The sequence below is a fragment of the Paenibacillus sp. cl6col genome, assembly GCF_900102125.1.
In the GTDB taxonomy this organism is placed as follows: domain Bacteria; phylum Bacillota; class Bacilli; order Paenibacillales; family Paenibacillaceae; genus Paenibacillus_B; species Paenibacillus_B suaedae.
This window is the reverse complement of record NZ_FNAZ01000002.1, coordinates 642,459-700,129: the sequence shown is the minus strand read 5'-3', so window position 1 is coordinate 700,129 and position 57,671 is coordinate 642,459. Positions and strand designations below refer to the sequence as shown.

At 44.4% G+C, this 57,671-nt stretch carries 41 protein-coding genes and 1 pseudogene (2 of these 42 cut by a window edge); 5 read left to right on the top strand and 37 right to left on the bottom strand.

The window, feature by feature from the left end:
• From BLS15_RS07240 to BLS15_RS07155, 18 genes are all read right to left on the bottom strand, one after another.
• Positions 1-228, bottom strand: partial view of a response regulator transcription factor gene (locus BLS15_RS07240; RefSeq protein WP_090510681.1) — the 5' end (the start) only. 528 nt of this gene lie to the left of the window's left edge; 228 of the gene's 756 nt are visible here — the first part of the coding sequence; the start codon lies at positions 226-228; the stop codon falls past the left edge of the window.
• A 4-nt stretch (positions 229-232) separates the two neighbouring features.
• Positions 233-1,411, bottom strand: coding sequence for a histidine kinase (locus BLS15_RS07235; protein ID WP_021255536.1), 1,179 nt, complete (start codon positions 1,409-1,411; stop codon positions 233-235).
• Positions 1,412-1,663: 252 nt separating this feature from the next.
• Entirely contained in the window at positions 1,664-1,948 is a 285-nt protein-coding gene (locus BLS15_RS07230) for a BMC domain-containing protein (RefSeq protein ID WP_217635861.1), read from the bottom strand.
• A 91-nt stretch (positions 1,949-2,039) separates the two neighbouring features.
• Positions 2,040-2,321, bottom strand: a complete 282-nt coding sequence (locus BLS15_RS07225) for a BMC domain-containing protein (protein ID WP_019419483.1) — start codon at positions 2,319-2,321, stop codon at positions 2,040-2,042.
• A 12-nt stretch (positions 2,322-2,333) separates the two neighbouring features.
• The gene (locus BLS15_RS07220; protein ID WP_021255534.1) at positions 2,334-2,981 is read right to left on the bottom strand and encodes a phosphate propanoyltransferase; all 648 of its coding nucleotides are present in this window, start codon (positions 2,979-2,981) and stop codon (positions 2,334-2,336) included.
• Complete coding sequence (locus BLS15_RS07215) at positions 2,981-4,462, bottom strand: acetaldehyde dehydrogenase (acetylating) (RefSeq protein ID WP_254777301.1); 1,482 nt, start codon at positions 4,460-4,462, stop codon at positions 2,981-2,983. The genes BLS15_RS07220 and BLS15_RS07215 overlap by 1 nt, the downstream gene beginning before the upstream one ends.
• Positions 4,463-4,480: 18 nt before the next feature.
• Positions 4,481-5,299: a BMC domain-containing protein gene (locus BLS15_RS29770; protein ID WP_090510667.1), complete on the bottom strand. Its 819-nt coding sequence runs from the start codon at positions 5,297-5,299 to the stop codon at positions 4,481-4,483.
• A gap of 14 nt (positions 5,300-5,313) precedes the next feature.
• On the bottom strand, positions 5,314-5,970 hold the full coding sequence (locus BLS15_RS07205) for a cupin domain-containing protein (RefSeq protein ID WP_090510665.1): 657 nt from the start codon (positions 5,968-5,970) through the stop codon (positions 5,314-5,316).
• A 337-nt stretch (positions 5,971-6,307) separates the two neighbouring features.
• Positions 6,308-6,571, bottom strand: a complete 264-nt coding sequence (locus tag BLS15_RS07200) for a EutN/CcmL family microcompartment protein (protein ID WP_090510662.1) — start codon at positions 6,569-6,571, stop codon at positions 6,308-6,310.
• Positions 6,558-6,878, bottom strand: coding sequence for a bacterial microcompartment protein (locus BLS15_RS07195; RefSeq protein WP_028532968.1), 321 nt, complete (start codon positions 6,876-6,878; stop codon positions 6,558-6,560). Before BLS15_RS07195 ends, BLS15_RS07200 begins: the two co-directional genes overlap by 14 nt.
• The gene (eutJ, locus tag BLS15_RS07190) at positions 6,879-7,718 is read right to left on the bottom strand and encodes an ethanolamine utilization protein EutJ (protein ID WP_021255528.1); all 840 of its coding nucleotides are present in this window, start codon (positions 7,716-7,718) and stop codon (positions 6,879-6,881) included.
• Positions 7,676-8,380 (bottom strand): ethanolamine utilization cobalamin adenosyltransferase, encoded by a 705-nt coding sequence (locus BLS15_RS07185; RefSeq protein WP_028532969.1) that lies wholly within the window; start codon positions 8,378-8,380, stop codon positions 7,676-7,678. Before BLS15_RS07185 ends, eutJ begins: the two co-directional genes overlap by 43 nt.
• A 72-nt stretch (positions 8,381-8,452) precedes the next feature.
• Positions 8,453-8,806 carry an ethanolamine utilization microcompartment protein EutS gene (eutS, locus tag BLS15_RS07180; RefSeq protein ID WP_028532970.1) on the bottom strand — a complete coding sequence of 118 codons (354 nt, stop codon included), beginning with the start codon at positions 8,804-8,806 and terminating at the stop codon, positions 8,453-8,455.
• Positions 8,807-8,890: 84 nt separating this feature from the next.
• Complete coding sequence (cutD, locus tag BLS15_RS07175) at positions 8,891-9,853, bottom strand: choline TMA-lyase-activating enzyme (protein ID WP_090510659.1); 963 nt, start codon at positions 9,851-9,853, stop codon at positions 8,891-8,893.
• An 87-nt stretch (positions 9,854-9,940) separates the two neighbouring features.
• Positions 9,941-12,499, bottom strand: a complete 2,559-nt coding sequence (cutC, locus tag BLS15_RS07170; protein ID WP_254777300.1) for a choline trimethylamine-lyase — start codon at positions 12,497-12,499, stop codon at positions 9,941-9,943.
• 33 nt (positions 12,500-12,532) lie between these two features.
• Positions 12,533-13,675: a 1-propanol dehydrogenase PduQ gene (locus BLS15_RS07165; RefSeq protein ID WP_090510656.1), complete on the bottom strand. Its 1,143-nt coding sequence runs from the start codon at positions 13,673-13,675 to the stop codon at positions 12,533-12,535.
• A gap of 36 nt (positions 13,676-13,711) precedes the next feature.
• Entirely contained in the window at positions 13,712-14,005 is a 294-nt protein-coding gene (locus tag BLS15_RS07160) for a BMC domain-containing protein (protein ID WP_028532974.1), read from the bottom strand.
• 23 nt (positions 14,006-14,028) lie between these two features.
• Positions 14,029-14,325, bottom strand: a complete 297-nt coding sequence (locus tag BLS15_RS07155) for a BMC domain-containing protein (RefSeq protein ID WP_028532975.1) — start codon at positions 14,323-14,325, stop codon at positions 14,029-14,031.
• Between the two features lie 315 nt (positions 14,326-14,640).
• Here BLS15_RS07155 and BLS15_RS07150 point away from each other — a divergent pair, with 315 nt between their 5' ends.
• Together BLS15_RS07150 and BLS15_RS29765 are read left to right on the top strand one after the other, a co-directional pair.
• The gene (locus BLS15_RS07150; RefSeq protein ID WP_036667395.1) at positions 14,641-15,588 is read left to right on the top strand and encodes a choline kinase family protein; all 948 of its coding nucleotides are present in this window, start codon (positions 14,641-14,643) and stop codon (positions 15,586-15,588) included.
• A 218-nt stretch (positions 15,589-15,806) separates the two neighbouring features.
• Positions 15,807-15,929: a hypothetical protein gene (locus BLS15_RS29765; RefSeq protein WP_260612126.1), complete on the top strand. Its 123-nt coding sequence runs from the start codon at positions 15,807-15,809 to the stop codon at positions 15,927-15,929.
• 54 nt (positions 15,930-15,983) lie between these two features.
• On the opposite strand, the gene BLS15_RS07145 is transcribed toward BLS15_RS29765, so the two are convergent.
• The 16 genes from BLS15_RS07145 to loaP all read right to left on the bottom strand — a co-directional run bounded on the left by BLS15_RS07145 (position 15,984) and on the right by loaP (position 52,937).
• Positions 15,984-25,685: a non-ribosomal peptide synthetase gene (locus BLS15_RS07145; protein ID WP_090510652.1), complete on the bottom strand. Its 9,702-nt coding sequence runs from the start codon at positions 25,683-25,685 to the stop codon at positions 15,984-15,986.
• Positions 25,676-32,857 carry a type I polyketide synthase gene (locus BLS15_RS07140; RefSeq protein WP_028532978.1) on the bottom strand — a complete coding sequence of 2,394 codons (7,182 nt, stop codon included), beginning with the start codon at positions 32,855-32,857 and terminating at the stop codon, positions 25,676-25,678. Before BLS15_RS07140 ends, BLS15_RS07145 begins: the two co-directional genes overlap by 10 nt.
• 26 nt (positions 32,858-32,883) lie before the next feature.
• Complete coding sequence (locus BLS15_RS07135) at positions 32,884-34,134, bottom strand: MFS transporter (protein WP_021255516.1); 1,251 nt, start codon at positions 34,132-34,134, stop codon at positions 32,884-32,886.
• A 107-nt stretch (positions 34,135-34,241) separates the two neighbouring features.
• Positions 34,242-35,111 (bottom strand): 3-hydroxyacyl-CoA dehydrogenase family protein, encoded by an 870-nt coding sequence (locus tag BLS15_RS07130; RefSeq protein WP_090510649.1) that lies wholly within the window; start codon positions 35,109-35,111, stop codon positions 34,242-34,244.
• Positions 35,112-35,377: 266 nt separating this feature from the next.
• Positions 35,378-35,626, bottom strand: a complete 249-nt coding sequence (locus BLS15_RS07125) for an acyl carrier protein (RefSeq protein WP_028532981.1) — start codon at positions 35,624-35,626, stop codon at positions 35,378-35,380.
• A 27-nt stretch (positions 35,627-35,653) separates the two neighbouring features.
• Positions 35,654-36,589 (bottom strand): ACP S-malonyltransferase, encoded by a 936-nt coding sequence (locus BLS15_RS07120; RefSeq protein ID WP_051614135.1) that lies wholly within the window; start codon positions 36,587-36,589, stop codon positions 35,654-35,656.
• 8 nt (positions 36,590-36,597) lie between these two features.
• Positions 36,598-37,296, bottom strand: a complete 699-nt coding sequence (locus BLS15_RS07115; protein ID WP_028532983.1) for a thioesterase II family protein — start codon at positions 37,294-37,296, stop codon at positions 36,598-36,600.
• Between the two features lie 47 nt (positions 37,297-37,343).
• Positions 37,344-43,190, bottom strand: a complete 5,847-nt coding sequence (locus BLS15_RS07110) for a type I polyketide synthase (RefSeq protein WP_090510646.1) — start codon at positions 43,188-43,190, stop codon at positions 37,344-37,346.
• A gap of 128 nt (positions 43,191-43,318) precedes the next feature.
• Positions 43,319-45,643 carry an ABC transporter permease gene (locus tag BLS15_RS07105; protein ID WP_028532985.1) on the bottom strand — a complete coding sequence of 775 codons (2,325 nt, stop codon included), beginning with the start codon at positions 45,641-45,643 and terminating at the stop codon, positions 43,319-43,321.
• 2 nt (positions 45,644-45,645) lie between these two features.
• Entirely contained in the window at positions 45,646-46,350 is a 705-nt protein-coding gene (locus BLS15_RS07100; protein WP_021253744.1) for an ABC transporter ATP-binding protein, read from the bottom strand.
• A 240-nt stretch (positions 46,351-46,590) separates the two neighbouring features.
• Positions 46,591-47,691 (bottom strand): dihydrolipoamide acetyltransferase family protein, encoded by a 1,101-nt coding sequence (locus BLS15_RS07095; protein WP_028532986.1) that lies wholly within the window; start codon positions 47,689-47,691, stop codon positions 46,591-46,593.
• 6 nt (positions 47,692-47,697) lie between these two features.
• A complete protein-coding gene (locus BLS15_RS07090) occupies positions 47,698-48,690 on the bottom strand; it encodes an alpha-ketoacid dehydrogenase subunit beta (protein ID WP_028532987.1) in 993 nt (330 codons plus the stop codon).
• A gap of 20 nt (positions 48,691-48,710) precedes the next feature.
• Entirely contained in the window at positions 48,711-49,769 is a 1,059-nt protein-coding gene (gene pdhA, locus BLS15_RS07085) for a pyruvate dehydrogenase (acetyl-transferring) E1 component subunit alpha (protein WP_028532988.1), read from the bottom strand.
• 89 nt (positions 49,770-49,858) lie between these two features.
• Entirely contained in the window at positions 49,859-51,082 is a 1,224-nt protein-coding gene (locus BLS15_RS07080) for a class-II aminoacyl-tRNA synthetase family protein (protein ID WP_139170646.1), read from the bottom strand.
• 31 nt (positions 51,083-51,113) lie between these two features.
• A complete protein-coding gene (locus BLS15_RS07075; RefSeq protein ID WP_231515144.1) occupies positions 51,114-52,262 on the bottom strand; it encodes an acyl-CoA dehydrogenase family protein in 1,149 nt (382 codons plus the stop codon).
• 45 nt (positions 52,263-52,307) lie between these two features.
• On the bottom strand, positions 52,308-52,937 hold the full coding sequence (gene loaP, locus BLS15_RS07070) for an antiterminator LoaP (RefSeq protein WP_051614137.1): 630 nt from the start codon (positions 52,935-52,937) through the stop codon (positions 52,308-52,310).
• A 937-nt stretch (positions 52,938-53,874) separates the two neighbouring features.
• Between loaP and BLS15_RS07065 the strand changes: the two genes are divergently transcribed.
• Positions 53,875-54,309: a hypothetical protein gene (locus tag BLS15_RS07065; protein ID WP_028532990.1), complete on the top strand. Its 435-nt coding sequence runs from the start codon at positions 53,875-53,877 to the stop codon at positions 54,307-54,309.
• Between the two features lie 66 nt (positions 54,310-54,375).
• Here BLS15_RS07065 and BLS15_RS07060 read toward each other — a convergent pair whose 3' ends face one another.
• Positions 54,376-54,918 (bottom strand): NADPH-dependent FMN reductase, encoded by a 543-nt coding sequence (locus tag BLS15_RS07060; RefSeq protein ID WP_036667277.1) that lies wholly within the window; start codon positions 54,916-54,918, stop codon positions 54,376-54,378.
• Between the two features lie 257 nt (positions 54,919-55,175).
• On the opposite strand from BLS15_RS07060, the gene BLS15_RS07055 reads away from it, so the two are divergent.
• Both BLS15_RS07055 and BLS15_RS07050 read left to right on the top strand, forming a co-directional pair.
• A complete protein-coding gene (locus BLS15_RS07055) occupies positions 55,176-55,790 on the top strand; it encodes a diadenylate cyclase (RefSeq protein ID WP_021260955.1) in 615 nt (204 codons plus the stop codon).
• A gap of 32 nt (positions 55,791-55,822) precedes the next feature.
• Positions 55,823-56,437 carry a diadenylate cyclase gene (locus BLS15_RS07050; RefSeq protein WP_036667278.1) on the top strand — a complete coding sequence of 205 codons (615 nt, stop codon included), beginning with the start codon at positions 55,823-55,825 and terminating at the stop codon, positions 56,435-56,437.
• A 21-nt stretch (positions 56,438-56,458) separates the two neighbouring features.
• Here BLS15_RS07050 and BLS15_RS07045 read toward each other — a convergent pair.
• Both BLS15_RS07045 and BLS15_RS07040 read right to left on the bottom strand, forming a co-directional pair.
• Positions 56,459-56,906: pseudogene (locus BLS15_RS07045) on the bottom strand (NAD(P)H:quinone oxidoreductase, type IV).
• Between the two features lie 216 nt (positions 56,907-57,122).
• Positions 57,123-57,671, bottom strand: partial view of a GMC oxidoreductase gene (locus BLS15_RS07040; RefSeq protein WP_254777299.1) — the 3' portion only. 954 nt of this gene lie beyond the right edge of the window; 549 of the gene's 1,503 nt are visible here — the last part of the coding sequence; its start codon lies beyond the right edge, outside the window; it ends in the stop codon at positions 57,123-57,125.

Below are 57,671 nucleotides of genomic sequence, written 5' to 3'. Positions count from 1 at the left end.
ATTGGGGAGAAAGCGGCGAATTTCCTGCAATGAGGATATTCCGTCCATTTCAGGCAGCATGATATCCATAAAAATAATATCCGGCCGATATTGTTTGGCGAGCTTAATCGCTTGCATACCCGTATCGCAAATAAGCAGCTTATCTTCAGCACCCAGAATTTCCTGCGCGATGGATTGAAGAAACTCCAGTTCTATCGGTTCATCTTCAACAAACATAACTACGCTCATTGCATCACCTCGCAATTGGTTGGGTGGGGATGCGGATGTTAACCGTGCTCCCGCTATAATCCGATTTCACAATCGATAACCCATACTCTTCTCCGAAATAACGCTTCAAACGGCTGTCGGTACTCCGGAAGCCAACACCGATTTTGCTGTCCGGCTGATGAATGAGCTTGAGTACCTCCGGTGAGAACCCGTTACCGTTGTCTATTACAGAAATGGTGATATCATTTCTGTACTTTTCGGCAATCAGACGAATGGTTCCCCCGTCACGCTTAGGGGTAATCCCATGTATGACTGCGTTTTCCACAATAGGCTGAATCACCAAATTCGGAATACGATAAGCCTTTAATTCATTCGGAACAATGATTTCATACTGCAGGCGATTTTTGAAGCGCGCCTTTTGTATATACAAATACTTCTCAATATTATCCAATTCGGATGCGATGGTATGAAGCTGATCATCCTGCTTCACATTGTATCGCAGCAAGTCGGACAGGCAATAGATCAATTCCTCCGTCGTATGGGAGTGTTCGAAATAGGCGATGCGGGCAATGGAATTTAAAGTATTGAACAGAAAATGTGGATTGATGACAAGAGACATGTTTTTTGCTTCTAAGTCAATCACTTTCTTCTCCAGTATTTCCTTTTCCGCAGACAGTCGATTGATAATCCCTGTGTTGTCCTGCGCGCTTTCGGCGATGTCGAGCGCAATATTCCTTGCAATATGATGGCACAGCTGCTCGTGAATATCTGCTTTATCCTTGTCAATGGTTGGAAAAGCTGATATCGCCTTCGCGACAACTTCCAAATCCAGCCCCTTCATTTCAGCCAATTCCGCCGTGTTAATCAGATACTTCTGATATTCCCTCTCCTGGGAATACGCTTGCATCCCCGATATGAAGCCAACAACTTCATCTTTGACCATAATAGGCAGCAAAATGTTCTCCAGGCCGTAACAGCAAACAAATCGCCCCTGCTCGCCGGTATTAAAGCGCTTCAAATAATCTGCACAAGGTCGCGTAGGATTCTCCCAACAAAAATGCCTGCAGAAATCAGGTGACGGATTGAACTCTAGCAAAACGTCTCCATTGTGATCGTGCAGCAGCAGCGAGAACTTGGAAAGAGACAGGATGCCGCTGTATCGTGCGTATACTTTGGTTGCGATCGGACTATCGGTTTTCAGCATAATCTCGTTGCACCCTTTCACCGATAATGAACGGGAAAATAGACGTTACATGCTAAATTTTTCACAATATAATATCTCTATTATAACAATTTACAAACTGTTTGGAAATAGTACATCCCCCTTCCACAAAGCTCTATTTATAGAAATACACCACTTCGACAAGCTTTCGACAAGCGGATTGTTACAGACAAATATAAAAAGACCAAAACCCGTTTTACCGAGTTTTGGCCCTTTGCAGAACATCGATATAAATTATTGCTTAGCAGCGGGAAGAATAATTTCCACTTCACTGTGAGGACGAGGAATCACATGTACGGATATCAGTTCCCCTACACGCTGTGCGGCTGCGGCACCAGCGTCCGTTGCCGCTTTTACTGCTCCTACATCGCCTCGTACCATTACGGTGACAAGCCCGCCGCCTACCATCTCTTTGCCAATCAGGGTGACGTTGGCTGCTTTGACCATAGCGTCCGCTGCTTCGATAGAACCTACCAAACCTTTTGTTTCAATTAACCCCAATGCTTCCGATTTCATGATACATTCCTCCTACGAGTTTTGTGAGAATAAAGCGCTAGCTCACCGAACAAAACTTACTTCGGAAGCATAGGCTTATATATGATTTATTGAATTATGCCTTAGTAGACGGAAGGATGTTCTCCACTTCACTGTGGGGACGAGGAATTACATGCACTGACACGAGTTCCCCTACATTCTTCGCAGCGGCGGCTCCAGCATCCGTTGCTGCCTTCACAGCGCCTACATCGCCCCGGACCATTACGGTAACAAGACCTCCACCTGCCATTTCTTTGCCAATCAAGGTGACATTGGCCGCTTTGACCATAGCGTCCGCTGCTTCGATAGAACCTACCAAACCTTTTGTTTCAACCAAACCAAGAGCTTCCGATCTCATGTTCATTTCCTCCTAGCGATTTTTTATGATTTTAACCACAGACGCCGATGTCAGATCCATCGCGTTGGCCTCTTCAACGTCAATATGACAGTCGAGAGCAGCGTCACTGCTAACTCGGATTGCGACCTGATTGTATTCTCCGCCCCGGAGACCATCAAATTGAATGCTGACCATTTCTCCGTCGGTTACGCCGAAGAAAAGAGCATCATTAGGCGTCATATGAATGTGGCGCTGTGCAACCATCAAGCCGCAAGTAATATATACGCTTCCCTTGGAACCGACCAATGTGACGCCAGGTGTGCCTTCAAGCTCCCCGGATAAGTGCACTGGAGCTTTCACGCCCAGCTTAAAGCAGTCTCCCCGCATAATTTCTACCTGAGTCTGTTTCCGCACTGGACCGAGAACCCGCACTTTTTCAATCGCTCCCTTGGGACCGCAGACCGTAACAGTCTCATTACATGCATACTGTCCAGGTTGGGACAAATCACGCATTTTGGATAGCGTATATCCGGATCCGAAGAGCGTCTCCACATCAGCTTGAGAAAGATGCACATGGCGATTCGAAATCCCTAAAGGGATGGAGCGCGGCTCCTCCCCAGCCTTGCCAGCACCGGATACCACCTCCATTAATAATGAAAGTACTTGATCATAGCTCCCCACTAGCAGTCACCGCTTTTCTGCAAAATAGACATCAGCTCATCGACCAGATTCAACAGCATTGCATCCTCCTGTTGCTTCGGCTGTTGCGGAGAGGGAGCAGAATAAGGGCTTTGTGCTGTGCAGTCCTTAATGCCATAAGCTACACGCTTGATATTAATCAAGTGCTGTGGTCCCACATTATCTGAAGTGGCGCTGCCCCCCCAGGTTCCACATCCCAAAGTGAAGGCCGGGGCAAGCCCGGTGCTTGCGCCCACGCCGCCCTGAGTGGAGCCCGTATTCACCAAAATGCGGAATACAGGTTTTTGTGCAAATTCCATGACCATATCGTGATTCTGAGTATGGATGGAGAAGCTATGTCCAATTCCTCCATTACGCAGCAGCCCAACACTTAGATCGCAAGCCTCATGCCAGTCCTGTACGGTGTAAAACGCCAATACGGTAGTAAGCTTTTCATAGGACAGCGGGAATTTCTCTCCCACGCCCTGCTGTTCACCTAACAGCACCTTGACCCCTGCAGGAATTTGAATGCCGGCCGCTTCTGCAATCACTTGAGGTGAACGTCCTACCAGTCTTGAATTCATGGCATGTCCTTTTACAAACAGCTTGGACGCGACCTTGGCAGTTTCCTCCTGATTCATAAAGTAACCGCCCTGACGCTCAAACTCTGCAATCACCTGAGGACGGATACATTCCTCCACGATAACAGCCTGTTCAGATGCGCAGATTGTACCGTAATCGAAGGTTTTGCTAGCAATGATATTAGCTACTGCCTTTGGAATATCAGCAGTTCGTTCAATATAGGCCGGTACATTACCCGGTCCCACCCCCAGTGCCGGCTTACCTGCACTGTAGGCGGATTTCACCATCGCTGAGCCGCCTGTAGCGATAATCATGGCGATTTCATCGCACTTCATCAGTTCCTGCGTCGCCGGCATAGAAGGCTTGGTAACGCAGCCAATGATTCCTGCAGGAGCCCCTGCCTCGACAGCGGCTGCGTGCATGAGTTCTGCAGCCCGCATAATGGATTTCTTTGCCGATGGATGCGGCGAAAAGATGATTCCATTACGAGCCTTTATTGCAATAATCGATTTGAAAATCGTAGTGGATGTCGGATTTGTTGATGGAATAATACCCATGAGCAGTCCGACAGGCTCGGCAATCTCTATTAATTGATTGGTCTTGTCCTCGCGGATAACTCCAATCGTTTTCGTATCCCGAATGGATTCATACAGCTCTGTGGAAGCTAGGCGGTTTTTGAAGATTTTATCCTCAACCTTGCCAAATCCGGTTTCTTCCACTGCCAGCGCAGCCAGTTCGGCGGCGTTAACCTCCGCTGTTCGCACCATGTTTTGTACAATTCTGTCAATCTGTTCAGCATTATACCCCGCTAGGATATCGGTGGCGGCTTTTCCTGCACGGGCCAATTCCCGGGTTTCCTGAATCGATTGCAAATCATAATCAAAGTTTTCCAAGTGAAACATCCCCCTCTCGCTTACTGTTTACTGTTGATAATAATGGCGGAACCGCTTGAGCAGTTTCACCTTGTTTGCCTTGGAAATCGTCGTCATGCTCATCCCATACGCAGGGCCGTACTCTCTGGCCAGTCCGCGCAGCTTCACGGCTGTCATCGTTTCCAGCAGCTCCATTGCTTTGTCAAGCCCTGCTTCCTTTACCTGCACGTCAATCTGGTGTTTGAATGGATTGTCCAGCACTGCCTGCTCTCCATCTACCGGATCTTGATTGTCTGTTTCTGGACTGACGTCTTCAGACGCACGAGCCTGAGCGGGATCGGCTGTTAGTACAGGGAAGTCTTCATCACCACCGGTATTGAATGAGACTTCGGGCGCTGCTTCCAGTGGAACTTTAGGAGCCGTGTCTAGTGGAATATTGGGCGCATCGCCCAGTTGAACATCAGACGCTGTGTAACGTTTCGAGGTCTGCTCTGGCGTTTGCTCAGGCAGCTGCTTTGGAAACTGTTCCGCCGCCTGAGTATGCTGTACTGGCAGCGCCAGCTCGTCCTTCTCCTTGGTGAAATTCGAAACGCTGCGCCGGCCGATAATGCTCGCTATGTCGTTGTGGGGTCTTGGAATAACATGTCGGCTGATAAGCACATCACTGCCCAATTGTTGCGCCGCGGAGGCACCTGCTTCCACGGATGCTTGAACAGCGCCGACATCACCGGTTACCGCGATGGTCACTAGCCCGCCACCCACATTGCACTTTTCTATCAGTTCTACCTGAGCTGATTTGAGCATGATATCCAGACATTCAATCGCCGGAAGAAGTCCCCGCGTTTCAATTAATCCAAGCGCCTGCATGCTATCACCTCCAGTTACTGTAGCTTCCGATCAGGACAGCCCGCCGGATAAATCATATAAAACATCCTCGCGCAGTTCGACGATCCCTTGGTCGCCTTCACCCCTTTGGGGATGAAGAGTACATCCCCTTCATGAGCGGTGAAGGTTCTCTCGTTCAAAGTGACATCGAGCGTGCCTTCCATCACGATATAAGTTTCTTCGTGCGCCGTCTCCTGCGCGAAGCTATCGTGATCAACAGTCATAAACCCTGCGCTCATGGAACAATCCGGCTTCCCGATTACCTCTTGACGGTATACCTTGGCACCAGATGTTCCCGTATCGTAAGCTTCCATTTTTACCGTTCGGCCCCGTACAAGTTTTAAACCCGTCGGATCAGTCTCTGCCTGATAAGGTGGATCAAGAGTCATCCCCAACAGCTTTTCAACCATTCCTTTTTCCGATAACATCTTGAAAAATTTGAAAATGGCATTCATGTCGAGATCATCCTGAGTTTCGCTGCCTGCGGCCTCGGAACTCAAAGTGCCACATGGCTCATCGGTAAACTCCAGCCCCAGCTCCCTTGCCTTATCATGGGCTGCCGGTGTCACAATCGTGTTTCGGTCAATGCAGCACCGCTTCTGTCCGGAAGCCACCCATTCTTCCACATCCGCAACGCAAATCAGTTTTTTCACAGTTCTCGCCCCCTTTCGAATTATAAGTAAGTGTTCAATAAGTCAAACTTTCAGCACCGAAGCTTATGCTTCCGATGTGCGTTTTTTCAAAACGCTTCAGTTGGATGAAGCTAGGGCCTGAGGAGCGGAGCTACACGTTTTCGTAGAAAACGCCTTCGAAAGCATCTGCTGTTTTGGGTACGTGAGCACCTGAAATGTTTCCGCAGGAAACATGCTTCGGAAGCTTCTACCTAGGCCCGGCTGAATTCAAGATTCGATGTCGAATATGCATTCAGTGTTTCTTCGTGATCAAAGGGGGACTTTTTGAACAACCTCTATAAGATTTCTGTTCGATTATTTATTCGAACATGCAGTCCGCGTCGATGATGCCTACGACGACGGAATCTACAGGAACATCGTCTGTATGCAGCATTTTGCGGGCCGAAGAGCCGGTGCAGACAATCACTCGATCGCCTATGCCAGCGCCGATCGTATCGACTACGATCAAGCGGCGCCCGTCGTCGCTTCCTCCTATCACCTCGGCCAGCATCAGTTTCATTCCCACAAGGGAATCTGCTTTACGGGTAGACCAGATATTGTGAATCAATTCAGCGGCAATCATAGCAGTCCGTCCTCTCCGCTTTTCCGCTTCTCTGCTTAATCTCGGCGATGGCGTCCTCCACAGAAACCGTGTCACCAAAAATAGCGAGAAGAATCATGTTCTGCGGGCAGCTGCCGCGAATATCCTCCACTGTCACGCCCACCACTTTTTCAGCTACATCAGCGGCCCATACCATGTCAATCAGCCTTCCCTGCACCAGACCGACCGCGTCGCATTGGGGAACTTCCCGGCTACTGGGCGCTCCTCTGCGACGAAGCAAAATGTCCAGCGTCCCCTTGGATGGAGATTTGATAATCCGAAATTCCACTTACATCGCCTCCCGCGTGCAATTCAGAGCAATGCCCAGTGGCGTGACAAACAGTGGGTTGCTAGGCTTATAGGTAGCAATGCCAGTCCTCTGCTCAATGATCGTCTCCATACCGGTCAAGCAGCAAGTTCCGCCTACCAAGTACAATTCCTTGACTTCATGGCCCACCACATGGCGGTTGATGATAGAGGAAACCTTATCAATAACCGGCCGAAGCAGCGGCAGCAATTCTTGGTGATGGGCAGGGTCGCGCTTAAAGCAGTCCGCTTCAGAAAAACTCATCTGGTATGCCCCGGCAACCACCAAAGAAAAATGGGTGCCTCCCGTTGCTTCGTCTGCGACATAGACAACCTTGCCATCCTTCAGAATCGAAATGCCAGTCGTTCCGCCGCCAATGTCTACAATGGCTCCGTTGGATATTTGCAGCACGGCATTAGCCGCCGTAGGTTCATCCAGCAAAGCCGTAACTTCAAAACCCGCACCTTGGATCACATGCTTGATGGCGCCAGCATCCAGTAAATCGGTACCCGGTGGAATCGCCGAAGCTGCATATTCAAGTTCTGTACCCAATTGCTGCTCCAACTGTGTTTTAAGCTCCCTCACGATCTGAATCGCTCCAAGGTAGTCCACGACCATTCCGTCGCGGACGACATCGGCGTAACGGTAAGCTCCCGCCACCGGCTTCCGAGAGTCATCCAACACCGTAAGCACCACACAGGCCGTTCCCAGATCCACACCGGTATAGTAGAACGAAGACCGTCCTGGAATCGGCTTCTGGATGACCGTTTCAAATTGCTTTACGAGTTGATCGCAGTATGCAAAGGGTTTTGTCTCTGGCATGTTCCACCTCCTGTAGTTCTGCAAATAAGCGAGCTCAATTCATTAATCATAAAGTTGATTCCAGCAACAATAGGTTCCTCCGGCTTTTCTTGAGGACTGCCTGCTGCGGCTTCCAACATCCCAAACCCAAGCTCCCGCAAAGCGCATCGCAGACGGTGGAGCAACGCAATTTCTCTGCCTTTCTCCAATTGAATGTGAAACTCGGTTACCTCAAAGCAATCTCCTGCATCATCAAAAAGACCATCGGCTGTAATACCGGTACAACCCTGGAAAGATAAGTCGGCAGTGGATGTGCCGCCTCCTTCCCTTTTATGAAGGGCCGAAAACTGCCTTGACAGCTCTAGCACCTTCTGGGCCAGAAGCACATCCCGCTCCAGCAGCTCCTGCCCGGTTAACAAGAACAGGGCTGAGACGGATTGCATCTGACAGCGCAGCTTTCCACGCCGCCAATCCGGCTTTTTCGCCTGTCGCTCTGGATTCGGTAGTGGCTCTTGCTTTTGTTCTTGATTTTGCTCTTGCGTACCATAGGAAAGTGTGATCTGGCGATCCGTCAAAAACTGGCGCGCTTCCGGCGTCAATCGGCTTCCATGCTCCACCATATATGAAGTAAAAGGCTCTAACCTGTACATATTGCGCAATTCCATTTCGGTAATAAATTTCATGGTATCAACTCCACTCTTATTACCCGAACAAATAACGTTTCAATTCCCCGATAACCAGCAATATACGTTTTTTCATGTCCGTGTAACTTCCGCCGTCGTAAAACCAAGACAATCGCCCAACGTCTCAATGATGGCCCGCAGCGCCGTTTCCACACTGGCTATATCTCCGGTGAGAAGCACCGAACCAGCAAAGCGATCCAGAAAGCCGATTTTCACATCTGCCACCTTGGTCGCGATATCGGCGGCTATAATGGAGGTTTCGCTGGGCGACAGTGTTAATATGCCAATAGCCCCCGCTTCATCGATGCCCAGTCTTTCATACATGTCAGGCACAGGTGAAGCAATCATATGGGCCAGCGTCACTTGTTTGCCCGGCACCGACTCCTGAATGATCCGCCCGAGATCCGGCCCAGCAGGCTGCTGCATCAAAGACCTCGCCTCCTCCTAAAAGTATTGCGAGCTTGTAAAACGGTAGCTTTATCGAATAAAACTGGGTTTGAAAGCATGCACTTAATGTTTGATAACCCGTACCGGGAAATCGTATTGGCTGATTTGTCGCTCAATACGCTCCAGATCGGCTTCATTAAGGCTTAAATCACGTTCAACGGCGTAAACCATATCCAATTGCCTGTATTTGTTAATGCCCAGCTTGTGATAAGGGAGCAAATCGATGCCTTTAAAATTCCGGCATTCCTTATAGGGAAGCAGAAACTCTACCGTTTTGCGGATGGTCTCCTCATCATCATTGAGCCCCTTCATTAGCGGCATCCGCACCTCCACGTTATGTTTGCGGGTGATCAGTTCCCGCAAATTTTCGAGAATGCGCTCGTTGCGTACACCCGTCAGTTGATAATGGCGATCCGAATCCATATGTTTCAGATCGTATAAGATCAGATCGGTAAATTCGGCCGTGGCCAAAATCGCTTCCGGTTTGGTATGCCCAGAGGTTTCAATGGCCGTATGGATTCCGGAGCGCTTGCATTCTTTGAGCAAATTGACCGCAAACTCGGACTGCGCACATACTTCGCCGCCGCCCAACGTGACACCGCCGCCGGACGTCGTGTAGAACAGCATATCCTGCTCTACAATTTCCACAATTTCCGATACCGTCATATTCATCCCGACGATTGAGAGCGCCCGTGCGGGACAAACCTTCTCACATTCCCGGCAGCCCATGCACTCGATCTTCCGGTCCACCACATGCTGCGGCTTGGACGGCTCCTGTGAGCCGGAAGTGTCCACACGGTGGATTCCCCGGGGACACGCCGCAACACATGCGCCGCAATCGTTGCACAAATCCCGCTGGTACATCACCTGATATTTCTTTTCCAAACCCTCCGGGTTCGCACACCACTGACAGCGCAGGGGACATCCCTTGAAGAAAACAAGCGTCCGGATACCGGGGCCGTCGTATATGGAATATTTTTGAATATTGAAAATACGTGCCTGCCTTTCCGGCATACCTGAATCCATAGCTGTGGCTCCTTCCTTTCCGCATATCTAAATGCCAGAATGTCCCTTCCCTGACGTACAGCGCCAGAGAAGAGGCACGGGGCTATTTTAGAAATGCTCAATCATCGTTCTGCTGATGATCTCATCCTGCACTTCTTTACACAATTCCACAAAGTACGCGCTATAGCCAGCGACCCGAATAATCAAATCACGGTATTGATCAGGATTTTGCTGCGCTTTAATCAGCGTTTCATTATCCACATAACTGAACTGCATTTGACCGTTTCCGAGAATGGAGGCCGTCCGCAACAGATTAATCAGTCCGTTCTCTCCTTCAGGTGTTTCCAGCAAACCGCGCAATAGCTTGAAGTTATGCACCATACCAATATTCATGGCCTCAACATCTATTTTGCTAATTGATTTGATAATAGCCGTCGGACCCTTCTTGTCATGCCCCTGAGTCGGGCTGATACCGTCGGACAGCGGCAGCCAAGCCTTGCGCCCATTGGCGGTAGCACCTGTCATCTCGCCGAACGGCGTATTGTTCGAAATCGAAAGCGTACCATGGCTGAAGGTAGAGTACAGCGTTTTAAAGTTGCGGTGATAGTTCTCCGTCCACCCCGTGATATCGGCGGCAATGCGATCGGCATAATCGTCGTCGTTGCCGAATTTTGGCGCATCCAGACAATACCTGTGGATCTGCTCATAACCTTCGAAATCGGCCAGCAACGCATCACGGATTTGCTCGAGCGAATATTTTTTGTCATCGTAAACCAGCTTCTTGATAGCAGCCATCGAATCGGCGTAAGTTGCCAGACCGGACCAGATCAAGCCAGGTCCCCAGTTATACATGGCGCCGCCAGCGGAAACGTCTCGGCCGCTCTCCATTGTGCCTTCATACATGATCGACATAAGCGGCTTCGGCGCATAATCGCGGTGTACGCGCTGGCTGATTACGGTACCGACTGCGGAAAGCTCGGTGATGTATTCTACCTGCTTCTTCACCGCTGCTTCAAATGCTTCATAGGTCTTGAAGTTGCTCAAATCGCCCATGTCCAATCCCGGATTGCTTCCGTGCCAGAGCATTTTGCCACGATTAAGGACGAACTCAATGGCAATCGGCCACTGGGTGTATCCAGTGGAGGTCCACTGATACAAGCGTCCGGATTTTTGCGGCTCCACACAGCCCATCAGACAGTAATCGCGGGCATCTTCGATACTGCAGCCCTTCATCAGCATCATCTTGATGTGGGAATCATCGAAATGGCAGGCCGGGAAGCCCAATCCCGCACGGACGACATCCACAATCTTCTTCAAATATTTCTGAGGAGAACTATTGTGGATACGGCAAGCGAGCGAAGGCTGATAAACGCCGACATGACGTACTGCATCCATGAGCAGATAAGTCAAGTCGTTGGTGGCGTCGCCGCCCTCTCGTTTTTGCCCGCCGACACACATATTGACGAACGGCTGGTAGCCGGCAAAAAACTTGGAGCCACCCGCGCTGGAAACCCACATCATTTCCGAGCATTTGATTAAGAAACAGCCTGCAATCTCGAAAGCTTCAAACTCTGTCAGACGGCCAGCTTTTCTGTCCGCCTCATAGAAAGGATACATATATTGATCCACACGACCGACAGACATGCCTGTCTGATTTTCTTCCACCACAAGCAGAGATTCTACGGTCCAGACCGATTGCACTGCCTCATGGAATGTAGTCGGCGCATGAGCCGGCACGCGAGCGTTGATCTCGCCGATTTTTTGCAGCTCAGCCTTGCGCTTCGGATCTGTTTCTTTAGCAGCCAACTGGTATGCGTAGTCAGACATCCGTTTGGCATACGCCATTACGCCTTCGGTCGTATCTAACACGGATTTATAGTAATAGATTTTGTCGATGTCTTCCGGGTTTTGCATGGACAGCTTCGCAAGATGCTCCTTGGCTTCCCGCTGGATATCCAGCATCCCTTTCTTCATTAGAATGACATCGTAGCCGGGGTTGGAGTCTCCGCCGCCGTTAATCTGATGATAGGAAAGATCGCTGACGAATGCTTCGCCGGAAAACTCCCAAAGACCAGCATCGCGGTATTGCTGCTCACATATTTCATCCACCGATTTGCCTTCCCAGAACGGGAAGAGCTCCTCGCGCATGATTCGCTTGTCTTCCTCAGAGATATAGAATGGATCCTGAGGACGGTTGTGAATGGTGTCGAGCTCATCCCGGGTCCAGCGCCAAGCAATGTCAGGCGAGAAGGCGCCCGCGCGCGGCGCGCCGCAAGGATGACCAACGATCAACTCGTTGTCCTGGATGAGCAGCGGAGCCTCTTCACATGCTTTGCGGAAAGCCTTGGCACGCAGCATGATCGATGGCAGACCTGGATTTTCCTTGTATACCTGAGTAAAGGCTCTGGCACGGAAGGTTGTAATGCTTGGCGTAGCGGTCAAATAATGTTCTTTCAAAGCCCGCAAACGCTCGGTCATTCCTTCCGGGTATGCGCATTCTTCCTTATGAAGCTTACCGAGGCTGTTTTCGACCTGCGACTGAGCTCCCTTATCTGATAGCCCCTTAGAAATTCCTTGGAACAGCTTCATGATCGCTGCTCGTTCTTGAGGAGCCATGGCTTTCGTAGCTTCGGCGAATTTGCTTGAAAACTCATGAATATCCAACATATTTCCCTCGCAATCTTGTAAGTTTTATATTATTTAAAAGCTTTTACGGAAAATGTACTCCAACTCTTCCTCCGTTGGCTGACGAGGATTGGTTGGCGTACAGCGGTCAGCCATTGCGGTCCGCGCCATGCGGGACAGCGCCTCATCAAAAGCATCCTGGTCAACGCCAAGCTCACGAATTCCGTTTTCGATACCGATAGATCGTTTCAGCTTTCCAATCGCCTGGATCAGACTTACGGTTCCTTCACGGGCGGTTCGGGCCGGCAAGTGCAGCAGTGAAGCAAGCCTAGCATAGCGTTCACAAACCCTATCTATCGTTTTTCCGCCCAAGTTGGCGTTATACTCCATTACCGCCTCTAATAGCAGGGAGTTCACCCGCCCGTGAGCAATGTGAAACGTTCCGCCAAAGGCGTGGGACATACTGTGAATGATACCTAGACCAGCGTTAGTAAACGCCATTCCCACCATACAGGACGCATTCTGCACCCGATCCCGCGCCTCTGCATCTGCCGGATCATGGTAAAGCGTTTCCAGATGAGCAAATACCAATTGGACGGCTTTTTCAGCTAAGGCATCGGTAAAGTCGGTCGCTTTGGTGGAGACATAAGCCTCCAGCGCATGGGTAAGAACGTCCATTCCGGTGTCCACCACGATTTTGTTTGGCAATTGCTTGGTAAGGGTGGAATCGAGAATCGCGATGTCCGGTGCGATAAAATTGTCCACGATAACCATTTTGTCTCCGCCCGCCGTAATCACCGAAAAGTCTGTCACTTCTGATCCGGTGCCGCTGGTGGAAGGAATGGCGACAAACGATGGTTTGACAAAAGGCTCGTCTTTCTCTAACGCATATTGCCGGGCGAAGTACAGAACACCCTTCGCTGTATCAATGACAGAGCCGCCGCCCAGCGCCAGCAACACATTAGCGCCACTTTCCCAATACACTTGAAGCGCTTCGGCTACAATACTCACACTTGGATCGGGCTTCACACCGGTATACACTGCCGAGGAAATTCCACCGCTTTGCAGCAGTTCAACCACCTGACCGAGATATCCCAGCTTCTCCATCATCTGATCGGATACGATGAAGGCTTTCTTGCCTTGAATTTCCGCCAGATTCTGCAGTGACTGTTCGCCTGAATATACCTTCGATTTCATAACAAAGATTTCGTTTATCACGGCCACCTCCCTTGAATTTCTGTCGATAATCTGTCCCTAAGCAGGAAGGGCATAGCGGACAATGATCTTTTCAATGTCTGGGTGTGGATTAGGAATAACGTTTGAGCTGTACACCTCAGTCCCCATCGCCTGTACTGCGGCGACGCCAGCATCTACTGCAGCCCTTACAGCCCCTACATCTCCGCGAACAAGGACAGATATGTAACCGGACGCCACGTTTTCATAACCGATCAAATCTACATTGGCCGCTTTACACATAGCATCCGCCGCTTCCATGACGAATACAATTCCAAAGGTTTCAATGAAACCCAGTGCATCATGCTTGCTCATGAACCTCTCTCCCTCCCCGGCAATTATGCGTTTATAGAATGCGCTTTCACAATTCCTGCAATAGAACTGAGCGGACGCGGCATCACATTATGGGCAGTGACTTTGCCAATCTTTCCTGCCGCTTCAGCGCCTGCCTCTACTGCCGAACGAACCGCTGCAACATCACCTTTTACCATTATCGTTACGAGTGTGGAACCAACATTCTCATAGGATACTAGAACAACATCTGCTGCTTTAAGCATAGCGTCCGCTGCTTGGATGGCAGGAACCATGCCCAATGTTTCCACAAGCCCGAGAGCTTCTTCTCCCCGGTACTCCATTCGAATCTCACCTCACATGGGTCATTTTTATTTGTGAAATCGCTGTAATCGTAGATATTTAACTCTTACTAGCAGGTTAACATGGTTCTCCCCGTGATTATGGAGGATTCGGTAGCTGATTTTAGGATTCTAATGCCCCCTTTACCGACAATCTGGTACAAAAACGTCTTTCTTGCACGACAAGTACCAGAACGTCCTCAAGCGTGTCTATCTCATTGAATTACTTCTCCTATCTTGCTATAATTGTGGAAAAATCTGTGCGGCGAATGTATACATTGTTAAAGCATGTATATGGAATGCCGAGAAAAGGCCATCATGAAACCTCTAAACGACTTTTTATCCAAACAAATGAATATGGAAGACCTAGTGCAGCAAAAACTCCGTCTTTTTTTTGAAGATGAGCGTATTGTTTTTGACAAATCTCGTTTTGCGGGCGGGTTGACCAATTATAACTACATTATGAATATCCACGGAACGGAGTATGTGATTCGCAAGCCCGGTAACCTGACTGATCAAATGATCGATCGCAGGATAGAGCGTGTGAACAACGGCATCGCTTCGGAATTTGGCGTAAATTCAGAATGTATATATTTTGATGAGGAAAGCGGTATTAAGATCAGCAAATATATTCCCAATAGCAAAACGCTTGCCGCGGCAGGACCCTTGGCTTCGCCAAGCTTGCAGGCCGTTCCCTCTTTACTGAAGAAAATTCACGGTAGTCCCAAGCACTTCCCGAACAAGTTTGATTGGCTCAGTGAACTTGCCAAATATGAAACCATTGTCACGCAGATCAACGGTGAATTGTTTTTTGATTACGCAACCTTAAAAGAGCAATTGCTTCGTTTCATGCAGAACCATCTCAAAAATGTCCTTTCCGTCCCTTGCCATAATGATACGGTTCCGGAGAATTTTCTCGTAGATGGGGACGGCAGTGTCTATTTGATAGATTGGGAATATTCCGGAATGAATGATCCAGCCTTTGATATTGCTGCATATATCATCGAATCGCGTTTGACAGAAGAGGCGATTGAGCAACTGTTTGAAGCCTATTACGGCAATACGTTTACAGAGGATGATCTGATGAAGGTCAAATGCTATATGATGGCCCAAGATTTGTTATGGACGGTATGGGCCCTGCTGCGCCATTATACAGGGGATGATTACCTGGATTACTGCTCACTGCGCTATAACCGCCTGCGTCGGAATATTCAAATATTAAGCACACAACCGGATTATCCTATTGCCGACATGGTGATGCGCTAGCACTAACGGTCGCTTGCGCTGTAATGAAAAACCTTTGGAGATTAATCCAGTCTCTTTAAAAACGTTTGACTGGTCAGATACTATAAAAAAAACCTGTACTTTCTTATCTAAAAAGATAAAAAAGTACAGGTTTTTGTAATTTAGTAGGATGGAATGGAGACCATCTGAAGGGTTTGGTCTGAGCGCAGCCTACATAGATTCTGAAGGAACATAAGGATATGCAAGCCATTGGTTTGGCTGAGGACGGTCAGAAGGACATTACATTGTGTAAGAAACTTAGCCTGCAAGTCGTGCTGTTGGAGCCGGATATGCGCGACAAAAAAGAAAAGCCCGATGAATGAACCATTCATCGGGCTACATCGTGTAAAACGAATTGCAAATACCTTATAGACATATCACCGCGATGCTAGCGGCAAATATTCCTTTACATTATTCATATAGGTTTGAAGCTCTTTTGTAATCCTTGGTATTTTGTGCTCCTCACAAAATAGCTTAATCATGAGCTGATCCTCTACTACCGCGATTGTGATCTCCGTAGATAATTTCCTTGTCCTGCTGCTGAACATCTCCTTGATTGCAGTAAGCTCATTCTTCATTTCCGCATGTGAATCGAACAATCCAAGGTAGTTAAAAATCGGGAGCGTAATCGTTTCAGAGCTGTAGATCTCTTTTAATGCACGTCGTACCTTCTTATACTTGTTCTTCGGCTCTTCTTGAGACAGTAACGCTGCAAAATGAATGTTTTTCTCATAGGCAAAGCGAATGAGTTCATTTATGTCTTCCATAGCCAGGTGCTGATCTCGCGGCAGACTCAGAGGCAGAATATCAATAAATGCCCCCATAGTATGATAATAGTTATGGGATGTATATTTTCTTCCTGTATGCATAAGTGCAAACGGTACCGAATCAAGCTCGAAAGCGAGCTCAACAATTTTTAAAAAGATGTTCATGGATATATCCCAGGACATCTCTTGTACAGACTCGCGTATTTCTTCAGTCAACGGAATCGAAATGGTTGTATGAATCAATGATGCTTCCTTGTACTTTTTGAAATACTGGCTAAAGCTATCCTGAAAATCAGTCAGCTTGAACCTCTCGATCAGATCCTTTTCCGTTATCCCTTGAGGCCCTCTCGACTGTTCTTGAACATAATGTTCATATTGCAATATGCTTTGTCCTCTTGATTCCCCATTGTTTGCATAGGCTTGTTGGATACTTGATTGTATGATATCGAAGCTCATTGCATCAAAGATGAGATGACTGCAAGGCATATACACCTTATAATGACTGTCTGAGATTTTAATGATGATCATGTTGTACAGCAGATTATTCAATACATTTGTACGATCCGCATGATCTCCAAACCGCTCATGGATATAGGACTGTATACGTTCTTTCTGTTCTTCGCTCACATGTTCCAAGTCTACATAAGGGATATCAATGCCTTGAACCACCCCGTACTCTTGGATCATGATTCGATGATCAGTTTGGATTAATGTACTTCGTAACAGCCCCTGTTCGTTAATGACAGACGCAATACTCTTCTTCAGCAGCTGCACATTAACTTGGTGATTAAAATCGATGATCGCCCCACTATACGTTTGGTTGGTATCAAGAAGGATTTTCTGCATCGCGGATAGTGGGTACACGCTCGTTATCTTGTTGTTGGTTACAATCGCATTGCTAAAGTCATTGAGTTGGTCGGCTAAAGCTTGCTCCCAATTTGATTCGTTTAGTGAAATCCGCTCTAAGATCTTAGATCCTTCTTCTTCTTGGCTATCCATTCTTTTGTTCGCCCAGTTATTATAGAGGTCACGGATATTTTCATAATAGAATATATCTTTAATAGAGATGTGAATATTCACCTTTTTTAGTTCTTTGTATATTTTTGCAATTCGTATCGAGTCTCCGCCAACTTCAAATAAATTGTCCCTAACACTCAACTGCTGCAATCCCAGTACATCCTTGCAAATGTCGATCATTCGTTTTTCGATTTCATTTTCGGCTTCCTCGTAATGAGCGCCCGTCTTGATATCGCCTTCCATTTCAGGCAATCGCTTGCGATCCACTTTTCCATTTAGATTAAATGGCAGCAACTCCATTCTCAGGAAATATGCGGGTATCATATAGGCCGGCAATTTCTTGCTTAACGATTCCCGTAAAGAATGGATGGCGATTTCCTTCTCTGCTACATAATAGGCACAGAGAACTTTCGATCCATCGATTTCCTTATCGATAATTGCAACCTGGGACACTTCTGGCAGCTGTAACAGGGTCTGTTCAATCTCGCCGATTTCGATTCGATATCCTCTGATTTTAACCTGATGGTCGATCCTTCCTACATATTCGATATTTCCATCAGGCAGCCATCTTGCCACATCACCCGTTTTGTATAGAATCTCTTCTGGCCGATATGGATTATGAATAAATCTCTCTTTCGTTAATTGCTCGTTATTCAAGTAGCCCCTTGCTAGCCCCACACCTGCGATGCACAGTTCACCATTTACACCTACCGGAACCAGTTTATGATTGGCATCCAGTATCAATACGCGATGATTTGCGATCGGAGCTCCAATAGAGATTTTCGTTTGCTGAACCTCGGACAGCTTGCATGCTGTTGTACATACAGTATCCTCCGTCGGGCCATAGGCGTTAATGACCTCTACTTGTCCGAGCAAATGCGAGATCTGTTCGTACTTCAGTTCACTTCCTGCCGTAATGACCCGCTTCAATCCGTTCCCTGCCTCCAAATTACCCGCGACAAATGGAGGTAAAGTAATGGTGGTGATGCCGTGAGTTCTCACAAATTCGTTCAATAAATCCGTGTTGAGTAGCACCTCTTGATCCGGAATATAAAGGGTATTGCCAAGCAATAATGCCATGTACAGCTCCCATGAGAACGCATCAAACGCTATACTTGCAAATTGCAGTATATTCTCATCGTTACCGATTCCAAGCTCGCGCTCAAACCAGTGCTTCAAGTTAATGACGCCCTTATGCTCGACCATTACTCCTTTAGGCTTGCCGGTCGTTCCTGAGGTATAGATCACATAGGCCAAATCGTGAGGATGGTTGATATTATCGATTTGTTCAATCGAGCGTGCGTATAACGCCTTATCTTCCAAATCAATCATTTCATTAACTTCTAGAGGTCTCTTCTGCGCAAGTGTATGGGTAGATAGCATAAGCTCTGCTTTACTGTCCTGCAACATATAATTGATTCGTTCTTCCGGATAATTTATATCAATAGGCAGATAGGCAGCGCCCGCCTGCAAGATAGCTAGTACGCCGACAACCATGTCGATGGAGCGATCGATCATGATCGGCACGATCGACTCCGCACCTATGCCCTTCTCTCTGAGTTGAATAGCTAACGCATTCGCTCTCTGATGTAACTCATTATAGCTAATGGAATCTTCACCGCACCGTACTGCCGTTTTCTCTGGATTCCTCATCACTTGATATGCAAAGAGACTTTGAATTGTTTCCTCTGATTGAATCTCCATATCCGTGTTGTTGAAATCAACTAAAATTTCGTCTCTTTCATCCTCTCCCACAGTCTCAAGTTCATCAATGCGGATATGCGGATTGGACATGATTTGGTTCAAAATGTGAAGGAAATGGCCTTTGATCGTATGGACGCTCTCTTCATCGTAGATCCCGTCATTATAGTTGAATTTGACAAGCAGCTCTTCCCCTGGAATGACCTTGATATTGAAGCTATAGTTCGTTTCCTCAAATATCCGGGCTGAATGAATACGAAGATTGACCTGATCTTGAATATCTTTATGAATCATATCTTGATCCATCGGATAATTTTCATAGACCATCAGCCCATTGATGAGGCTATTGCCAACCTCAGTCAGCTTTTGGATTTCCGCTATTGAGCAATAATGATAGGGCTCACTCTCATGGAAATCCGATTTTATTTGCCGCAGCACTTCCGTATATCGTTTCTCCTGCGTCGCATTTACTCGTAATGGAATGGTATTGATGAATAACCCTACCATTTCATCAATTCCATGTATTTGAGTTGTCCTGCCCGATACAATAAATCCGAACACAACATCATCCACATGATTATATCGTTGCAGCAGGATCGCCCATATACTCTGGAAAATTGTATTTACTGTAACGGTATGCTGCTGCGCTAGCAGCTCAATTTGTTTTGTAACGCTTTTATCTAGACGTAGAATAACCTCTTGCGGTTTCCCTTGGACGGTTGAAACTTTCTTGAATGGAATATCGATTGTCGTGTCGTATCCCTTCAAATACGTTGACCAATAGTTCAGAGCTGCCGTCTTATCCTGCGAACCAATCCACTTGATATACGCTTCATAAGGTTGTATTTTCTTCGCTTCTAAAGGCGTATTACGCAACAGTAGATTATAGATGTCGAACAGTTCACTGCTAATGATCCCAAATGACCATCCGTCCAAAATAATATGGTGATTGCTTAACAGTAAACTGTATTCCCGCTCGCTCATCCTTACTATAAATAATCGAATAAGGATATCGTTGCTTAAATCAAAGCCTCTTCGTCTATCCTCTATGACCAGCTGTTCGATATACGCTTCCTTATCGGTCAGTAAGTCTCTTATATCGAGATACGTGAACTCGGGTTCTCGGGATTTGTACACGATCTGCATATTTTCTTTGAAATGATTGCTGTCAACATTCGTTCGCAAGATGTCATGACGAGCAACAAGCTCTACAAAGCTCTTCTTGAATAACTCCGCATTAAGTTCTCCGACTACCCTAAGCTCCATATTGACATGGTAGTACTCGCCCTTATCCGCCATCGAATGGAACAGAAGACCTTCCTGCATTGGAGTGAGCGGGTACATGCGTTTCACGTTGTTGATTTGCTCATGGTACGGAGCTAATTCTGCCCAGGATATGTTCTCATCAGTAACATCCGAAGCGGTAACTTCTACATGCTCCTGGGAGATGCAATGATCGATAATCTCTTTAAGATTGTCCATATAACACTGTAGCATATTGTCAATCGTTGCATCGTTAAATTCTTCCCTGACGTAGCTCAAGGTCAGACGGAATTGCTTGTGCAGCACCATTGCTGAGATAGTAAGAGGATACAATCTGCCGCTTTCTTGGCTCACCGAATCCCCCGGTAATATATCGGATAACGTAAAGTTGTCGCCAGAAATATTCTCATCGAACTGTCCCAAATAGTTAAAGCTGATATCTGGGTTGCGTATCACCTTCAAATCAAAAGGCGATAAATATCTAAGCATTCCATAGCCTATCCCTTTGCGAGGGATCCGTCTGAGTGTATCCTTCGTAAATTTGATTACATCCGAAATATGATCTTGGGCGTGCAGAATCACCGGGTATTGACTGGTGAACCACCCGACTGTCCTTGTTATGTCCACATCATCTACGATTTGTTCTCTTCCGTGCGATTCCAAATTAATGAGTATGCGCTCCGTTTGATTGCAATTAGCAATCGATACGGTTAAGGCTGAGAGAAGGATATCATTGATTTCCGTTGTATACGCCTTATTGACTTTGGTTAATAACTTCTCGGTATAGGCCTGATCCAGCATAATCGTCTTTTTTATGATCTTAGCGCCTTGTATACTTGAAGGCTCATGATCCTTGTTAATCTCTTTCACGTCCCATTGGCTAAGACGATTCCAATATTCCAGCTCATTTTGCAATGTAAATCCGCCAGCATACTGCTTCTGCTTGGAAGCCCATTCTTGGAAGGAGCTAGTCTTCAACGGCAAACTCTTTTCTGGATCCTGATAGAGCGAATCAAAGTCCTCTATAATAATTCTCCATGACACGGCATCTACAACCATATGATGAATGGATATAAGCAAATGGTCGCCCTTGTCTGTTTGGAACAGCCCTATTTTGACAAGCGGGCCCTTCGCTAATTTCATACTGGCCTGGAGTTCAGTACATAAGCCAGTTATATAATTATCCGTAATCGGTTTTCCTCTAAGGTCATAAATATGAAAATCATATAATCTATTCGTTACTTCTCGATTGATTAACACCTGGTCAACATATATGGCTCGCAATAGATCATGATGCTGCACAATACGATCGAAAGCACGTTCGATTCTATCCACGCTGAAGCCATCTTCACGGAAAAGCATCAGATCCTGATTGAAATGATCTTTGTCAAGATGTTCTTGCGCTAAGAACCATTGCTGAATTGGTGTCAGCTCGATCTCGCCGGATACTTCGCCCTGATCTATGGTTTTTGTTGTCGATTTGATATGCGGGATCAAGTCTTTAATTCTAGGATTGCCCATCAAATCTTTAATCTCAAATGAATACCCTCTATTGCTCATTTGGGCAATTGCTTGGATCGCTTTAATGGAATCTCCGCCTAAGGCGAAAAAATCGTCATTGAGTCCAACATTCCTCACGCCTAATATCTTTTCCCATACCTGGGCGATTGCTCTCTCCATGTCATTTCGAGGCGCTGCGTATTCGGCTCCAGTAACCACTTTGCCATCTGGTTCCGGCAATGCCTTACGGTCTACTTTTCCATTCGGGGTTAACGGCAGCCGATCCATCTGTACGAAATACGATGGAATCATGTAGCTCGGCAGCGATGCAGACACATGATTCCGCAGTTCTGATGCAGACAGTTCCATCTCGCTCACAATATACGCGCATAGGTACGCTTGTCCGTCCTCTCCTATTTGGGCCACTACGATTGCATCTTGGATCACCTCATGCAGCAGCAATTGCTGGGCGATTTCGCTTGGTTCGATGCGGAAGCCTCGAATTTTGACCTGTTCATCAATCCGGCCCAAATATTCGATATTCCCATCAGGCAGCCAGCGAGCCAAGTCTCCGGTCTTATACATTCGTGCCCCCGCTTCGAACGGGTTCGGAACGAACTTCGCCGCCGTCAATTCTGGATTGTTGACGTAACCGCGAGCAAGACCGTCTCCGGCAACGCATAGTTCACCCGCCACACCAATAGGCTGTAAATGGTGATGACGATCTACGATATAGGCTTTCGAATTGCTAATTGCTTTTCCAATTGGGATAGAGCTGCCGAACTCTTCCTCAATAGCATAGGAGGTTGAGAAGGTTGTATTTTCGGTTGGACCATACCCATTTATCAGCTTCAGGCCCTGATAAGCCTGTCTGACTTGATTGATGTGCTCCCAAGACAGCGCATCTCCACCCACGATTAAATGCTTCAGTCCCTTAAATATCGTCACGTCCTGTTGAACGAGCTGATTAAATAACGGAGAGGTCAACCACATCGTTGTAATTTGATTTCTACTAATTTCCTCCCCTAACCGTTCCGCATGTAAGAGGATATGTTCCTCAACCAACACCAATTCGATTCCATTCAGCAAGGCTCCCCAGATCTCGAATGTGGAGGCATCAAAGACCATCGCCCCAGTTTGTAAGATCCGGTCTCCTTCCGCAAACTCTATGTAGTTCGTGTTTTGGACAAGCCGCACAACACTTTGATGCTCTACCATAACCCCTTTTGGTCTTCCCGTGGAGCCGGATGTATACATGACATAAGCCAAATCTGAAGGGCTGTTAATCAGCAACGGATTATCTGAGCTCTCTGATGACAATTCCACTGCGATTCGATCCGTAAGCACGATGTCGATCTGGCTATCGATATGAAGTAATGCTTCCATATGAGAGGATTGGGCAAGGAGCATTCCAGTGTTGGAGTCTGCAAGCAGAGTCCTCATTCGGTCTACCGGGTATTTCGGATCAATTGGCAAATAAGCTCCGCCAGCCTTTAGAACTGCTACAATGCCGATCACCGTTTCAACGGAACGTTCACCCATAATACCAACGATGACATTGTTCCCTACGCCCATTTGTCTTACATAATGAGCCAGACGATTGGCTCTCTCATTAAGCTCTTGATAGGTTATCTGTTCGTCTTGGAAGCGTAATGCGATATGCTGCGGTACTCTCTCTACTTGCTCTTCAAGCAGTTGGATAATGGTTTTATCCTTCGGATAGTTGCTGAGCGTATCATTAAACACATGAAGAATGTGATGCTTCTCGCGCTCGTCAATGATGTCAACATCATCAACGCATACATTTGTGTTGTCAATAATCTGATTCACAATCGCATCAAACGCTCGGATGATCTTTGACATATCCGCTTCAGCCAATGCGTTCTCATTATAGATGAAATTGATCATCATCTTGTCATCTTGGTTGACAACTAGCGTTACGTTATAGTTTGATCCTTCAATGAGCTGATGCGGCAGTACAAACACGGAATTGAGTATTTTCAAATCATTGTTTTTCAATATTTCTTCGTTCAGTTGCTTCTCATCAATCGGATAATTCTCAAATACAAGGAGGCTGCGAATCAAATCGCTTTTCGCCTCACTCAGATTTTGAATTTCCGCAAGACTTACAAAATCATGTTTGTTGTTCTGCAGTGTAGTGTTGGTGATCTGCTTCACGAGTTCAGGATATTGCAAATTGTCTGTAAATTTCACACGAAGCGGGACTGTATTGATAAACAGTCCAGGAATCACTTCTACGCCTTCGATCTCCGCATTTCTCCCTGAGACAACATACCCATAAACAATATCATCGGTATTATTGTATTTACTAAGAAGAATCGCCCAAATGCTCTGGATCACGGTATTTACCGTAACTCTACTTTCCTGAGCAATGCGAATGATGGATAACAATCTTTCCTCGTCCAACTCCAATGCCATCTCTTTATTGATGACTTCATTCATTTTATGTTCTCTTTCAAAAGGGATCCTCGTGACTTCTTTGCAATCATGCAAGTAATCTTTCCAGTACGCTTTAGCTTCATTGATATCTTTGTTTTTGAGCCAATCGATATAAGTAGAATAAGGTACGACATCGTTCAGACTCGCTGGAATCCCATGCTTGATTTCATTATAAATTTTAAACAATTCTATAAGAATTAAGCTGTTGCACCATCCATCCATAAGAATATGATGCAGATGAAAAATCATACTGTATCTGTTCTCTTGCATTCGAACAAGTACAATGCGAAGCAGTACATCCTTGCTTAAATCAAATCGTCTTGCCCGATATTGCCTGATTAAATCCTCCAGATATGCTTCATTATCTTCGCCCTGCTCGGTGATGTCGATGTACTCAACTGCTCCTCTTCGCTTTCTATAAACGACCTGCATATTTTGTTGAAACGATGAATAATCAAATACTGTCCGTAAAATATCATGTCGATCGATAACCATGTTAAAAGCTCGATCCAGCATATCCAGATCAATATGCCCTTCCACCTGGAAACAGGACAACTTGATGTACGTATCCTGCTCATCTGTCAAAGCATGATAAAGCATACCCTCTTGCATAGGCGCAAGAGGGTAGATGTTCTTAACATTGTGAAGCTCATTCTTGTATGCGGACAATTGTTCCATCGTTATATCTTCTAGCGTAATATCGGTAACGGTAATTTCCGCTTCCTTCTTGGTTGTACAATGTTGAATAAGGCGATCCAATTGATTTTGATATACGCTTAGCAGCTTCTCAATCGTTCCTGGAATAAAATCATCTTGCTCGTATATGAAAGTGAGCTTCAAATTGTCTGCGATGAGGATAGCTTCGATATCTAGAGCATGTGAGCTTGTTAGGTACTTGGATGAGTATTCACTGGAACCCAGATTCGTAATTTCAAATCCATCTCCGCTAGCACCTGGATCGATTCTGCCTACATAATGAAAGCCAATTTCGGGCTCTGCAAGGTTCAAGTCTTCAGTGGATAAGTACTTGAGGATACCATAGAAGCGTCCCTGATTCGGAATTCGCCGCAGCATGTCTTTCGTATGTTTGATTGTGTCGCCGAGATCATCGTAAGCTCTGAGGACAACTGGAAATTGTGAACGGAAACACCCAACAGTTCTGCTCAAATCCATAGGCTGTGCCCATTCTTCCCTGCCGTGGCCAATCAAGCTGATCAATGTGTTCTCTTCTCTTGTCCAGTCTCGAATCGTCAGGGCCAAGGCAGCTAATAAAATATCAAGAAGATTCGTATGATATGCATTGTTGATATTATTCAGCAACTCTCCGGTAACTTGTACACCAAGCTCTTGAACTTGTTTGTTCAACTCCATGCAAGTTTACCTCTCTCCCTTGGCAATTTTTTGGTGGCCGTCGTGTCATGTAACCTTTTCCAATAGTCAGCCTGCCTTTTCACACGATAAGAGTCTGCATATTCGTTCAGTTTGTCTGACCATTCCTTGAAGGAAGTCGTGTTCTCCGCCAACACGATGCCCAATCCCTGCTCTGCCTGCGTATACCCATTCATGAAGTCTTCTAGCAGAATGCTCCAAGATATCTCATCGATAAGAAGACCATGGATAGCGATGAATAATTTGTCCCCCGAGCTCATTTGGAACAAGCCCAGTCTTACGAGCGGCCCTTTCTCAAGATCCATACTGTTCTGGATCTCATTGCATGTTTCGATAACTTCTTGATCCGTTGCATTCTCATATACCTGAAGGTCATACTGTGCTTCGCCGGCTCCTCGATTGATTTGAACGACATTGCCGTTATCCTGCTGATACACCATTCGCAATGCGTCATGCCGAATGATCAATTGATCAAACACTTCCTTTACCGTGTTAGCCTGAAAGCCCGCTGCCCTGTGCAGCATTCTACTCTCGCAGCAATGATGTTGATCAACAGATAATTGTTCAAAAAATTGCTTTTGCATCGGAGCTAACTTTACTTCCCCAGCTAAGGAATTCTGCATCTGCTTGTGATGCTTCGACTCTATTACTTTCACTAGCTGCTTGATCGTGGGGTTTTTGTATAAGTGATCAACCTCGAAGATGTAGCCCTTAGCTCTGGCTCGTGAGATGAGCTGAATGGCTTTAATCGAATCCCCGCCCATTTGGAAGAAATCATCGTTGATACCGATCGGACTAGAGCTTAATGTTTTTTCCCATATGTGAGCGAATTCCTCTTCGATTTCAGTACGCGGAGCCTCAAAACCCGCACCTGCTACGGTACGTCCGCTAGGCACTGGCAGCGCATCACGAGCGGGTATTCCATTCTGCGTATGCTTGTTCGTGTTATCTTGTCCGATATTGCCAAAATCCTTGAGTGTAAGTCTAGAGTTTTCGTTAGGATCGTTATGAGTAATAATAAACTCTAAGATTCTTTGATAGTCTTGTCCCCATTTCCCGATCGTCTCTTCTTTGAACAGGCTTGTTTTATAAGTCATCCCGATATGGAATGTGCCATTTTCCTCAAGAATTTCAATGACAAAATCAAAATCGGATAATGCACTCTTATATTCATAGGTATTAATTTCTAAATTATCGATCGTGAGTACTCTTTCATCCGTTTTTTCATAGACAAACCGTACATTAAGGAAGCCTTCCCTGCTGTTTTTCGCTTTCTTCATGAGGCTTGCCAGGTAATTGAACGGGTAATACATATGGGAGTACGCTTCAATACAATTTTGTTTGACTTCCTTGACAAACGCTGCAAACGTCTTATCATCTGAAAGATTGTTCTTCAGCACGATGGTGTTGGTAAACATACCAATACTCTCATCAAAAGAACCATCTGCCCGGTTTGTCACTGGAGTTCCTATGCAAATGTCTTCATTTCCAGTTAATTTTTTAAGTAGAAGATTAAACCCTGCAGCCAACAACATAAATAAAGAGCATTGATGACGCGAAGCAACTGTTTTCAAATCACGAACCAACTCGGATCCGATCTGCATATGAACCGTATTGGCCGTGAAATCAGACTCTGGAGGTGTTGGATAGTCGGCAGGGAGCTTCAGAACATTCAGTTCACCGAATAATTTGCTCAGCCAATACTGTTCGCTCTGCTTCTTTTCGTCCGATGCCAAGTAGCGGGTTTCCCATTCAACAAAATCTCGATACTGCTTATTCACAGGCATAAGTCGTTCATTCGCATACAAGCGCATGAACTCTTGCACGAAGATACTCATTGAAATGCCGTCTGCTATCGTATGATGGAAGTTGAAAATCATCGTACCTTCTTGGCTGCCCTCTTCGATTAGGATGACCTTCAACAAAGGAGCTTCCGCTAGATCAAAAGGGGTAACTAATGATTGAATGAGCTCATCCAAATCCTCATGCAAGCCCTTTTTGACGATATCGATTGTAAACTCCACCTGTTCAAGAATTTCTTGCTTAAACTCCCCATCTTCAACAAACAGGCGTGTGCGCAGGCTCTCGTGACGCATCACGATTTCATTGAGTACGGCTTCAAATTTATGACGATCCAGCGCTCCCCTAACTTTTAGTACGGTCACCATATTATAGGGATCATCTTTGCCAATGGAGCTTAGAGTGTATAATCGTTGCTGAATGATAGACATCGGAATTACAGGTTGCTGCTCTTCCAACCGGGTGGATTGAGGCAACTGAATAGCATGCTGGTTCAATGAGGAGTCGCCAAAATATCCGGCTTGACGCATCTCTTCAATCGTCATTTTGATGGCAGTAAATATATTTTCGATATCCGCATCCGTGTGTTCGGTGGAGAAGAAGCAATTCCGTCCTTCCCATACATACACACCCTTCTCCAGCAAGCCGAAGAAGAAGATTTCGAAATCCCCTCGAAACACAAATCTGAATAAGGAACCGAAATTCACGACTTTGATTGGAACATGCTGCTCTTCGAAATACGCGTTTACTCGTTGTACAAAGTCATTGGTTTTTTGATTCAGTCTGTCATAAAGCGTATCCTTGTTCTCCGTTATATAGGTTAATGAAGCGTGAGCTGCAGCCATGGCGAGCGGGTGATGTGAGAAGGTTCCGGCCACAAACGTTCTCTTCTGCTCACATGGCGGAACCGACGTATCGCCAAAGCTCCACATGCCCCCATCAATACAGTCCATAAACTCGGATTTTCCAGATACAACTCCGATCGGCATCCCGCCGCCAAGAACCTTACCATAGGTCACGATATCTGCTTTGATACCGAAATACGCTTGGGCTCCGCCTGGGTCAATTCTAAAGCCTGTAATGATCTCGTCAAATATGAGTGCAACTCCGTTTTCTTCCGTGATTTGCCTAAGTTTCTTCAGGAACTCCTTAGGCTGAACATCCGGTCTTCGGCTTTGAACGGTCTCAACTAGGACACCGGCGATTTCATTCGCGTGATTTCTGATATAATCCAGCGAAGCCTCTTGATTGTAATTCAACATAACTAAATCACTGACAACGCTCTCCATAATACCTGGAGCCAACGGGATCGTCGTTAGGCTTCCGTCATCACCAATGGAGGACAATCCAAGCAAGCCGTCATAGGTGCCGTGATAGGATCCCGCAAAAGTAACGATCTTCTTCTTGCCTGTGCTTGCCCTGGCGATTCGTACAGCCACCATATTGGCTTCCGTTCCTGAATTATAGAAAGCTACCCGCTCGACGCCTGTTAATTGGCTGATCTGTTCGGCAACGGTTCCAGCCAGTCTGCCCATTGGGCCTAGAGGCATTCCTCTGCGGAGCTCCTCCGTTAATGCTTCATTGATAAAGCTCGGGTTATGTCCAAGCAAGTTAACGCCAAAGCCCATCGTCAAATCGATAATGCTATTCCCGTCGATATCGCGAAGCTTCGATCCTTGTCCAGTGTCCGCCACGATCTGATAGATCATTTCCTTCATGACCGGTCTGAATCCCGCTACATTTCGATTATTCGCATATACTTTTCTGTATCTTTGAATATTCTCTTTTGATTTTTGGGTGAATCTTGTATATTTCTTCTCAATGTTTCGAATATAGGTAAGCTGCAATTCATTGAAATTTTCATTATCGATCAATTCCAGCTTTTTGTAGGGTACATAATGGCTTTTGGTGTCCACAGCCAAGGGTGAAGCCTTTGGGCTGCTCACAATGACCTCGCTCTGCTTCAAGTTTGGCGTATTCTTGCTAACTGCCAATGGCTTCTGACTGGGATTCGTAAAACCCTTCAGAATATCCAGCTGTTCGGACATGATTTTCATCTGCGTATTGAAAATATTCTGCAAAGCATCCATGCCATCGAGTGCACCTAACGAATGGTTCTGTGCCTGACCAGCTGCCGCCAAGCTGTTCATTGGCTCTGCATCCGGGATCGTATTTATGGTCTCTGAGATCGGTTTCACCGGTTCATCATACTCAGTCTCATAACCAATTTCGTTGATCTCCTCTTCATCCACCCAATCCGTATGTTTGTTAATATGCTCGGTGATCTTCTCAACGGTATCCAAGTTAATAAAGAACTCATTTAATGTAATCGAGATGTTGAACTTATTCGTAATTTGTTTATTGAGTTGGATAAGTACTAAAGAATCAAATCCGAGCGTCAGCAGATTGAGGTCATCCTCGATCTCTTCGATCTTGAGCCCCGTTAAAATCTGTATCATTTCTTTTAATTCGGATTTGATCTTCTCTTTCGGGTTAGATCGCAAGCGATTCCCGCGAGCTTGCGGCTGTTGTGGATGCTGTGAGTGTTGTGAAATAGGCGGCAGTTCTTTTATTTCCTTGGAGGAGCTTGCTTCTTGAATTGGATACGCGGCTGCACGGTCTATTCTTCGTACCTCTCTCCACAGTTCCTTCTTTTGGAATGGATAGTTTGGAAGCTTTACTCTACACGTAGCATAGGATTGATAGAATGTGTTCCAATCCAGATCCATTCCCTTCATAAATAAAGCAGAGACGGAATTAAAAAATTGCGTGTAGTTCTCCGATTCTCGTCTCATAGAAGGTACAAACATGATCTCATCATCTTGTAGACACTGGTTAGCTAACCCGCTTAGGGTTGCATCGCCTCCGATTTCAATAAAAATATTGACGCCAAGTCGTTTGGCTTCTTGCATGGCACCTTGGAAGTTAACCGGCTTGGATAGATGCTCGACCCAATACTTGCTTCTACCCAACACTTCTTCTTGTTCCACTTGTCCCGTAATGCTGGATATCATTGCTGTCTGCAGGTTTGAGAATGTGATGTCTCCGATGCCTTGCTCATACATGCCTTCATACTCCTTCATTAACATGGAGTGATAAGGATGAGGAATATTGAGCTTATTAAAAAAGACTCTGTGTTTGGTTTGCAAGGTTTCGATTACGATATCGACCTCATCGCTTCGGCCCGAAATCGTAACATTGTCAGGAGCGTTAATGGCAGCAATGGTAACATGTTTGCATCCGCTTTCTTCCAATGCAGCTTTCACATATTCCACATTCGTCAGAATGACGACCATCTTGCCTTCGACATCAATGGATTCCATCATTCTGCCACGCTGTGCAATCATCAGGATCACATCGTCCAAGCTGATAAGCCCTGCATAGCAGGCTGCCGTATACTCGCCTATGCTGTGACCGATAATAACGTCAGGTTTTATCCCTAACGCACCCCACAGCTTGGTTAAGGCATACTCAATGGAGAATATGGCTGCCTGTGAATAGATCGGTCTAGTGAGCAGCGTAGTGTCTTCCCCGTAGATCCCGTCTAGTATCGACAGGCCGAGTATCGCTTTAAACTTCTCATTACACAGATCCATCGTTTCTCTAAATATTCTTGATGTGGTGTAAAATTCTCTAGCAATTCCGTCATAGATGGAGCCTTGGCCCGTAAATAAAAAGGCGATTTTGTTGTCTTTGGCCGTACTCTTCTGGATGAGGAGCTCATGGTGGCTAGAGTTGTTCAGAACCAAATCCATTTTATCCAGTAAATCTTCTTTGTTCTTCCCCACTGCTGCAAATCTGTAGTTCAAAAATGAGCGGCTAATATTGGACGTATAAGCAATATCCTTGATGGAGCCAGTTTCCTTCACCAATTGCTCCTTCATTGCGCTTATATATCCTTTTAAAGCTTTTTCATTCTTGGCTGACAAGGTCAATAGATGAGCTGGCAGTTCATCCAATTGCTCATCCTTGTCATGAGGCTGAGGGGGCTCCTCAAGGATGACATGCGCCAGCGTTCCGCTGAAACCAAAAGAACTAATCCCTGCTCTTCTGACTCCTTCAGTCTTCTGCCAGTCCATGAACTCGTCCGCGATCTTAACCTTCCCCCACGAAATGTTCTTATTTGGGTTTTGAGTATAAATGTTAGGCAAGATCTTCTTATTCTCAAGAGACATAATGACTTTAATCAATGCGGCCATGCCTGAAGCTGCTTCTAAATGCCCAATATTCGGTTTGGCGGATCCGATAAAGAGAGGCTCCTTTTTATGCTTAAAGACCTCTGATAACGATTGGATTTCGATGAGGTCGCCTAATGGTGTGCCAGCACCATGTGTTTCGATATAATCGATATCGTCAACAGTCAAATTTGCATGTTGTAGTGCCTGTCTGATTACGCCTTGTTGTGACAATCCGTTTGGAGCAGTAAATCCGTTTGACTTGCCATCCTGTCCGATCACTACATGCTTGATAAGGGCCGCAACTGCATTTCCAGCTTGCTTGGCATCTTTTAATCTTTTGAGAACGATGACACCGCAGCCCTCGCCTCTTCCAAAACCGTCTGCATCATTATCAAACGCCTTGCATTTTCCGTCCTTAGACAAACCGCTGAATTTGGAAAGCCCTATAAATGGCTCTGGTGTAAGCAATAGATTCGAGCCCCCGACAATGGCCATGTCGCACTGGTTATTCCGCAAGCTGTCGACGGCAATATTCAAGGCTGAAATAGATGACGAACAGGCCGTATCGCAGATGATCGCAGGCCCTTTGAAATCATAGAAATAGGATAATCTACCCGCTGCCGAGCTAAGTGAGACACCTGCAGTTGAATAAGCCGTTATATCGGAAGCTTGACCCGAATACAATTCGGCATTGGCATATTCATAAGCGCTGATTCCAATAAATACACCTGTTCTGCTCCCCTTCAGCTCCTCTATATTCAAGGCTGAATTCTCCATAGCCTCCCAGCTTACCTCCAACAAGAGTCTGTGCTGAGGGTCTATTGATGCAGCTTCAATGGCTGATAGACCGAAATGAATATTATCAAAATCTCTGATATTATCACGCAAAAAGGATGCGCTCTTCGTAACCATCTTGCCTTCTTCTTCAGGATCATCACTGTAATAGTTGCGATAATCAAATCGATCCGATTTAATCTCGGTCACAGAATCCATTCGGTTGGCCATTACTTGCCAGAATCCTTCAGCGTTCCATGCTTCTCCTGGGAAGCGACATGAATAGCCAATTACCGCAATTTCTTCATTGCTCTTCTGATCTTGAATGATCGTGGACAGCTCTTCTATTTTGGCGGCCGCTTTTTTGAGAGCCGATTTATACTTATCAATTTCCTGCTCCACACACTCACTCCCTTTTCCTCTCGAAATTACGCTCCAATTTTTTGCTGTTCCGGATTGTATTGAATAAAAGCCTTAAAGGATTTTAAGAAAAATAAAGGGATAAACAATACGGTCATTGCCATGAAGCCTGTAAATACAATGTATCTTATTGGGAAAAATTCGCCTAATATACCTCCAATAAACATCGCCAGCGGTGCAAGTCCCATCGTAAGAGTTCCCTTAAGCGAGGATACCTTGCCTCTCATTTCCTGAGAAACAGTTAATTGCACCGTTGATTCGATCAGTACATTTACAATTGCGTTGAAAATGCCGCCGATAAATAACAAAATAGCCATGATAATAAAGTTATTCATCATGACTGCGATGGAGAAAACAATCCCTGCCAGTAATCCTGATACGGTTAGTACCATACTTTTGTGGTCAGGCTTGATCCGAAATACGGAAGTAAATATCATTCCCGCAAGCATACCTAATGTAAAGATGGCCATGGCGAGCCCGTATTTAACTTCACCTAGGTTCTCTGCATTTTTAAACATCGGTGCAAGCAACACAATGCTTATCGTTGCAAAAAAATTCAAAAAACCAGCTAAAACAATTAAGTCTCTTAGCCCTTTCATTTTCCAGATATACTTAAATCCATCTTTCATATCCTGCCAGAAGTTGAATTGTTGATCCTGACTCGTTGACTTCGGTACCTTCATGAAAAATGCGAGAATAAATGAAATGATATAAGAAATACCATTACATAAAAATAAAATGGGTGCGCCTATGAGAGAATACAGCAGACCGCCAGATGAAGGCCCTATGATTTGAGAAATGGCACGCAACATACTTAAATTGGCGCTAGCTTGTACAATCTGAGAAGAGGGAACAATGTCAGGGATCGTTGAGGTTACTGCGGGATTAAAAAATGCAGCGCATGTGCCGAGAATAATCCCCGCAACAAAAGCCATCCAAATTTCGAGATATCCCAATATGGCTGCAATGCCGACGAACAGAATGCATACCCCTCGTATGAAGTCCATTAAAAGGATCATTTTTCTTCTGTCTGTTCGATCTACAATGACACCTGCAAAGGGTGATATGAGAACTTTGGGCAGCAACGATGTCGCCAGTAATGCCCCCATCAAACCTGGTGAACCGGTTTCGTACAGTACCCAGAAGGTTAAGGCAATTTCATAGATGGAATCGCCTAGCGCAGAAACCAGCTGTCCTTGCCAGAGTAGAAAGAAATTCATCGACCACAACCGCTTTTTAGGTTCGCTTGTATTCTCCATGTTTCCTCCTGTCGAGAGCTAAAACAAAAGAATCGCGTTCAGTTTGGGGTGATAATCCACTCGCCCTCCGAACACGATTCCCTTGTTCAACACTTGTTTGATTATGCTTATACGAAACTGCCTTCGTACACCGGGTAAGAGTAGAATCCTTGTCCACTCTTCCTTCCATGTGTTCCGGCTTCAACCATTTTACGAAGAAGCGGACAGCAACGGAATTTTGAATCCTGGTAGCTCTCGTATAAAATGTCCAGTGATTGCACAACGGTATCCAGACCGATTAAATCAGCGGTTTCAAGCGGGCCCATTTTGTGTCCAAAGCATTTTTTGAATACGTCGTCTACATCTTTCGGATTTGCAACCTGATCCTGAACCACGAATGCAGCCTCATTCATAAACAAATGGGAAATACGGTTAGACACAAAGCCTGGTAAGTCGTTAACGATGATCGCTTCTTTATTCAAGGTCGAGAGAAGATGAACAGTAGCTTCAATGGTCTCCTCCGAAGTATGGTATCCTTTGATCAGTTCAACCACTGGTTTCATGATGACTGGATTCATATAATGAGAGCCAATGACCTTTGACGGCCTATTTGTAAGGGCAGCAACCTTGGTAATCGAAATACAGGAAGTATTAACAGAAAAAATACAATGATCGGGGCAGATTCGATCAAGCTTTAGATATACGTCTCTCTTGATCTCCCACTTCTCCGGCACGTTCTCAATGATATAGTCTGCATCTTGTAATAGGTCATAATCCATAGTAAAGGAGATTCGATTCAGAATGGTTTCCGGCTTCTCCGCCGCGAAATCTTTGTTGTATAAGCCTTGAAAACGAATGTTGTTGGCAATTTTCTCTTTAGCTCTCGTAAGAATGTCTTCGGAAATATCAACAAGTACTACGTCATACCCGGCTAATGCAAAATTATGCGCAACGCCAGTTCCCATAACGCCTGCACCAATGACTCCAATCACCTTCATGTTTACACCCATCCCCTTCGCATCGTTTAAGGCATAGAACGAGCTGGAATCGTTATACCTTAACGCGAATTATTAAATTCAAGCTCACAAACATACATAGTTTCGAGTCCTGCATAGAAGCTATTAATACTATCCCGACTCGACAGCCAAGAAGTGCTCTTGAGCAGGACTCAATCCATCCAATAAACCAAGTGCCGTAGAGAAAAGTCAGAAAAGAGAGCGAGAACGGTTAACTGCTTCAAGCCTCATTTCCTATGTTCTTATAATCATTGACTTACTGCAGCACTTTTGCTTGCGACGAACGTAGAAATGGCTTCAATAGACCGGAAGTTGTTCAAATTCAAATCTGTGTTATCAATGCCGATGCCGAACTCCTTCTCAATAAACATCACCAGCTGCATAGCAAAGAGAGAGTTGACATCTCCAGTCGCGAAAATATCATCTTGATCCTGCAGTTCTTTCTTCTTAATAAACTGGCTCAAAAATGCTCTTGTTCTGTTTTTGATTTCTTCCATCGTGATACACCTCATTGAATAGTATTTTTACTTGCTTGGCATTTTCAATCGCATGAACTTTTTATACGTTAAAAATTCAGCATCCAGATTGATGAGTCTTGATATTTTCGTAAGGGAATCCTCCAAGCTAACTTCAACAAAACTTTCAATCCCCCACTGACCTAACGTGAGGATGGAGGCATTCCAATTCATTGGGCTTGTCATATTTTTGATGAGCTCATTCTTTAAATCAGAAGCGCTTTGGATGGCAGTCTGCGAAAATACGGATAATATCGGGATATCGCCATCACAAATCGAAATCTCCTCGACAAGATGCACGAACCTGTCAATGCCTTCTGCTGCATATGGTGAATGAAACGCATAGGGAGCATTGATGGTTGAAGCCTTGATTGCTCCCTCTTGCTCAGCGAGTCTCAGAACCTGATCAACGCTGTCCTTAATTCCTGAGACAACAAGACACGTATCGTTGTTCTCGCTAGCCATATATACGTCATGTTCCGATGTTCCTCGGGCGATGAGATCGTGAACCTCATTGTACGTCTTCCCAACGATGACCCCCATACTGCATGGAATAGCAAAGCCTTTGGGGTATTCATAAATCGTTTGAAGCATTCGCAGTCCCTCGGCAAAAGAAATGGACTTGCCACAAGCCATAGCCGTAATTAAGCCCATACTGTAACCAGCCATTATGGCAGGTTTAATGCCTGAATTCACATATTGCTGATACACAAGATAATCACATGTATAAATCGTAATCCAATCGTAGAACATCCTGTCGCATTCGATATGCTGAGAGTGGAACAGATAGCCGAGCAAATCAATTCCAATCTCCTTATTTACCGTGTAGCAGTAATCCTTCAAGGCATGAAGCTGGCCTTCTTCCAACAGGCCCAAGAGCTCCCGATAGTCCGCTCCAACACCCTGAAAAAGAAATGCCCGCTTGTTATCCGTTAACTTGTTCATGACCACCCTCATTTTTCAGGCAATAATTCGCCCTCCATAATATTCACGATTGTACGGGTATGATCGTTAATAAAAAAATGATCCCCCATAAAATGATAGAACTTGATCCTTTGTTCGCATAAGTCATCCCATGCAATCTCTTGCTTTCCATCAATCCTATCTTCAAGCCCAATAAATACGGAGATGTCACATTTAATTTTCTCTGCTCTTTGCTGAAACTCGTAGTTTTCCATGATTCTGATGTCATTTTTTAATACAGGAAGATAAAACCTCATTAATTCTTTGCTCTGCGAGAGCTCTTCATGGGTGCCTCCCAAGGCAATGATTTTTGCAATAAACTCATCGTCAGGCATCGTGGAACTGACATACATGTTATTTTTCACAATGGGTGATTGCCTGCCTGAGAAAAAAATATGCGCTGGCTTCCGTTGTCCTTCTGCAGTAACTTTATAGTACAGTTCGTAGGCCAGAAGCGTTCCCATGCTATGTCCATATAGCGCATAGTCGTCTTTCTGAATTTGATCTTTTATTAAAGAATAGATATCGTCGACTGCTTCCGTCATATCCTCATAGAAGTCCTGACCGAATCTCTCACCCCTTCCCTTTATTTCGATGGCTTCAATTTCCATAGCGCGATTTGCGAGTTTACTCCAGTTCGAGTACGCACGCTTGGAGCCGCCTGCGAACGGTAAACAGAACAATTTCATGGGTACGTTCTCCTCCGAAGTACGAAGTAACAGGTAAATCATCGTCGTTAATTAAGCAGGGAGTTGATCTCGGACAAAATATCCTCGACGGATTCTTCATTATTGGCTGCGTTGCTGCCATTCTGTTCTGTCCCTTCAAAGCTCATAGCTTCGGTTACTAAATAGCCATTCAATTTCCGTAAGGATGGATAATTGAAGAAGACAGAGATGTCGACTTGCAGATCCAACAGTGCCTTTATTTCATTTCTTAAGGAGAAGATCATTAAGGAATCTACTCCTTGTTCGGTAAAGGAACTATCAACTGATAACTGATTGATATCCTGAAATCCGATAATGTCAGCTGCAGCTTTATGCAGCAAGGATAATAGATATTCGGATCTCTCCGTTTCACTTAATTCATGCAGCTTGGCGATAACATCTTCTTTTGCCGCCGATTGTTCACCTTGTGTTCCTCGCGAATGATTGTTCGTGATGAAGTTGCTTAAAAACGCTGTCACTTCATCCACGCCAGTCCGCTGACTAAATAGCTCCCAATTTGCATCGACAACGACAATGGAAGCAAGATCCTTATGAAATACCTTGTCAATCATTTTCTTGCCTAGCTCTTTGGACATTCCATGTAGCCCTTTATTCTCAATGTTCTTTAATATATTGCTGTTGCTTGTCGCCATCCCAGCTTCTTCCCAAGGTCCCCAGCAAATCGACATCGCCGGCATTCCCAGGCTTCTTCTGTATGCTGCAAATCTATTCATAAAGTAATTGGCCGCCGCATAATTGGCCTGCCCCATATTCCCTACTACCGATGAAATAGATGACATCATCACAAAGAAATCCAAGCTCTCATCCTGCAATGCATGATGCAGGTGGAAGGATCCCCATACCTTTGTCTTGAATGCGTTTTCGAAGCTGTTCCAGGTTTGATCTTTGATCATCTTATCATCAATGATACCGGCCGCATGAACGACGCCTTTAATCGTCAGGTTGTTCTGTTTCAACTTCTGTACCATTGCGATTACGTCAGCCTCGTCACTCACATCAGCCTGTTCAAGGGTGATGTGCACTCCCTTTTCCTTCCACGAGTTCATCGTTTCAAGCAATTTGCCAGAGGCTTGGCTTCTGCTTACTAATATGATGTTCTTGGCGCCTCTGTTGATCAGATACTCTGTGTAAACTTGACCAATGGAACCAGTGCCGCCTGTGATCAAATATGCGGCGCCATCATCAATTCGAATCGCAAGCTCCTCTTTATTCGCACGGCTCTTGGAGTTTCTAATCAGCCGAGGAATATACCTCTTATGCTGTTCTCCGAGCACGACCTGCTTCTCTTCTCCATGTAGGATCTCGTTGATAATGTCGTCTATTTCGTTTTTTAGCATATGGGTATCTGTATCAATAATGCCATCCCATAACAGCGTATGCTCAAGACGAATAACTTCGGTAAATCCCCATAACGGAGCTTGATAGAGTGATGTAGCTGCACCTTTCACTGCGTCATCTATCTGATGCACATTATTCGTTATTACCTTGATTTTCATTTTGTTGGAGTAATTTAATTCAGTTATCGATTGAACGAGATGCAATAACCCGCTGCATTCCTTTTCAACGGTATCTTTCAATTGGTCAGCAGTCAGATTATTTAGCTTAGCCTCATCTGCTGTACTTATATAAATAAGCTTGCACGTATCCTTTCCATATCGACTCGCGATATTTTCCAGCAGCCTCTTTACGTCGTGCTTATTGGTGTACGCAACAAAGAAGATATCATCATCATGCTCTACATATTTATCACTTTGTATGACTCGAATCGAAGGTATTCCATAACCATTTAACCTTTCATGGAATCGATCGATGATATCCGGGTCATTACCGATGAGTACCATTTTTTCGTTACCGCCAGCTTTTGTATTCTTGCTGGCTCTAGCTTGTTCCATCCATTCCACTTGATAGAGCAGACGCTCGCCGTTATTATTTATTTCTTTGAGTAAGGTATCCCGCTCCGTTACCTTCGCCATTAACCTCTCAATTTCAAAGACGATTTCTCCCTTTTCATTGTAGACATCGATATCGCCCACTACGCCGGATTGTTGAGAATCATCCACCTTAATATGGCACCAATAGCTTTCGGCATCTCTATAGTGATATTTCAATTTGCCTAACGAGATGGGAATAGCGGTCTTTAATGCATACGCCTCACTTTGCGAGTCCATTCTCATGCTCAATTCGGATACAAAGAATATAGATTGGAAGATAGAGTCTATCGTACCTGCATACACGATGTAGTCTTTGCCATTTGGAATGTCCTTTTTGGGATCGATATAGCAGAGTCCTTCAGCTTCACCCTTCCATACTTTCGAGATTCGGGTAAAGCCATCCCCTAATTGAAAACCAAACTTTTTCATTACATCATAGGCATTGTATCCGGATGTTACTTCAGGGTACTTGTTTGTGAGCTCATCAATCGACACACGCTTCTCTGATTCACGCTCTTGTTCTTGGGACATGAGAATATTTCCCTTGCAATGTGTCATCCAATTCTCATGCTGTGATTGCTTATCTGCACTTACAAGTTCAAATTTCATTTGCTCAAGATTAGTATCCTCGATAACGAATTGCACAACCCGCTTCTCGTCTTGTATTGCTGTTAATGGGGCATGAAATTCCACATTGGATATCGTACTGCTTACAGGATTACGGAAATCCTTAGCAATCGAGATGAGCATAGACATATGAGCAGCAGCAGGAGCTATCGCGGTATCGAAGATAATATGTTCCTGCATGAAATACGGATTCTCTACTGTATACGTAGATTGGTACAAGGCACTATTCTTTAGATATGGAGTGCTGATTCTCTGTCCAATAAGCGGATGGTAGTCAGTACCTGCAAGCGCAGGCTTGCTGTCCTCATGAGAGCACACTGGCTGCATCCAGTAAGAAGCTTCCCGATCAAACACATACGCAGGCAATGCTACTCGATTGTATGAACGATTGAAGCTTGTCTCAAGCCCTTCCCACAGGATCGATACGCCATGGCAATACAGTTCTCCTAAGCAATGCATGATTTGCTCCCATGCATTTTTCTTCATATCAAGAGAGTTCAACAACAGATGCTCTTTATTCAGGATGAGCTTGCCAAGCGAGCATAATGTGTTGTTTGCTCCAATTTCGAGGAATATGGTGTTTTGCGCTTCCTGTAATTGGGATAATGCATGGTAGAAATCGACTTTATCCTTGATGTGATTCGTCCAGTAGTCGGCGTCTAATACTTCATCTTGTTCCACGGCTCTCCCGAGGGTGGCCGATATATAGGTCAGCCTACTGCTTCTAAATTCCACCTCATTCTGCGCAACATCTCGAAATTGCTCCAATATCGGAATCATTAAGTGAGAATGGAATGCATGGGATACATGCAGTCGATTCACTTTCACTTTTCTGTTCTCTGCTTCCGTCGAGATTGCCTCAACAGCATCCCGCTCTCCGGATATTACGATACTCTCTTCTGCATTATGCAGGGCAATAGACACCTTACCCTCATAGCCTCTCAACAGATCTTCGATCACAGTCTTACTCGTGTAAATAGCCGACATTGCTCCCTCTCCCGGAGCTGAATCCATCAGTTGACCGCGAAGTGCAACCAGCTTCACTGCGTCCTCAACTGTCAGAATTCCAGCCACAACTGCTGCAGTATATTCCCCTATGCTGTGGCCCAGCACGATTTCAGGAGTAACCCCTACACTCTCCCAGAACTTGAGTAATGCATATTCGATTGAAAAGATTAAAGGCTGTGCATAGAGGGTTCTCGCAATATCTTTCCCGGTATATTTATCGCTATAGATCATTTCTACTAACGACTTATTGATAAACGGCTCAAACAATCGATCACATTGGTCAAAAGCTAATTGGAACGAAGGGTTATGTTCGTACAACTCCTTCCCCATGCCGACGTACTGCGATCCTTGTCCCGTAAACAAGAACACCAGCTTGGTGTCCTGAAGCATATCGATGTGTTCACGATGTCTCGTGGAGATCCCCGCTTTGTTGTTCGTATCTATGTAGGCTTGCAGCCTGTTCACTAACTCTTCTCGGTTCTGCCCCGTAACCGTAAGCCTGTAAGCAAAATCAGCCTTGGCCTTATTATTGGTATACGCAAAATCGTTGAGCGCAATCTGAGGGTTTCTCTTCAAATATGCAAGATTGCTTTTCACATTTTCGACTAATGCCTTTTCACTTTTGGCAGCTATTTTTACGATAGTGATAGGATCAGTATCTTTTGACTGTGGCGCTCCACTCTTAGGCGGCTCTTCCAAGATGATGTGGGCATTGGAGCCTCCGAAGCCAAAACCGTTAACGCCCACCCTTCTTACTCGACCTTCGCTTTTCCAAGCTGTATTTTCAGCAATAACGGAAACCGGTGATTTCTCCCAAGGAATAAAAGGGTTAGGCTCATTAAAGTTCAAATTTGCAGGAATAACCTCATTTTTGAACGCTAATAGCACCTTGATAATACTAGCCACTCCTGCTGCCGCTTCCAAATGCCCAATATTCGATTTCACCGAACCAATCTGAAGCGGATTGTCCATAGCTCTATCTTTGCCATAGGTATTGACAACGGCCTTCACCTCAATCGGATCACCAAGCTTAGTACCGGTTCCGTGCATTTCCATATAATCAACATCGGAATAATTCAATCTTGCTTCTTTTAATGCTTTCGTGATTACTTTCTCTTGAGCTAACCCATTCGGTGCCGTTAATCCATTGCTCTTGCCATCTTGATTGATCGCGGTGCCTCTTACGATACCAAGAATATTATCGTTATCTTTTTTGGCATCACGCAGGCGTTTTAAGAGCAACACCCCGCCGCCTTCACCTCGACCATATCCATTTGCTGCAGCATCGAAACTTTTACTTTGTCCGTCGGTAGATATGGCTTCCAGTTTGGAGAAGCACACATGAACGGCTGGTGAAATCATCAAATTCACCGCACCCACGACTGCGGTTTCTACCTCACCAGATTTAATCGCTTTGCTAGCTAAATGAAGTGCAGTCAGGGAGGAAGAACATGCGGTGTCCACACAGAAGGAAGGCCCTTCAAACCCAAACGTGTAGGAGATTCTGCCGCAAGCGGTACTGAACGTTGTTCCAGTAAGCGAGTAGGCATCTATTTTAGTTAAATCTCCCGATTTATAGTGGCCGAACGAATACTCTTCTCCGGCGATTCCGATATATACCCCCGTGTTGCTTCCATAATGCTGAGCAATATTGATGCCCCCATTTTCAAATGCCTCCCATGTCAGTTCCAGCAGCAGTCGCTGCTGCGGATCGAGAGACTTGGCTTCTTTGGGTGACATATTAAAAAATTTCGGGTCAAATCGATCAATGGGTATGTTTAGAAATCCACCCTTCCTGGAATACATCTTTCCAGGCTCTTCTTTGTTATCGCTAAAATAGTGATCAACATCCCATCGATCCGCAGGCATATCACAAATGCCATTAATTCCGTTCATTAACACGTCCCAATATTCCTCAGGACTATTGGCTCCCCCTGGGAAGCGGCAGCTGATTCCGACAATTGCAACATCATCATCGGAATTAGGCCCATCCGAGGCACCGTCCAGATCCTCATTACTCACTGCAAAAGCATCTGATTGGTTTAATGCGTTGTATAAGAAGTCTGCATACAGATTGATGTTCGAGTTCTCAAAAATCGATGTCACTTCGATTTCCATTCCAAATTGCATGGACACTTTTTTCGTAAATAGTGGAATGTCAACCGAGACTAATCCCAAGTTGATAAAGGGTTCGTTGTAATCCTCCACTTTTTCATCCAAAATGTCTTCCACTAATTCTGCCAAATACGCCGTAATCTCAGCTTTGGTAAAGGATTTTTCTGCACTCATCTTGTCTCATCTCCTCCTTAAAGGATTCCTTTCTTGGCTTCTTGGTTGGTTTCTTAACGATTGAGAATCTCTTGCTGCATATAAAAAAACAGCCTACAGTTCTCAAAGAACGTAAGGCTGTTTTTTCACTACTCCACACTCTTCAACGATTCAATCATATTGATTCGTGATACTTTTCTCCGTAGCAGTAAGCTTGAAAGAATAGTAAGCACGAATGCAAGAATAACCGCTATCAGCATGACGAATAGGTTTAATTGATTCGGAATTTGCTGATGGGCACTGGACAACGCCTTCACGACAAGGGTATACATGTAGCCACTAATCGGTAACGCGATAATAACCGCAAAGGTGGTAAGGATAATATTCTCGAAGAAGATAAGCCGGTTTATTTTGGGCTTCGGATAGCCTAATACCTTTAATGTGGCCAGCTCACGATTTCGCTCATAAATGTTAATGGAGGATATCGTATAGATTGCGCCAAAAGAAAGTATGATGGCACTGATAATAAACATAATGAAAATAAAGCTATTTTGCTTCAAAATATATTGCGCGGATTTCTTCAAGTCTGCCTTATCCGCAATCGTATCTACCTGTTTATCTTGTTCGAAGAAATGACGAACGCTAGGAAGGTCTGAAGCGCTGCTTGATTCTACTACTAGCGACGTTGGTTTGTATTCGATGCCAAAGCTTTGCAAATACGATGGCGTAATATAGAACGAAGGGTTCGAAAACTGGGTGGATATTTGTACTACCTTCATTTCAACTGTTTTATTGGCAAACTCTGGCGAAGTGAACTTGATTTGAATGTTATCCCCTTCTGCAATCTGATAGTTGTTGGCATACGATTGGGGTACCAGCACACCATTATCGTTCAAAGCGATCGAATTGCCTTTTTCGTCGAAGAAGTGGATAAGACTGTTTTCTTTCTCTGTAACAATTAACGTAGCATTTTGTTTAGTGTCTCCTTTTATGAATTCCACGGAAAAGTTGGATAAATCATAACTGCTCTTAATGCCCGCGGGGAGTTGTATCGTCTTCGGGGCACTTTCTTTCGTGTAATCGACTCTTAAATCATAGGTGTTCACCTTTTCAATTTGATCGGCAACCTTTTGCAAGGATGTCATCGTACCAAAAGCTGTAATCAACAATACCGTGCTCACCACAACGCCAACTGAGCTCGCGATTGCTTTTGGTTTATTTAAAAATATATTTCTCAAGATGAGCTTGTAGTTATAAGAAATATTACTCCAGATACCTGGAATTCTTTCGACGAGCAGCTTCTTCATCTTCTTAGGTGGTTTGGGGCGCATTGCCTGAGCTGCACATTCTCGAAGGATGGCTCTGCCGCTTAAGTAACAGGACAGGATTCCGAACGCGCTAGAGACAAGAATGGGAGGAATCACGGAAGTTAAGGACATAGAGAAGGCAATGTCAGGCAGCGAGTAGGCCTTAGCATTGGATACCTTAACTAATGGAATAAATATACTTGAAGCAGCTATGCAGCCTAGTATGGAGCCTATAATCCCTACAAGTAACGGGTAGCCCATGTAATGAAGCATGATGTTTCGGTTTTTTATACCCAGCGCCTTCATGATACCTACTTGATTTCGCTGCGAATCAATAATTCGCGTCATGGTGAGGAATAGAATAATCGCTTCGATAATAAAGAGAACGAGCGGGATGACCTTGCTCATTAAGTTATTGTTATGAATGGTTTGCTTCAGTTGGGAATAGCCGAATGTGCGCTCTTTACTGACTTGGTTCACATAGGTGAGTTCTGTGGATTGCGCTTTAATGGTTTGGCCCAATTGGTCAATATCGTAACCTTCCTTCGCATCAACCAAGATTTCATTATAGGTTAAGCTGCCAGCAATTCGTGGAATAGCAGCTTCTGCTATATAGGCCACTCCAGAGGATTTATGATCTTGAATTTCGTTCTTTTTCACATACTCCACGTTTTCGCCCAAGCCGCTTATGGTGAATGTCATCGGATTGTCATTCACGCTGAGATGAATTTGAGAACCGACTTGGTACTTATGCTCTTTAGCATAATGGGAATCGAGCAAGACCTCATCCGCTCCTGACGGAATTCGGCCCTCAATGACTGTAGGTGTGTTAATTTCATTATTTGCGGGAATCGAGTGAATTTTGATTGCAGCCTTCAAATTTTCAAAAACTTGTGTCGCATCCAAGGTATACCGTGCTTCGATTTTGTTAATCCCCTGGTTTTCGCTTAAATTAGTGACGTCCTGCTTGGATATGTGATCGTAGTAAACATTCAAATCGCTTAAATTATGTGCCGTATAGTAAGCCTTTGTATAATCGCTAAGATTGCCGCTTAACGTGAACAAGCCTGCATAGAAAAAAGCGCCCACTGCGATAACCAACACAAACGCGAGAAATTGTCCGATCGATTGTTTGATATCTCTGAGTAATTTTAGAAATAACTTCATCATTACCACTCGATCCCTTCAACATTCTGTTTGTCTTGATTGATCGTCACGCTCTCGATCATCCCGCTCTTTACCTTTATTATTTTGTCCGCCATAGGAGCAATTGCAGAGTTATGTGTGACCAAGACCACGCACTTCTTCGTTTCCTTGTTCAAATCTTGAAGAAGCTTTAACACGGCTTTGCCTGTCACATAATCTAATGCCCCTGTCGGCTCATCACACAGTAAGAGCAACGGATTCTTCGCAACGGCTCGCGCGATCGCTACGCGTTGTTGTTCTCCTCCAGATAGTTGGGAAGGAAAGTTTTTGATGCGGTCTTTTAATCCAACCTTGGATAACACATCTTTTGCATCCAGATGGTTTTTACATACTTCCGTGGCAAATTCAACATTTTCTAGCGCATTCAAATTCGGAATTAAGTTATAAAATTGAAATACAAAGCCAATCTTCTCAGCACGGTAATCAGTTAATTTTTTCTCGCTCAACTTCGTGATTTCTTGATTGCCAACAAGCACTTGTCCAGTAGAAGCCGTATCCATGCCGCCAAGGATATTCAGAATCGTACTTTTTCCGGCGCCGCTGGCACCTAGAACAACAACGAACTCCCCTTCTGCTATGGAAAAATCAACACCAGCCAAAGCCTTGATCGGTACTTCCCCTACTTTATATTCTTTTGTTACGTTTCTGAATTCGATCAGATTTTTCACTCTTCTTACATCTCCTCATAGCATATTTTTGAATTTGGGTTTGACTCGCTTCCCAATTTCCTAGGGAGATGGAAAAAGTCAAACTACATTTCGTTCCTATTCCAGATGTCAGCGATATTCGATAAGTTAATCAAGTGAGGTACACCCTTAGGTCTCTTTTGCAAATGTATGTAAATGAATGTCTTGGATGTTGGATTGGATGGGAAAGTATTCTAATTCAAGGGTGTCATTCCATAAATATTATTCGTTTAATGAGGAATTAGACGTTACGCTGTGAAAATGGAGTTCATCTAAATATGTTTCATATTGACTCTCTAGATTAGCCTTAAAGGTATTGATGAATCGGAGTCCGTCTGCACCATCAAAGAAACGATGATCGAACGTTAACGTAATCGGAAGCATTTTTCTAACCACAATCTCGTCATTCTCGGTGACAACTGCTTTTTTATCCGCACGATATAAGGCAACAATAGCAACTTGGGGATAAAAAATAATTGGCGTTGCGAAGCCTCCCCCTATTGCTCCCACATTACTAATTGTAATTGTTCCCTCTCGTGAATCTGTAAATAACAATTTTCTTGACCTTGCTCTCTCGATGAGATCATTAATCTCGTCAGCCAATGCATCAACTGGTTTTTCATTCACCTGTTTAATATTAGGAATAACGACTCCGTCGTTCGTGTCTACCGCAATCCCAATGTTATGAGCTGGAAAGAGCTTCAATGAACCGTTATGCTCATGAGCGTTAAACAACGGATATTGGCCTAGCGTTAGAGATAATGCTTTCAAAAAGATTGGTGTCAATGTGAAGCGTACGCCATGATTCATCTGTAATCTTTGCTTATGCATGAGCAGATTTGTAATATCCGCCTCTGCATAAACCGTTACATGAGGAATGGTTTGCACTGATTTGGTAACAATATTCGCTATTTCCTTGCGCATGGAGGTCATTGTTACAATCGAATCATCGTGCGAATTGTCCACGACTACGTTCGGATAGGCACCTAGGTTGATGCCAAAATCATTCCATGCAGCCTTCTTTCCCTTCGTCGCGTCCATTGTTAACCACTCGAAATTTACTGCGTCTGACGCTGCTGCCCCCTTCCCGTGATCAATGACAATGATTACATCGTTAACTGTGACGACATCTCCAGGATGATAAGGCAGTTTGTCAATTACCCCTGCAACCGGTGAAGGAAGCACAGTTGTCACCTTATCCGTCTGGACTTCTACAAGCGGCTGATCCTCAACGACGTGTTCTCCTTCTTTGACGAGATAGGCTACAATATATCCTTCAAAAAGTCCTTCACCAAGTTCCGGAAAATAAAATTCATACTTCATAACGGCTCACCTCTCCAGTGAAACTAGCATTTGTTCGATTTCATGAACAATTCTGTCGGTAGACGGCAGATAATAATCTTCGGTTGAAAATTGAGGGATGGGAACGTCGAATCCCGTGATTCGCTTTACTGGAGATTTCAAATTACTGAACATTCGCTCCTGGATCACAGCGACAAGTTCTGCTCCTACACCACCTGTCAATGGAGCCTCGTGTACGATCACGGCCCGCTGCGTTTTCCTTACGGATTCCTGAATCGTCTCGATATCAAACGGATACAAGGTACGAAGATCCACAATTTCCAGACGAATGCCGTGGGACTTCTCAAGCAGCTCCGCCGCTTGAACCACATTCCAAACCATGGAGCCCCAAGAGATAACTGTGATATCTGTTCCTTCTTTCATAACGTTCGCCTTACCAAGTGGAACCGAATATCGATGCTGTGGTACAGGATGACGCACGCTGCGATAAATTTTCATAGGCTCTAGAAATATGACGGGATCATTGCCTTCTGCCGCAGCAATAAGAAGACCTTTGGCATCATAGGGGTTGCTAGGTATGACGACTTTTAACCCTGGTGATTGGAAAAAAAGAGACTCAATGCTCTCCGAATGCAGCTCAGGAGCACGTACCCCAGCCCCAAAGGGAGCTCTTATGATTAACGGAACTTCATATTTGCCTTGTGTCCGCATGCGCAGTCTTGAGAGATGTGACAAGATTTGTTCTAAGGCAGGATAGATAAATCCCAAAAATTCGATTTCGACAATGGGTTTAAGACCATTCAACGCCAAACCAATTCCACAACCTACTATACCGGCTTCAGATAAAGGAGTGTCTACTACGCGCTGATCACCATACTTATGAAACAAGTTTTCGGTCACACGGAAGACACCGCCATTTTTACCGATATCTTGTCCTAGGAGAAGTACCTTGTCATCTTCGGCCAATAACAAATCCAAGGTCTCATTTATTGCCTGAACGAGATTCAAGTCCCTCTGCATATCCAGTCCCTCCGTGAAATCTATTGATGATGCTCTTGCATAAAGCGATTGAAGCTGCTCTCCTGCTCTTGAATATTCCACGGTTTATTGGAAAGCACGTGATTAAACATGATCGCTGGATCCGATTTTGGAATTGTGAGTGCATATTGAATGCCATCATTCACTAATCGTTCCGCTTCTGTAGCAACTTTTTCTTGTACATCTTGATCCAGTACACCCTGTCTGCGCAAATATACTTCTAAACGCAGTATTGGATCTCGTGATTTCCATGACTCACTTTCCTCAGTGCTTCGATAGCGGCTTGGGTCATCAGCAGTCGTGTGAGGACCATATCGATACGTTACCGCTTCTATTAGAGTTGGCCCCTTACCGCTTCTTGCAGCTTCCAAGGCGTTTTTGGTCGCAACATACACAGCAAATACATCATTACCGTCAACCCGAACATTCTCCATTTGATAAGCGATTGCTTTTTGCGCTATGGTTTCACTGGCAGTTTGACGGGAGAACGGAACACTAATTGCATAGCCATTGTTTTGGCAGAAAAACACTACTGGCGCTTTGAAGACAGAGGCCATATTCAATCCTTCATGAAAATCCCCTTCTGAGGTGGCTCCATCGCCAAAGTAAACAAGAGAGCAAGCACGTTCATTCTTATATTTACTAGCCCAGGCAGCCCCTGCTGCCTGGGGAATCTGTGTCGCAATTGGGACATAAGGAGGAAGGATATTTCGGTTATCGGGTGGGACACACCCCTCAATCCTACCCATCCAATACCAAATGATTTTTACCATCTCATATCCGAAGGTCAGCATCGCTGCATGATCTCGATAGGTAGGAAACATCCAATCCTGCTCCATCAGAGCCATAGCGCTTCCGACTTGACTTGCCTCCTGCCCTTCGAACGCAGCATAAGTACCGATTTGGCCCTTTCGCTGCATGTTCACCAGCTTCCGATCAAATACCCGATTTAATACAAGAAGCTTGTACATCTCCATGGCCAATTTCTCGTTGATTACCATATTGTCAATTCGCAATGTGCCATCGAGTTCTAAGATTTGAAATAGACGCTGTTGCTCCATCCAGTCCCCCATAATTATAAAATTTTAAAAACAGCTTTGATAGGTTGCTTCATCACAGGCAAGCAGTCGAAGGTTCATCGTAGCGCGATTTAATCAGCGAGAAGAGCTTCTGGACATGCATTCGATAGAATCTTTGCCCAATGTTTCTCATCCAAACCGTGTTGGCAAATAAACGCATATGCTAATCTTTCTATACCGAAACCAACACATCCAGTTGAAACCCAATCTTCTTCACCACGTTTAATGTTAAATTGCTCACCAAAGAAGTGATCGTGAAAATTAAAAGAGGCTGCTGCAATGGTTCGATCGCTTGCAACTTTTAATCGGAGCTCGTATTTGAGTTCTTGCATTCTTTGATTAAATATTTTCGCCGCCGTATCATGGCTGCAGAAGAATGGATCACTAGCAATCTCGCAGTGTCCTTCCAATCCTAATCTTTGAAACAGAGAAAACGATGATTCCATAAATTTTTGGCGGCTATCCAACACGAAATCTCTGGATCCCATAAACACAATTTCACGTATCGAAAAGTCCCATAGTCTTTCTAAGGTGCGATGATACTTGGATTCATAACGGAACGATTTTCCGATAGCTGTAACGACACGATTTTGGGTTTCAGCATGCTGCGTATTTTGAAATTGATGAAAGGTGTGGTAACACATGGTTGGAGGCAAGCAGTAGTCGACATTTTGACAGTAGGGAAGTAAATAGGAATCGAGTTTGTCGTGAGATTTGTACTCATCAAGGAAATCTTGATAGTTATCAATATCATTATGAAGCCTCGTAACAAACATTAAGAAATGTGGGAACGAATTGAAATATCCGCATTTCTCTAAGGCTTTTGCCGAAATTAATGTTGGATAGCGGTATTCGGTTGCTCCAAATTGAGATATCGTCATCTCTTTAATCAATCGATCTAAGGAATCCATTAAGAGGATCAGCTTATCTCCGAAGCATACCTGGCCTTCCCCCATCTCATAAACCATTTGGTTTTCAAGCAGTTTATCAAATACATCATCCTGAAAGTTCGTCCCGCTTTTATTGGATTCCCAAACAACTCGTGGTGGTATTACCATTTGAAGCAAAATTTCGTTTTCGATCACAGAGATGAGTTTATTTTTAATTTCAACTGGGTCGGTTTCTGGCAAGAGGCTGACCTCAATGCCATCAATCGTACTCTCACCTTTAATCAGTTGAAATTGCTGGATGTTGGCAGAGACGAAAAATATCCGTCTTTCTAACTCCTCGGCGTGGTTAATGGAGATTGGTTTATCAAGTAGAATGCAATGACTATTATTCATCGTAATACTCATTCCTTTCTTCTATTCTGATTGATTTTTCAAATCAGTTTTTTAATAGATGAAATGCATCCTGTGCAATTAAGACCTGCTGAATCTGGGTGCTTCCTTCTACAACCTCCATAATCTTGGCATCCCTCATATATCGCTCAACAGGGTAGTTTCGGCTGCAACCGTTCGCTCCGTGTATTTGAACCGCATCCTTCGCCGCCTTAAAGGCATGGACAGAGGAAAAATATTTGGCCAACGAAGTAGCAAAGGTAGCGGTTACCTCATTCTTGTCCCATAACTGGCCTGCTCTGAAGCAGAGGTGCCTTGCAGCGATCGTATTGGTCACCATATCCGCAATCATTTGTTGAATCAATTGATGCTCTTTCAAATAGTGATCAAATTGTTTTCTGTCCATTACATAGTCTAAGCTCGCATTCAAACAAGCTTGAGCTAAGCCAACGGCTCCCCAAGCTGTACTATACCGTCCATGAGTTAAGCCGTTATTAGCAACAAGTGATAGCCCGAAGCCGACATTACCAACCAAGTTATCGGTCGGCACTCTGCATTCTTCAAAACGCAATTCAGCTAACATGGATCCTTTGAATCCTAACATGCCAGTTATCGGAAGGATGGTTAGGCCCGGTGTATTTCGTTCAACTAACAAGGCTACGGCTTGTCCCTCACATTGTGCAAATACCAAAAAGACATCCGCTCTTTGTGCGAAGGTGATCCAGTTTTTTTGTCCTGTTATAACGTACTCTTCTCCCACTCGTTGAGCTTTCGTTTGAAGGTTTTTGATATCACTTCCGATTTGGGACTCTGTAATCGCAAATGCAGCCATGAGCTCGCCTGAACTCATCCGTGGCAGCCAGTACTGCTTCTGCTCTTGGGAGCCCCACCGTAGAATAGAGGAAGTGACCATCCCTTGAACACCAATGATATTCCGTAAATTTGCACAACCGCGACCAATCTCTTCATTCCATAACCCGTAAGTAATGTAGTCCATGTTAGCCCCATCGTATGCAGCAGGGATCGGTGCTCCCCAGTACCCTTTCTCCATTATCTTCTGAAGCACGGAATCGGGCACACATTCCTCTTGATCAATATGCGCTGCTACGGGTACGACTTCAGAATCAACAAAAGCTTTAAATTCCTCTTGCTTCTCTTTTTGTTGCTTCGTAAGTTCAAGATTTTCGATAAACAAAATATTACCCCTCTTCTTTTTAGTGATGGAGTCTATCGCCTTTCGTTAACCCAAATCTTCATTAACCTCTTGCATGTCATGTCTATCCGGCATCAAGATTTCAATTCCTACATCAATCAAGCGCTCACCACCCGAAAAACTAATCGTAATTTGTGCTCTTCTTTTTCTCTTGTCAATTTTTTTGATCATCCCTTCTAAGCCATATAACGGCCCAGATTGAACACATACCTTGGAATCTTCCACAATAACGTTTGAGTACTCGATAATATTTTCATGATTGATGAGCTGCAGGATCTGTCTGATTTCGCCCTCATCTATTTCGTTGAAAAAATCGTCGCAATTATTGTCTGGATGTCCCACTTCTAAGAGTGATCCCATTGACTTCTGAGCCCTTCGATTAACTTTGTCTAGCATAAACGTTGAATTGCGGAGCAATCGATAGTACTTCGGTATTTTTTTTAGCTCATAATACATGGTCGGAGTCATCTTCGTATGAATCAATAGATAGCCAGGAAATAAAGTTTTGACGACACTGTAAAATTCCCCATCTCTTTTTTCAGGAACTAGCCGTTTCGGAACACATGAATACAAATCTGCTTGGCCGAATTGTGACTTCAAGCATTTCTGAACAATGTCTTCACTGCCCGTTTCCACAAAAAGCGCATACCATCCCATACTATTTCTCCTAATTCAGATTCTGTCCGGATTTGAAATTCAATTATTAACCCGTGAACTATTTTCTATGTAAACCTGTTTACTGCGCTTATGTATCGTTATCGTAGAACAAAAAAAGGATCAGGAATTCATAAGTCGCTCCTCATCCATGTCTACAATATTTTATTAATCCATCATTTTTACTCTAAAGGCATAGCTTCGCCACTAATCTATCTTCTTTAAAAAAATAGACTATTGCCTACAAGAACTATGTACACTAAGAAAAATTAACGTGCCTAAACAACGATTAATCTTTACAGAGTGATTGTAGTAAGTCTTATGTACGCTTAATATATGCCTTTTTCCCTTTTCATCGTCTCATTTTTGCCAAACCCTGTCGTTTCATCAAACGCTTCGACGACAAATTCGACACATAAGGCGACCTTTCTTTGTTATCTATGGTTATATTTAGACATTATACCCTCTTAATGATCTAGTGTAAATATATAGGAGATGACTAAAGTGCGCATTTGAAAACGTTTACTTCAAGCAACTTTGGTTTTGGATTTTCACACTTATTTGCCAAGAAAAGGGTGTCTCGTTTTCATAGTAAAGGGGCTTAAGGAAATCGTCAAGTTCCTATTTTATTTCCTATCAGGAACGCTCACGGTATCAACTTTGTTAAGGCAGCTAAAATAATGACTTAAGATCTAGAGATGACGCTTCACAGCAAACCGATCTTCATGCCTCACATGTGAAATGAGTAAGGGGAACCATGACTGATGAAGGACACTGGGTTCAAGAAATTAAGGAAAATGACCCAATCCAAGAGGGGATACATTGTTTTAATTACGTAAATCATTATGGTGTATTTACTAATTACTGGATGAGTGATATCATTTTCCATGGCAATAAATAACTGAATTTGTAATTGGAGAAATAGATTGAGGAGGAGACAATGTTGAATGTATCCGCTGCGCTTCGTTCACATACATCCTTGTCTAGAACATTATTTATTGTTTATTCCATTTTGACGCTTATTTTTTACTACAGTTATGGAATGCTTGACTATTTCCGACTTAATCATTCGCTAGAACTCGATACTGCCATCCAGTATGAAAAATGGTCATCTACTTTTGGGGCACTATTTTATTATTTATTCTTTATTGCATTACTAACCATCCATTTTGTATATCGCAACAACATAAGCAGCTTACATAATTACTTGGTACTAATTGCCGCGTTATTTATAGGGATGGCTTGCATAAATGCAGTAATTTCTTTTGCCATCCCCTTACCTATGAGTAAGTTTGAACAACCGTTAATCATAGTCACCGTATTGCTTATTACAGACGTGATCGCAATGTGGCTCCGAAACAAAGAAATGACGTAATCGATAAACGACCCCAAGACTCGTACTATTAAAACATGAATCTTGGGGTTACTTGTTATAGGTCTATTAACGAATTGTATATAAAGCTTTGGACCAAGGGATCAATTGGTCTAACATTTGATTAACAGAATCGGCTTGGACTGCTTTTGGTTTGAAATCAGTACCATTTTCAAAATCTGTGAATAGCGACAATGCTGGATGTACACGCACATCTGCAATCAATAGCTCACCCATAATACCGCGCAGATGCTCGGCTGCTCGTGCACCACCTACAGAGCCATAAGATACAATACCCGCAGCTTTGTTATTCCATTCTACACGTAGATAATCCAGTGCATTTTTGAGAGCACCTGTAATGGAATGATTGTACTCTTGTACGATGAATACAAACCCGTCTTGTTTCGCAATCACTTCTGACCAACCTTGTGCACCAGAAGCATCTTGCCCTGGTTCACCTAGTAAAGGCAACTTGTAATCTGCAATATCAATAATTGTATAGTTCGCATCTCCCCGTTGATCTGCAATGTCTTTAACCCATTTTGCCACCTGCGGGCTTACACGACCTTCACGTGTTGATCCTATAATGATTCCGATATTTAATTCTGCCATTGCTTTTTCCTCCTTATTTTTTGAAGTAAAGAACTTGGTTATAAACTTCATCCTTACTCTCACCTTTCAAAACCCATAAATGTTCGAACTCGTATATCTTGAATTCGAGATGTATAGTAACATGATGATTCTCTTTTCGTCAACTTTTCTGCGCTGGGAAATAATTCAGAACATGAATATGTAAGACCACTTGGATGAATGAAATCACTCATAATTTAAAAGGGAATGGAAACAATATGATGTAAAGGAGGTTGCGTATGGAAAGTAATTGCGATTTATTTTCTCCTCAGCAGACTGATGTATATAATCAATTTCAACAGCTGTCCACGAAGATTAAGAGCATGTTGGCGTGCATGGATCAGGAAGATATCGATATTCTAAAAAATCTGAAGTTGCTCTCTAAAATATGTTCTGATACGGGAAAGCTGGTTTCCGCCTATCATTTGAGTCGACTTCTTCATCCCTATACAACGCAATGCAATGAAATTTTCAAAGCCATTAAGCTGCTGAGCGATCAACGGAAAGGTGCCCTTATTATCATTGAAAGAGAAGATAATATAAACGATTTGATCACCGTTGGCACTCCTCTATCCGCAGAGATCTCAAGTACGCTGTTAGTTTCCATTTTCCACACAGGGAGCCCGCTGCACGACGGTGCTGTCTTAATTCAGAAAGATACTATCGTGTCAGCAGCAAACGTACTTCCGCTAACCCGCAAATTATACAAGACCAAGCTCGGTACTAGGCATCGGGCAGCGATTGGATTATCCGAAAATACAGATGCTCTAACCTTCATCGTATCTGAGGAAACAGGTGCGAAATCATTTACCTTTAACGGCTCGTTATATGGATTTGAAATTCCTGACGAGTGAATTTAATCACTATTAGGAGTGCAATGTTGAATATGAAAAAACACAGTATCCATAATGATTTTTCGCAGCTTCGGATCGAAATGAACGAAAGGCTAACGGAAATCGAAAAAAAGGTGAATCAAAATATCGCCACTCTCAGTCATAATGATATTGGCATCATCGACATTGTCCAAAAGTTGTCTAGAGAACTGCTTGAATTGGAAACGACTGCATCGACATACTTACTTAATCGTATGTTGTCCAAGTATACGAGATGCAGTACTGAATTATCTCTAGCCATACATAAACTTAGCCGAAAACGCCAAGAAGCTCTCATTGTAATAGAGGCTGTCGACCCTGTAGCACCGTTTATAAACGGGGGGATACCCATTAATGCGGTAATTACAAGTCAACTATTAGAATCTATATTTCAACCTGATAGTTTGCTTCAAGAAGGAGCTGTTCTCATTCAATCTGATTTGATTGTTTCCGCTTCCAACACCTTGCCATTAACTGAGCAAATTTTTTGGGATCGAGCAGCAGATATCCGGGAGTTATCAGCAATCGGCTTGTCAGAAAAGTGTGATGCATTGATTATATTAATCACGAACGGCGGAACAGCCTATTTCTCATTGGAAGGCAATCTCTTTCCTTTCTCAGCTTCCTGAACAACAACGGACACAATCACACTAATTACTGCCTGCTGCGATCCATTTTGCGACGTCTACGGTACGTTTGGCTTGATGTTTTACTGCAGCCTGAACATCCTCTACCATTTTACCGTTTTGTACAGTTACGCTTGTCCCATAAGGATTTCCCCCGGCTGTAAAAAGGGATGGATCCGTATACCCTGGAGAAACTATAATGGCACCCCAGTGATACATAGCGGTATAGATTCCCAGAATGGTTTGCTCCTGCCCGCCATGGGGATTTTGAGCTGAAGCCATCGCGCTAACCACCTTATTAGCTAACTTGCCATGGAACCATAACTTCCCTGTGGTATCTAAAAACTGTTTCAATTGTCCGGGCATTGTGCCGTGCCCCCTGCTCCTTGCCGCCTTCCGCTGCCCATTGAGCCAAGCGATAATTCGTTCCTGTCATGCTGTAAAAAATAACCGCCAGTTTAACTGCACCCATCCTACTTGCTCCTATTCTTCACTTGGAATCATCATTTACTTCAAAACAAACTTACTATGAGTGTCACCTCCTGATTCATGTTTCATACGTCTTCTTCCATCTACGGCGGGATAGGTTCGGGTCAATCGCAAAAGAATGTTTTTATCCTGGGAGGTTCATTATTGAATCGCTGAATAAATGCCTGAAACCATGAACGCTCCCAAGTAAAAACTGCCCTTACCTATTCGTACGCACAATATGATCGGCTGTTCGAAATGCTAATGCAACCGTAGAATTTGTTGGGTTCGCTGCAGCAAGAACGGGTATCACGCTATTATCAGCGACGTAAAGACCGGAAACTCCATGAATTTCTCCATAACGGTTAGTCGCTGAGGTAGCGGGGTCAGTTCCCATTCGGCAGGTACAAGATTCATGAACATCGCTACCTGGCGGAAATAAGGTAGGCTCCCCATCTAAAATTACTCCCATTGCATTTGCCGATCGAGCAATACCATCACGCATTTGCTGAATCACTGTATAATCTTTGTTGCTATAAGAAAAATCAACTTGGTTTAAAGGCACGCCGTATTCATCTTGACGGTTTGGATCTGAATAAACTCTATTCTCTGGCCGCGACTCCACTAAACCAAAGGCAGCATATACGATACTCAGTTGATCCGGGAGCACTTTATCCTCGAATTGCTGGTATGAGAAGAATTGATTAGGACCTAAGATTTGTATTTGATACGGGGATTCTCTTGTTTCACGTTTCAAGATTGCCAGGTT

Coding starts and splice junctions, on each gene's coding strand:
- BLS15_RS07215 (WP_254777301.1), bottom strand. CDS start 4,462: ATGTTTCACTTGGAAAACTTTGATTATGATTTGCAATCGATTCAGGAA.
- BLS15_RS07065 (WP_028532990.1), top strand. CDS start 53,875: ATGTTGAATGTATCCGCTGCGCTTCGTTCACATACATCCTTGTCTAGA.
- BLS15_RS07090 (WP_028532987.1), bottom strand. CDS start 48,690: ATGCAGAGGGACTTGAATCTCGTTCAGGCAATAAATGAGACCTTGGAT.
- BLS15_RS07185 (WP_028532969.1), bottom strand. CDS start 8,380: ATGAAATTTATTACCGAAATGGAATTGCGCAATATGTACAGGTTAGAG.
- BLS15_RS07235 (WP_021255536.1), bottom strand. CDS start 1,411: ATGCTGAAAACCGATAGTCCGATCGCAACCAAAGTATACGCACGATAC.
- BLS15_RS07200 (WP_090510662.1), bottom strand. CDS start 6,571: ATGATTGCCGCTGAATTGATTCACAATATCTGGTCTACCCGTAAAGCA.
- BLS15_RS07125 (WP_028532981.1), bottom strand. CDS start 35,626: ATGGAAGAAATCAAAAACAGAACAAGAGCATTTTTGAGCCAGTTTATT.
- BLS15_RS07160 (WP_028532974.1), bottom strand. CDS start 14,005: ATGAGCAAGCATGATGCACTGGGTTTCATTGAAACCTTTGGAATTGTA.
- BLS15_RS07145 (WP_090510652.1), bottom strand. CDS start 25,685: ATGGAGTTGAACAAACAAGTTCAAGAGCTTGGTGTACAAGTTACCGGA.
- cutD (WP_090510659.1), bottom strand. CDS start 9,853: ATGGATTCAGGTATGCCGGAAAGGCAGGCACGTATTTTCAATATTCAA.
- BLS15_RS29765 (WP_260612126.1), top strand. CDS start 15,807: ATGCAAGCCATTGGTTTGGCTGAGGACGGTCAGAAGGACATTACATTG.
- BLS15_RS29770 (WP_090510667.1), bottom strand. CDS start 5,299: ATGCAGGCGCTTGGATTAATTGAAACGCGGGGACTTCTTCCGGCGATT.
- BLS15_RS07120 (WP_051614135.1), bottom strand. CDS start 36,589: ATGAACAAGTTAACGGATAACAAGCGGGCATTTCTTTTTCAGGGTGTT.
- BLS15_RS07115 (WP_028532983.1), bottom strand. CDS start 37,296: ATGAAATTGTTCTGTTTACCGTTCGCAGGCGGCTCCAAGCGTGCGTAC.
- BLS15_RS07110 (WP_090510646.1), bottom strand. CDS start 43,190: ATGAGTGCAGAAAAATCCTTTACCAAAGCTGAGATTACGGCGTATTTG.
- BLS15_RS07095 (WP_028532986.1), bottom strand. CDS start 47,691: ATGAAGTATGAATTTTATTTTCCGGAACTTGGTGAAGGACTTTTTGAA.
- eutS (WP_028532970.1), bottom strand. CDS start 8,806: ATGCAGCAGCCTGCTGGGCCGGATCTCGGGCGGATCATTCAGGAGTCG.
- BLS15_RS07080 (WP_139170646.1), bottom strand. CDS start 51,082: ATGAGTATTACGATGAATAATAGTCATTGCATTCTACTTGATAAACCA.
- pdhA (WP_028532988.1), bottom strand. CDS start 49,769: ATGGAGCAACAGCGTCTATTTCAAATCTTAGAACTCGATGGCACATTG.
- loaP (WP_051614137.1), bottom strand. CDS start 52,937: ATGGGATGGTATGCGCTTTTTGTGGAAACGGGCAGTGAAGACATTGTT.
- cutC (WP_254777300.1), bottom strand. CDS start 12,499: ATGTTGGATATTCATGAGTTTTCAAGCAAATTCGCCGAAGCTACGAAA.
- eutJ (WP_021255528.1), bottom strand. CDS start 7,718: ATGCCAGAGACAAAACCCTTTGCATACTGCGATCAACTCGTAAAGCAA.
- BLS15_RS07050 (WP_036667278.1), top strand. CDS start 55,823: ATGAAAAAACACAGTATCCATAATGATTTTTCGCAGCTTCGGATCGAA.
- BLS15_RS07225 (WP_019419483.1), bottom strand. CDS start 2,321: ATGAGATCGGAAGCTCTTGGTTTGGTTGAAACAAAAGGTTTGGTAGGT.
- BLS15_RS07055 (WP_021260955.1), top strand. CDS start 55,176: ATGGAAAGTAATTGCGATTTATTTTCTCCTCAGCAGACTGATGTATAT.
- BLS15_RS07105 (WP_028532985.1), bottom strand. CDS start 45,643: ATGAAGTTATTTCTAAAATTACTCAGAGATATCAAACAATCGATCGGA.
- BLS15_RS07150 (WP_036667395.1), top strand. CDS start 14,641: ATGAAACCTCTAAACGACTTTTTATCCAAACAAATGAATATGGAAGAC.
- BLS15_RS07135 (WP_021255516.1), bottom strand. CDS start 34,134: ATGGAGAATACAAGCGAACCTAAAAAGCGGTTGTGGTCGATGAATTTC.
- BLS15_RS07130 (WP_090510649.1), bottom strand. CDS start 35,111: ATGAAGGTGATTGGAGTCATTGGTGCAGGCGTTATGGGAACTGGCGTT.
- BLS15_RS07060 (WP_036667277.1), bottom strand. CDS start 54,918: ATGGCAGAATTAAATATCGGAATCATTATAGGATCAACACGTGAAGGT.
- BLS15_RS07155 (WP_028532975.1), bottom strand. CDS start 14,325: ATGGAGTACCGGGGAGAAGAAGCTCTCGGGCTTGTGGAAACATTGGGC.